Origin of the sequence: Streptomyces sp. NRRL B-24484, from assembly GCF_000717715.1 — a bacterium.
Taxonomy (GTDB): Bacteria; Actinomycetota; Actinomycetes; order Streptomycetales; family Streptomycetaceae; genus Kitasatospora.
In genome coordinates this window covers 1-52,324 of the sequence record NZ_JOAI01000004.1, presented here as the reverse complement: position 1 = coordinate 52,324, position 52,324 = coordinate 1, and the positions used below count along the sequence as shown (strand labels likewise).

Genomic DNA, 52,324 nt, shown 5'->3' with positions numbered 1-52,324 from the left:
CTGCCCGGTCGAGGCGATCTACTTCGAGGACGACCTCCCGGCGGAGTGGCAGCCGTTCACCACGGCGAACGCCGAGTTCTTCGCCGACCTCGGTTCCCCCGGCGGCAGCGCGAAGCTCGGCCTGATCGAGAAGGACCACCCGACGGTGGCCGCGCTGCCGGTCCAGGACGCCGTCTGACCCGCCGTCTGCGCCGGTGCCCCTCCGCCGGCGGGATCCGGAAGAGAGGGCCTACGCCTCGCTGATGTCGACCAGCCAGGTGATGCCGAAGCGGTCGGTGCACATGCCCGGGACGTCGCCCCCACATCTGCTTCTCCAGCGGGACGGACACGGTGCCGCCCTCGGAGAGCGCCGTCCAGTAGCCCCGCAGTTCGGCGTCGTCGTCGCCGCTCAGGCTCACCGTGATGTTGTTGCCCGGCCGGTGCTCCATGCCGGGCGGGTTGTCCGCGCCCATGAGGGTGTAGCCGCGGGGTCACCGGCATGCCGTGCATGATCTTGTCGGCCGATTCGCCGGTCCGGTCCGGGTTGAACCGGCCGAAGGTGTTGAGGTCCGGGTCGCCGCCGGGGGCCGTTCGGCCGCGGAGCGACCGCCGGGCTACGGGGTGATCGTCCGGCCGTCCGTCCGCGCGAAGGACGTGCGGACGAGCTCGGTGAGGACGTCCCGGTCCACGTCGGCGAGCCGCCTGAGGTAGAGGCAGCCCCTGCCGGTGGTGTGCGGGCCGAGCCGGGCCAACAGGCCGGCGTACGGCTCGAAGCCCTCGGCGAGGTACAGCACCAGCGCCTGGCGGCGCGGGGCGAAGGCGATCGGCGGCCACTCGCCGGTGCGGCCGCTCGCGTAGCGGTGGCTGTAGCTGCCGAAGCCGACCATCGAGGCGCCCCACATCTCGGCGGGCGCACCCGTCGCCGCGGCGATCAGGGCGCACAGCTCCTGCGCCTCGGCCCGGCGCCGTTCCCCGGTCACCGCCGCGAGGAACTCCGCGGGGGTCCGCACCCGTCCGCGCGGTCTTCGGCTCAGCCATCGCAGTCACCCACCCCTCCAGCATGCCCGCAGCGGGGCGGGCCCGTCCGGCGTCGGCGCGACGCGGCGTACGCTGGCCCGCATGGCCGTGGTCGAGGTGGTGCAGCTGCTGGTGTCGCCGGGGCACCGGTACACCGGGCGCCCCTCCGAGGGGCCGTCCCCGGCGCACCCGGACGAACTCGTGCGCAGCGCCGAGGTACGGGCGGGTCTCGGCCTGGTCGGGGACCGGTACTACGCCCGCCCGGCGCACCGGGATGCCGCGGTGACGCTGATGGCCGCCGAGAACCTCCCGCTCGGCATCCGTCCCGACACCGACCTGCGGCACACCCGCCGCAACGTGCTGCTCCGCGGCGTGGACGTCGACGCCCTCCTCGGCCGGACGGTCTCCCTGGACTGCGGCGGCGGGCCCGTCCTGCTGGCCGTGCGCCGTGCCGCCCGCCCGTGCGCTTGGATGGACGCCGTCATCGGCCCCGGCGCCCAGCGGGCGCTGCGGGACCGGGGCGGTGTCCGCTGCACCCCGCTCAGCGACGGGGTGCTCGCGCTCGGGCCCGCGGAGTTCGAGGTCCTGCCGGACTGACGCGGCCGCCCCGGGAGGTCAGAGGTCCACCACGGTGCCGAGGCCGCGGGCGAGGGCGGTGCGGTGGACGACGGCGGCGGCGGCGACGTCCAGGGCGGCGTGGCCGGTGGACTTGAAGACGGTCAGCTCCTGGGCGGAGCGGCGACCGGGGGCGGTGCCGTCGAGGACGGCTCCGAGCAGGGTGAGGCGCTCGGCCGGGACACCGCTGAGCTCGTGAGCGCCGGCCGGCGGGGGAGAGACGGCGCCGGGCCACTCGGCGAAGAGCGTGCCCTCGCGCACGGTCGCGGCGTCCAGCTCCGGCCCACGCGACCCGCCCACCGAGCTGACGTGGGCGCCGGGCGCCAGGGCGGCCCGGTGCAGGACGGGCGTGGAGGCGTCCGTGCAGCAGAGGACCACGTCGGCACCGTCCAGCGCCTCCGCGACCGTCGCGGACGCCGCCCCCGGGAGCAGCTCCGCCGTACGGCGGGCCCGGTCCGTGTCCCGGCCCCCGACCACCACCTCCGTCCGCGGATCGAGCCCGGCGAGCAGGGCGAGTTGGGCGCGGGCCTGGGTGCCGGTGCCGAGCACCGCCACCCGCCGGGGCACCGGTGCGGCGAGCGCCCGCATGCTCAGCGTCGCGCAGGCCGCCGTCCGGACGGCGGTCAGCGGCTCGGCGTCCATCAGGGCGAGCGGCCGCCCGTCCCGCTCGTCGAAGAGCGCCACCACTCCGCGGTGGCTGCTGCGCCCCGGCGCCGCCGGGTCGGCGAAGACCGAGACCAGCTTGGCCGCGAGCCCCAGCCCCGGCACGTGGCCGGGCATGGCGCCGAGCAGTCCGGTGGGCGTCCGGGCGGCGATCCGGGGCGGAGCCGACACCTCGTCACGGGCGATCGCGACCAGGGCGCGGGCGACCGCCGCGGTCACCTCCACGGGGTCGAGGGCGGCACGGGTCTGCGCCCGGTCCAGCACCAGCACCCCGCTCACCGGGCGCCTCCGTCCGCGTCCGGCCCCGTAGCCGCGGCCCGGCCCGCGAGCACGTCCTCCAGCGTGCCGGCGGCCGCCAGCAGACGCTCCGTCAGCCCGTCGAGCGCGGGTCCGTCGAAGTCGGTGTCCAGGCCGACCGCGGTCAGCGCGCAGACCGGTGAGCCGTCCCGGGAGCGCACCACCCGGCTGATCGACGCGACCGGCTTCTCGTGCCGCCCGCGTTCCAGGGCGACACCGGTGCGCTCCACCCGGGCGAGGTCGGCGAGCAGGCCGTCCGCGCCGTCCAGCGGATGGCCGGCCTCCTCGGCCGGACGCAGGTACGGGGCCCGCGCGTCGGCGGGCAGCGCGGCGACCAGCGCCAGCGGGCCGGCGAACCGGTGCACCGGCAGCGCCTCGCCGCGCAGGTGGGAGATCATCGCCAGCCGCTCCGGGCGCACCACGTCCACCACCCGCGCCCGGTCGCCCTCCAGCACCTGCAGGTTCACCATCAGGCCGGTGGCCGCGGACAGCCCCTCCAGGACCGGCCGGGCCAGCGCCGTCAGCGAGTGGTGCAGCGCGGCCGCCGAGACCTGCAGCGCCGCCGCACCCGGCAGGTAGCTGTCGCCGACCCGCAGCACCCAGCCGCGGCGGACCAGGTCGAGCAGGATCCGGTACGCCGTCGCCCGGTGCAGGTCGACCGAGCGTGCGAGGTCGGCGAGCCGGGCGGGGCGTTCGGCGCGGGCGACCGCCTCGACGAGGTCGAGGGCCTTGTCGACCGCCGACCGGGGAGCCTGTGACATCCGACCTCTCCACCTCCGGGGACCACTGGGATACAGTGGCAAGCGTTTCGCCAGACAATACACATGTTGCGCCTGATGCAACAGACCAGTGAGAGGTGACGGATGCCGGACGAGTCCCACGGCGCACCCACCCCCTACGCGCCGCCCCCGCCCGGTGCCGTCACCGTCTACCGCGGGGCCACCGTCTTCGACGGGACGGGCCGCCCGCCCCGCCGGGCCGCGATCGTCGTCGACGGCGAGCGCATCCGGCAGGTTGTCGCCGAGGCCGACGCGGCCGCCCTGCTCCCGGACGGCGCCGAGACCGTCGACCTCGACGGCCGGTACGTCACCCCCGGCCTGATCGACGCCCACCAGCACCTCGCCACCCCGCCGGACCGGCCGCGCGCCGAGGCCGTGCTGCGCCGCCTGGTGCACAGCGGCGTCACGGCGATCCGCGACATGGCCGACGACGTCCGCCAGATCGGCGACCTCGCCCGCGCCACCCTGGTCGGCGAGATCCCCGGCCCCGACATCCACTACGCCGCCCTGATGGCGGGTCCGTCCTTCTTCGACGACGTCCGCACCCACCAGGTCACCCGCGGCGCCGTCGCCGGACAGGTCCCCTGGATGCAGGCCGTCACCCCCGCCACCGACCTGCCGATCGCCGTCGCCCTCGCCCGCGGCACCCACGCCTCCGCGATCAAGGTCTACGCCGACCTCGACGCCGCCACGGTCGCCGCGATCACCGCCGAGGCCCACCGCCAGTCCGTCCCGGTCTGGGCGCACGCCGCGGTCTTCCCCGCCGGCCCGCGCGAGGTCGTCGAGGCCGGCGTCGACACCGTCTCGCACGTCACCCTGCTCGCCCACGCCTGCGCCGCGCAGCCCCTGACGACCTACCGCGACAAGCCGCCCGTCGACCACGTCCGGCTCACCGCCGGCAACGACCCGGTGATCGAGGACCTGCTCGCCCTGATGCGCCGCAGCGGCACCGTCCTCGACGCCACCGCCGCGCTCTGGGCCAGCGCAGAGATGACCGGCGGCGGCCCCGAGGCCGCCGAACGCGCCCGGCAGAACAGCGACCTCGCCGCCGCCCTCACCGCCCAGGCGCACCGTGCGGGCGTCCCGATCGCCACCGGCACCGACTACGAGACCCCGCCGGACGACCCCTTCCCGGCCCTCTACGAGGAACTCGCCTTCCTCGTCGACCGCTGCGGCCTCACCCCCGCGGACGCGCTGCGCTCCGCCACCGCCGTCGGCGCCCGCAGCGCCGGTGCCGAGCAGCTGCGCGGCACCGTCGAGGCCGGCCGGCTCGCCGACTTCGCGGTCTTCGACGAGGACCCGCTGCAGGACGTCAAGCACCTGCGCACCGTCCACCTGACCGTCAAGCGCGGCCGCCGCCACGCCCGCGCCGACTTCGAGGCGGGCCGATGACCGACTCCCCCTTCCCCCCGGTCGTCAACGCGCTCGGCCAGCTGGACAACCCCAACGCGCCCCGGTCCGCCGAGGCCGCCGCCGAACTCAACCCCTCCAGCTCCCGGCTCACCGTGGACGCCCGCGCCCTGGCCGACGCCCGGTCCTCCGGCCTGACCGCCGTCAACATCACCCTCGGCTACACCATGGGCGACCTCCCGCCGTACGAGCACACCCTGGAGGAGATCGACGTCTGGGACGGGATCGTCCGCGCGAACCCCGCCGACCTGCTCAAGGTCCGCACCGCCGCCGACATCCACCGGGCCGCCCGGGAGAAGAAGGTCGGCATCGTCTACGGCTTCCAGAACGCGGTGGCCGTCGGCGACGACCCCGGCCGCGTCGCGGTCTTCGCCGAGCGTGGCGTCCGCGTCGTCCAGCTGACGTACAACCAGGCCAACCAGCTGGGCGACGGCTCCATGGCGCCGGAGAACCGCGGACTCACCCCGCTCGGCCACCGGGTCGTCGAGGCGCTCAACGACAGCCGGCTGATGGTCGACCTCTCGCACAGCGGCGAACGCACCTGCCTGGACGCGGCCCGGGCCTCCCGGCAGCCCGTCTCGATCAACCACACCGGCTGCCGCGCCCTGGTCGACCTGCCGCGCAACAAGACCGACGAGGAACTGCGGCTGGTCGCCGACCGCGGCGGCTTCGTCGGCATCTACTTCATGCCCTTCCTCAGCCCGACCGGCCACGCCACCGCCGCCGACGTCGTCGAGCACATCGCCCACGCCGTCGACGTCTGCGGCGAGGACGCCGTCGGCATCGGCACCGACGGCACGATCACCCCGATCGACGACCTCGACGCCTACCGGTCCGCCCTCGCCGAGCACGTCGAACTGCGGCGCGCGAGCGGCGTCGGCGCGGCCGGCGAGCGTGCCGACACCCTGCCGTTCGTCGAGGACCTGCGCGGCGTCGACCAGTTCCGCGAGCTCGCCCGGCTGCTCGAACGGCGCGGCTACCGATCCGAGCGGATCGAGAAGATCCTCGGCCGCAACTTCGTCGACTACGCCGAACGCGTCTGGGCTCCCGCCTAGGTCGGCCCGCCGACCGCCACGAGGCGCATGGCGTGTCGGGGACCGGGCACACAGCCGGTCATGTCGGACATACTTCCTGCTGTGGACCCCCGACCCGACCATCCCGTGGAGGCCGGCGCACCGCAGGCCGGCGACACCACCGAGAGCACCGTCACGGTGGTCGTCGCCGGCCTGTGCAACCTCGGCATCGCCGTGGCCAAGGCGCTCGCCGGCCTGGTGAGCGGCTCCGGTGCGATGCTCGCGGAGGCCGCGCACTCGCTCGCCGACACCGTCACCGAGGTGCTGCTCTTCCTGAGCCTCAAGCGCAGCACCCGCCCCGCGGACGACACCCACCCCTTCGGCTACGGCCGGGAGCGGTACGTGTGGGCGTTGCTCGCCTCGTTCGCGACCTTCATCGGCGGCGCCGTCTTCTCGATCACCGACGGGGTCCGCACCCTGCTGCACGGCGAGGAACTCGGCAGCCCGACCGCCTCCTACATCGTGCTGGCCGTCGCCTTCGTCCTCGAGTCCGTCTCGCTCTCCCGGACGGTCCGCCAGGTCCGCAGCGAGGCAGGCCGGCTCGGGGTGACCGGCCGCCGCTACCTGCGCGCCACCCCCGACACCGCCGTCAAGGCGGTCTTCCTGGAGGACGTGGCCGCACTGATCGGCCTCGTGCTGGCCTTCGGCGGGGTCCTCGGTACCGAACGGACCGGCGACTCGGCGTGGGACGGCGTCGCCTCGCTGCTGATCGGGGCACTGCTGGCCTGGGTGGCGGTGGTGCTGGCCCGCGCCAACGGCTCGCTGCTGATCGGCCGGGCGCTGCCGCAGAGCGCGGAGGACCGGATCGCCGAGACCCTGCGGGGGCAGCCGCAGGTGCGGCAGGTGGTCGACCTGGTCACCCTGGTCAGCGGACCGCAGGACGTCCTGGTCGCGGCGAAGGTCGCCTTCGAGGAACCGGCGACCGCCCGGGACGTGGAACGCGCCTGCGAGGAGGCCGAGAAGGCGATCCGCGCCGCCCACCCGGCGGTCGCCCGGGTCTACCTCGACCCGACCCCGGGCCGTACCAAGGAGCTGTAGCGGGACATGCGCCGGGGGCGCGGGGAACCGCGCCGGACCGGGCCCGGTCCGAAGACCGGCCCGCATCCGAATTGCGCACTTCCCCGCGCCCCCGGGGTGCTGCCCCTTGAGCGCCGACCCCCGGTGCTATGCGGCAGCCTTGGTGCGGCGGTCGCCGGGGGAGGGGTCGAGGGTGTTGAGGGCCTGGAGGATGGCCTCCACGCTCTGCTTGGCGTCACCGAACAGCATGCTGCTGTTCTCCCGGAAGAACAGCGGGTTCTGCACGCCCGCATAGCCGGACGCCATCGACCGCTTGAAGACGACCACGTGGTCCGCCTCCCACACCCGCAGCACCGGCATGCCCGCGATCGGACTGGTCGGGTCCTCCGTCGCCGCCGGGTTGACGGTGTCGTTGGCGCCGATCACCAGGACCACCGAGGTACCGGTGAAGTCGTCGTTGATCTCGTCCATCTCCAGCACGATGTCGTACGGCACGCGGGCCTCGGCCAGCAGCACGTTCATGTGTCCGGGCAGGCGGCCCGCCACCGGGTGGACGCCGAACCGGACCTCGACGCCGCGCTCGCGCAGCACCCGGGTCAGCTCGGCGACCGGGTGCTGGGCCTGGGCGACGGCCATGCCGTAGCCCGGGGTGATGACCACCGAGTCCGCCTCGGCCAGCATCTGCGCCGTCTCCTGCGCGCTGCTCTCGCGGTGCTCGCCCTGCTCCGCGTCCTGCGCGGCGGGCGCCTCGATGCCGAAGCCGCCGGCGATGACGGAGATGAAGGACCGGTTCATCGCCTTGCACATGATGTACGACAGGTAGGCACCGGAGGAGCCGACGAGCGCACCGGTGACGATGAGCAGGTTGTTGTTCAGCAGGAAGCCCGCCGCCGCAGCCGCCCAGCCCGAGTAGCTGTTCAGCATGGAGACCACCACGGGCATGTCGCCGCCGCCGATCGAGGCCACCAGGTGCCAGCCCAGCAGCAGGGCCAGCACCGTCACCGCGATCATCAGACCGAGGTTCGGGCTGACGGTGAACCACACCGTCAGCGCCACGAACGCCACCAGCGCCGCCACGTTGAGCGCGTTCTTGCCCGGCAGCATCAGCGGGCTCGACTTGATCCGCGCCGACAGCTTCAGGTAGGCGACGATCGAGCCGGTGAAGGTGACCGCGCCGATGAAGATGCCGATGAACACCTCGGCGTGGTGGATGCGCAGCAGGTCCGAGCCGATCAGGGTCTGAGCGGCGCCGTGCTGCTCGACCTCCAGGTAGCTGTTCCACCCGACCAGCACCGCGGCCAGGCCGACGAAGCTGTGCAGCACGGCGATGAGCTCGGGCATCTGGGTCATCTCGACCCGGCGGGCCCGCCACAGGCCGATCGCGCCGCCCGCGGCCATGGTGACCACGATCAGCGAGACCGCGCCCGCGGAGATGTCGTGCGCCGCGACCACCACGGTGGCCACGAGCGCGAGCGCCATGCCGGCGATGCCGTAGGCGACACCCGCACGCGAGGTCCGGTGCTGGGAGAGCCCGGCGAGGCTGAGGATGAACAGCAGTGCGGCGACCAGGTCCGCGGCATGGGCGGCCGTCGTGTACGTCATCGGTCATCGGCCCTTCGAGAACATGCCGAGCATCCGGCGGGTGACGGCGAATCCGCCGAAGATGTTGACGCTGGTCAGCAGGATCGCCACGGCCGACAGCACCGTGACCACCGCGTTCTCGCGCCCGATCTGCAGCAGCGCGCCGATCACGACGATGCCGGAGATCGCGTTGGTCACCGACATCAGCGGCGTGTGCAGGGCGTGGTGCACCTTGCCGATCACGTAGTAGCCGATGACCACGGCGAGCGTGAACACCGTGAAGTTCTCCGCCAGCTGGGCCGGGGCGAAGGCGACCAGCAGGAACATCGCGAGCATGCCGAGCCCGACCAGGCCCAGCCGCGTGCGCGTCGAGAGGCCGGCCGGCTTGGCGGCGACCGGCGCCACGGGGACGGCCGGTGCGGCGGCGGCCGGCGCCGCGGAGACCTGCACGGGCGGTGGCGGCCAGGTCAGCTCGCCCTCGCGGACGACCGTCACCGAGCGCTGGACGACGTCCTCGAAGTCGAGCACCAGCCGGCCGTCCTTGCCGGGCGTGACCAGCTTCAGCAGGTTGACCAGGTTGGTGCCGAACAGCTGGGAGGCCTGGGCCGGCAGCCGCGAGGCGAGGTCGGTGTACCCGATCAGCGTCACCCCGTTGTCGGTCACCACCACCCGGCCGGCGACCGTGCCCTCGACGTTGCCGCCCTGTGCGGCGGCCATGTCGACGACCACGCTGCCGGGGCGCATCGCCGCCACGTCCTCGGCGGTGATCAGCCGCGGCGCCGGGCGGCCCGGGATGAGCGCCGTGGTGATGACGATGTCCACGTCCGCGGCCTGCTCGTGGTAGAGCTTCGCGGCCGCCCGGTTGTAGTCGTCCGTGGTGGCCTTGGCGTAGCCGTCGGTGCTGCGCTCCTGCTCCACGTCGACCGCGAGGAACTCGCCGCCGAGCGAGCGCACCTGGTCCGCGACCTCGGGCCGCGGGTCCGTGGCCCGGACGACCGCGCCGAGGCTGCTCGCCGCGCCGATCGCGGCCAGACCGGCCACACCGGCGCCGGCGACCAGCACCTTGGCGGGCGGGACCTTGCCGGCCGCGGTGACCTGGCCGGTGAAGAACCGGCCGAAGACGTGCGCGGCCTCGATGACGGCCCGGTAGCCGGCGATGTTCGCCATCGAGCTGAGCACGTCCATCGACTGCGCGCGGGAGATGCGCGGCACCGCGTCGAGCGCCAGCGCCGTGACCGGACGCTGCGCCAGCAGGTCGATCAGATCCTTGTTCTGGTTCGGGCCGAGCAGGCCGACCAGGGTCGCGCCGTCGCGCAGCCGCGCGACCTCCTCGGCGGAGGGCGCGTTCACCTTCAGCACGACGTCCGCGTGCCAGGCCTCGCCGATCCCCGCCCCCGCCTCGCGGTAGGCGTCGTCGGTGAACCCGGAGGCCGAACCGGCCCCGGACTCGACGACGACCTCGTAGCCCAGGGCCAGCAGCTGACGCACCGTGGCCGGTGTTGCCGCGACCCGGGTTTCGCCGGTGGCCGACTCCGCCGCCACGCCCAGGCGCTGCGGTGGAGGGTTGGCCGGTTCGTGAGCAGACATGACACCTGTCTCCCTTGTCGGAGGCGCAGCCGGCGACGGGTCTTCCGCGCTCGGCTGTTGCCAGGATTCTGCGATCCGGGGGAGCCCGCACCCCTGGTCGCAGGAACGTACACCCCTGCCACAGGCCGTGACGACGGCCCCTCCGGTGACCTTCCTCACGTGGACAGCAGGCCCCGGAACAGCAAACACCGGCCCCGGCGGAGCGCCGGGACCGGTGTTCTGAGGTCGGGTCGGACACCGACCGTCGGTGCCGGCTACGCGAGATCGAACCGGTCGAGGTTCATCACCTTGACCCAGGCGGCGACGAAGTCGTCGACGAACTTCTGCCGCGCGTCGTCGCTCGCGTACACCTCGGCGAGCGCCCGCAGTTCGGAGTTCGAACCGAAGACGAGGTCGGCCCGGGTGCCCGTCCAGCGGACGGCGCCGGTCGCGGCGTCGCGGCCCTCGAAGGTGTGCGCGTCCTCCGAGGTGGCCCGCCAGGTGGTGCCCAGGTCGAGCAGGTTCACGAAGAAGTCGTTGGTGAGCGAGCCCGGCGTAGCGGTCAGCACGCCGTGCGGCGACTCCTGGTGGTTGGCGCCCAGCACCCGCAGACCGCCGACCAGCGCCGTCATCTCGGGGGCGGTCAGGGTGAGCAGGTTCGCCCGGTCGAGCAGCAGGAACTCGGCCGGCAGCCGGTTGCCCTTCCCGTGGTAGTTGCGGAAGCCGTCGGCGGACGGCTCCAGTGCGGCGAACGACTCGGTGTCGGTCTGCTCCTGCACCGCGTCGGTGCGGCCCGGCGCGAACGGCACCTCGACCGCGGAGCCCGCCGCCTTCGCGGCCTGCTCGACGCCGACGCCGCCGGCGAGCACGATCAGGTCGGCGAGGGAGATCTGCACACCGCCCGGACGGGCGTCGTTGAAGGACTTCCGGATGTCCTCCAGGGTGCGCAGCACCGGCGCCAGCCGGTCCGGGTCGTTGGCCTCCCAGCTGCGCTGCGGCTCCAGGCGGATGCGGGCGCCGTTGGCGCCGCCGCGCTTGTCGCTGCCGCGGAAGGACGAGGCCGACGCCCAGGCGGTGGACACCAGCTGACCGACCGTCAGGCCGGAGGCGGCGATCTCGCCCTTGAGCACGGCGATCTCCTCGGCGCCGACCAGCGGGTGCGACACCGGGGGCACCGGGTCCTGCCAGAGCAGCACCTCGGACGGCACCTCGGGGCCGAGGTAGCGCACCACCGGGCCCATGTCGCGATGGGTCAGCTTGTACCAGGCGCGGGCGAAGGCGTCGGCGAAGGCCGCCGGGTCCTCCAGGAAGCGGCGCGAGATCGGCTCGTAGACCGGGTCGAGGCGCAGCGAGAGGTCGGTGGTCAGCATCGTCGGCGCGTGGGTCTTCGATGCGTCGTGCGCGTCCGGGACGGTGCCCGCGCCGCCGCCGTCCTTCGGCTTCCACTGGTGGGCGCCGGCGGGGCTCTCGGTGAGCTCCCACTCGTGCCCGAAGAGCGTCTCGAAGAAGCTGTTGTCCCAGGTGACCGGGGTGGCCGTCCAGGCGCCCTCGAGGCCGCTGGTGATCGCGTCGCCGCCCTTGCCGGTGCCGAAGCTGCTGCGCCAGCCGAGGCCCTGCTGCTCCAGCGGGGCGTCCTCGGGGTCGGCGCCGACGCTGTCCGCGGGGCCGGCGCCGTGGGTCTTGCCGAAGGTGTGGCCGCCGGCGATCAGCGCGACGGTCTCCTCGTCGTTCATCGCCATCCGGCGGAACGTCTCGCGGATGTCCCGGGCCGCGGCGATCGGGTCCGGGGTGCCGTTCGGGCCCTCCGGGTTGACGTAGATCAGGCCCATCTGGACGGCGCCGAGCGGGTTCTCCAGCTGACGGTCGCCGCTGTAGCGCTCGTCGCCGAGCCAGGTCTGCTCGGGGCCCCAGTAGACGTCCTCCTCCGGCTCCCAGACGTCCTCGCGGCCGCCGCCGAAGCCGAAGGTGGTGAAGCCCATGTCCTCCAGCGCGACGTTGCCGGCCAGGATCATCAGGTCGGCCCAGGAGATGTTCCGGCCGTACTTCTTCTTGACCGGCCACAGCAGGCGGCGGGCCTTGTCGAGGTTGGCGTTGTCCGGCCAGCTGTTGAGCGGGGCGAAGCGCTGCTGGCCGGCGCCCGCGCCGCCGCGGCCGTCGCTGATCCGGTAGGTGCCGGCGCTGTGCCAGGCCATCCGGATCATGAACGGGCCGTAGTTGCCGTAGTCGGCCGGCCACCAGTCCTGCGAGGCGGTCAGCACCTCGGAGAGGTCCCGCTTCACCGCGGCGAGGTCGAGCGAGGCGAAGGCCGCGGCGTAGTCGAAGGACCCGCCGAAGGGGTTGGCCTCGGCGGGGTTCTTGGCAAGGATCCGCAGGTTCAGCTGGTTCGGCCACCACTGGCGGTTTCCGCCGCCCTGGGTCGGATGAGGGGCCCGCCCGTGTACCACCGGGCAGCCGCCGGTCCCCTCCGTCTTCGCGTCGGTGACGATTGCGTCAGGGTTCTCGGACATGTGAATCCTTCCAAGCTGGACGATCAGTTCCGAAGATGGGTCGGCCGGAAGAAGCGCGCGCACCCGGACCGGCGGGCCCGTGCGCCGGGAGCCCGTCCCGGACGGGCGTCGGACCGGCCGCGCCCGCGGTCACCGGAGCCCTGCGGCCGGCGCGGGACGCATCCGTCCCGGTCGTCCGGCGGGCAGCCACGAGCAGCAACGTTCAGGTCGTCCTCTTCCGTTCAGCAGTGCCGATTTCGACCCTACATTAGACCTTGTCTAAGTCAACGCCGACACAAATCTTCAGCCGATTCCAGCCGCCTGGTACCCTCCCCCCATGAGTGACCTGTTGGAACGGCTCCGGAACCGCGGCTGGCGGCTGACCGCGCAGCGGCGGGTCGTCGCCCAGGTCCTGGACGGCGACCACATCCACTACACGGCCGACGAGATCCACGCCCGCGCGGTGGAAATGCTGCCCGAGATCAGCCGCGCCACCGTCTACAACACGCTGGGCGAGCTGGTCTCGCTCGGCGAGGTCATCGAGGTCAGCACCGACGGGCGGGCGAAGCGGTACGACCCCAACGCCCACCACGCCCACCAGCACCTGGTCTGCCAGTCCTGCGGCACCATCCGCGACGTGCACCCGACCGGTGACCCGCTCGCCTCGCTGCCCGACGCGGAGCGCTACGGCTTCACCCTCTCCGGCGTCGAGGTCACCTTCCGCGGCCTCTGCCCCGGCTGCGCCCAGGCGCAGTAGCCTCCGGCGATTCCCCGGCGCAGTTCACCCGATCGGGTGAGTCGGTGCCGATGTCGTGGTTCACCCCGTCGGGTCGCCCAGCGCCCATCCGTCGGCCAGCAGGGCGTCCACGGCGGTCAGCGCCCGCTGCAGCCGCTCGACCCGGTCGCCGTGCAGCTCGATCCAGGGCGCCCCTGCGGCGGCCAGCACCTCGCGGAACCGGCCGGTCATCCACGGGCGCAGGTGCTCGCCGTCGCGCAGCCCGTCGTCGTCGAAGGCCACGCCCTCGTCCGAGGTCAGCAGGTAGAGCGCGCGCGGCGGCAGGCCCGCGGCGAGCCGGCGGACCGGCTCGGTGGCCCGGCCCCGGTAGCGCTCCTGCCAGACGGTGGTGGCCAGGGTGTCGGTGTCGCAGACCAGCACCGGCCCGCCCGCCCGGGCCGCGCGCTGCTCGGCCTCGTTCTGCCGGCGGCCGACCAGCTCGAAGTCGGCGTCCGTCCACTCCAGGTCGAACACGGTCGGCACCGGACCGCCGGGCCGGGCGCGGCCGCGTGCCACCGCGAGCTTCGCGGCGGTGAGCTCCCGGCCGTACTCGGGCACCCAACGGGTCGCCGCGTGCGGACCGCCGCGGCCGCGGAGGGCCGCCGCCAGGTCGCGGGAGAGCGTGGTCGTGCCGGTGGACTCCGCGCCGAGCACCACCACCCGGCGGGCGAACCAGGCCCGGACGGGCGGCTCCAGGTCCTCCCAGTGGGCGACCGGGTCGGCCCGGACCTTGGTGCCGGAGACCGCGAAGGTGTCCCGGGGCACGTCCAGCAGCACGGGTGCGGCGTCGAACCGCCGGGCGAGCTCGGTGCCGTACGGCTCGGAGCTGAACACCGCGTCCACCGGCGGCGCGGGCGGTGCCGCGGCCACCGCCTCGCGCATCAGCGCGACGTGCCCGGCCCAGGCGTCGGCGCTGTCGTAGTCGACCGGAAGGTCGTCGGCGATCCCGGCGACCGCCACGTGCGGTTCGCCCGCCCAGTGCTCGCGCATCCAGGCGACCCGGTCGGCCAGCGGCACCGACTCGCAGGCCGCCGCCATCACGACCACCGTCACCCGCTCGCAGGCGTCCGCGGCCGAACGGATCAGGAAGTGGTGGCCGGCGTGCGGCGGGTAGAACTTGCCGATCACCAGGCCGTGGGCGAACCGGCCGCCGTCCGCCGGGCGGGCGCTCATGCCGGCACCCCCGCCGGGGCGGCGGCCGGGCGGGCGGCCGCGGCGAGCTCGCGGTGCCAGCTGCGCAGGCCCACCCCGCACAGGGCGAGGAAGAGCACGTACACCGCGGCGGTCAGCACCAGGTCCTTGGCCGCGTACAGCGGGATGTAGACCAGGTCGGCGGCTATCCAGAGGTACCAGTTCTCCACCTGCTTGGCGTTCAGCAGCCACTGGGCGGCGAGCGACAGGGCGGTGGTCAGGGCGTCCCAGAACGGTGCGCTGTCCCCGGCCCGGGCGAGCAGCGCGGTCAGTCCCCAGGTGGCGGGGACCAGCAGGACGGCCAGCACCAGCAGCGCGGTCGGCGAGGCGTGACCCATCGGCCGCGCGGTCTGCCGCTCGCCGCCGCGCAGCCAGCGGTACCAGCCGTGGGCGGCCAGCAGCAGGAAGACGATCTGCAGCGCGGCGTCGGCGTACAGCCGGGCGCTCCAGAACAGCGCGAAGAAGAACAGGTTGTTGGCGATGCCCACCGGGAAGTTCCAGGAGCTGGCCCTGACGCACAGCCAGACGCAGACTGCGCCGGTGGCGAAGCCCAGCAGTTCGGCCGTGGTGACGGCGTCCTGTCCGAGCAGGAAGAGCTGGTGGTTCAGTGGTGCGAGCAGGTCGCTCAGGGTGTCGGCGACGGGCACGGGTTCCCCCTTCAGGAATAGCGTCAGGGTGACGATAAGGGGTGGCCGGTCGATCCCGCAACGGCCTTTCCGGCAGGTCGGGGCGGGGCGGGGGCCCGGACGCCGCAGCACGCGGACCGTTCGCCCACCGCCCGGTGGATCCGCCCCCCGCGGACGGGACGCCGGGCCGGCCGCTGCCACGGTGGTGTGTCGCTGCCGGGCCCGGTGCGCCGCGGCGCCGATACTCCGAAGCGATGCGGAGGAGAGGGGCGCCGATGGAGTTCCTGGTCGACATGGTGACCACCGTTCCCGACGGCACGTCCGAGGAGGCCGTCGCCGACATGCGGGCACGGGAGGCCGTCCGGGCACGGGAACTGGCGGCCGCCGGCCACCTGGTACGGCTCTGGCGGCCCCCGCCGGCACCGGGGGAGTGGCGCAGCTGGGGCCTGTTCGACGCACCCGACGCGGAGCAGCTGGAGCGGCTGCTCGCCTCCATGCCGCTGCGGGCCTGGCGCCACGACACGGTCACCCCGCTGACCCCGCACCCCAGCGACCCCCGGCCCCGGGGCCGCCTGGTGAACGGCGGGCCCGGCGACGAGCCGGACCTGCGCGGCGTCCTCGACCGCTGGAAGGCGGCCGTCGACGCCCACGAACCCGAGCAGGTCGCCGCCTGCTTCACCGAGGACGCGATCTTCCAGGGCCTGCACCCCTACACCGTCGGCCGCCCCGGCATCGCCGCCTACTACCGGGCGCAGCCGCTCGGCATGACGGCCCACTACCGGATCCTGGAGACCCGCCGCCCCGCCGACGGCCTCCTGCTCGGCTGGCTCGCCGTCGACTTCACCTTCACCGACCGGCCGACCCTGAGCGTGCAGCTCGGCGTCCTGCTCCGCCGGACACCCGACGGCTGGTCCATCGGCCACTACCAGGTGTCGCTGCTGCCCTGACGCCCCGCGCACCGCGACGGACGGGCGGCGGGCGGGGCCGGGTCGGGACAGATCTACCCATGGCCACGGGGCCGTTCTGCCCCCGGGGGGCCCGGGCGGCCGACGGAGGAATGGTGCGGCGGGGACGAGACATCCGAACCGAGGAACCCGCCATGAAGCACCTCTGCACCTTCGTTCCACCCCACGTCATCGAGCACATCGCCCGCGTCCAGGGCCGCGAGAGCCTGGCCCCCACACCCGCCCAGCGCACCGCCGTGGGGTCCGCCCAGTTCCGCAAGGCCCGCCGACTGGGCACCCCGGACGTTCCCGCGGCCACCGTGCCACCGGCGGCCCCGAAGATCAGCGCCGTGGCCGGCGTGACCGTTCCTGCCCCCGGAACCGCAGGCCGGGCGATCTACGACGACCAGCACGTACCCGCCTACAGCACCACCGTGATCCGTGGGGAGGGCGACCCCGCGGTGGCCGGCCTCAACGCCGACCTGGCCTACGACAACCTCGGCTCCGTCCGCGAGTTCTACAAGAAGCTGCTCGGCCGGAACTCCATCGACAACGCCGGACTGGACCTCGCCGCGCACGTCAACTTCGACAACGACTTCGACAACGACTTCGACAACGACTTCGACAACGACTTCGACAACGACTTCGCCAACGCCTTCTGGGACGGCGACGCCCAGGTGGTGGTCTTCGGCAACGGCGACAACGTCGTCTTCAAGGACCTCACCGGCGACCTCGACGTCTCCGCGCACGAGCTCACCCACGGCGTCACCCAGTTCACCGCCGGCCTCAACTACACCGACGACCAGAGCGGCGCGCTCAACGAGTCGTTCAGCGACGTGATCGGCTCCGCCGTCGACACCTGGGCCAACAACCGGGACGCCGACAGCCACAACCGGCTCATCGGCGACGAGATCATGGCGGACAGCCTCGCCGGCGAGGCCCTGCGCAACATGGCCGAACCCGGCTCCGCCTGCGACAACCCGGTCATGGGGCGCGACCCGCAACCCCGCGACATGAGCGGCTACTCCGAACCCGCCGACCCGCACCTGATGTCGGGCATCACCAACCGGTGGTTCTACCTGATCTGCAAGGAGATCGGGCTCGACGCGGGTGCGCTGATCATGTACCAGACCCTGCAGAACCTCTGGCCGACCGCCGGATTCAACGACGCCGCCGTGGTGGCCGCCGCCCAGGCACGGATCCTGGCCGAGACCAAGAAGGTGCCGCCCGAGGCGGCGCAGGTGGTCCGCGCGGCCGCCCGCCAGCAGGGCTTCTGGTGGACCGCCGACCCGGGCGAAGGAGAACGACGTGGTGCGCGTGTCACGGGAGCGCAGCGGTGGCTTCACCGGCCTGCGCACCACCTCCTCGCTGGACACCGACGAACTGGCCGGGCCCGAGGCCGACGCCGCCCTCCAGGCCCTGGAGGCGGCCGGGCAGGCCCGGAAGGCGGCCGGCCCCGCTGCGCCGGCCGCCCTCCCGCGCTACCGGTTCACCGTGCACGCGCCCGGCGGCGACCGGACGGTCGAGCTGACGGAACCCCAGGTCCCGCCCGCCCTGGGCCCGCTGATCGCCGAGCTCAAACGACGGCAGCGCCCGGCCGACCCGCCCGGCTGAGCCCGGTGGCCGCCGCGGCCGGACCGCGGCGGCCACCCCGGGGATCACCAGAAGCGCGGCTGGTGCGGCACGGACTCCAGGTCGGTGAGCACCAGCTCGCGGTCGTCGTCCTCGGCGATGTCCTCGGCGGCCGCCAGCGCCTGCTCCGTCCAGACCCGGGCCTGCACGGCGTCCCCGGCCACCGCGTGGGCGCGGGCCAGGGCCTCGTACGCGAAGGCGAGGTCCCAGTCGCCGATGCCGTGCTCGCGGCAGATCGCCAGGCTGCGGGCGGCGTGGTGTATCGCCGGCTCGCCGCGGCCCAGCACGCTGTAGACCCGCGAGCACTGCCACTCGCCGCGGCTGAGGTTCACCGGCTGCCCGACCTCGCCCCAGTGGTGGCGGGAGGCGTGCGCCATGTGCAGCATCCGGTCGTCCTCCTCCACCGTGCGGTCCTCCTTCTCCAGCAGGCGCCATACACCGTTGAACAGGTCGACGGCGAGTCGGCGCCCGCCGTCGTCGGGAGCGGTGGCGGCGGGCTGCGCTGCACTGTCGGTCATGGCTCGGGCGACTCCGTCCTGGAGGAGATGGTCGATGCGGTGGAGGTCGCCCCGGACGCGGTCCAGGCGGGCCCGCAGCCGGAGCCGGTGCCCGGCCAGCACCCGGGCCGTCACGGACTCGTCGTCCGGATCGGCCAGGCACAGCCGCACCTGCTCCAGCGGAATGTCCACGGAGCGGAGCAGCCGGACGAGACGCGCCTGCGCGATCTGCCCGGCGCTGTAGTAGCGGTACCCCGTGCCGGGATCGACCACCTCAGGCCGCAGCAGGCCCACCCGGTCGTAGTGACGCAGGGCCTTCGCGGTCAGCCCGGCCCGACGGGCCAGCTGACCGACCGTGAGCAACTCCGGGCCGTCCACCATGCCCAGACCCTAGGACCTTCCCCCGGGGGAACCTCAAGCCGGCCGGAACCAGGATCCGGCGCCCGCCGAGTCGGGCAGACTGACCGCCATGACGGGTGTGTACGGCGGGCGGCCGCCGATCGTGACCAGGTTCGGTGCGGTGCCCACGGTGCCGTCGCCGCGGACGCCGGACGACGCCGGGAGCAGCGTGCTCGCCGAGGCCCGGCGGTGCGGGCTGCGCGCCGTCGACTGGCTGTACGGCCTGACGGCCACCCGGCCCGACACCGAGGCGGGCAGCGCACTGCGCGGCCTCGCCGAGGCCGTGGCCGTGGTGCTGGTGGGCTTCGAGGAGGTCCTGCCCGGCCTGGACGGCGAACGGCTGACGGCGCTCGGCTGCCTGCTCGACGTGCACACGAGCCCGGAGGGGTCGCTGATCGCCCACCGCCGCGGCCGGCTGACCCCCGAGGAGCTGACCGCGGTGGCCGCCCTCGTCGCCGTCGTCCGCGGAGCGGCCGGCTGTGCCCGCGACCGCCGGCCGCAGGACCTCCCGCCGGCCCTGGAACTGATCGACCACATCCTCACCTCGGCGGGCGCGCCCTGAGGACCGGTGCCCGGCCCCGTCGGCGCTCGGTGGCATGATCCTGGTCGGTGGGCCGCCCCGGCGGGACCACCGACCCAGGACGTGAAGACGGGAGAGTGACGTGGACGTGCCGCGGATGTACCTCGGTGGCGGCGGAACGTGGCTGGAGATGGTCCACACCGAAGGGGAGGACTGGCGGGTCACGGCGAGCTGGTACTCGTCGCTCACCGCCGATTTCACCGCCTTCCTCACCGTGGAGGAGGTCGCGGAGTTCGCCGACGGGATGGTCGCACGGCTGAGCGTCCCGACCGGCGACCGGTTCTCGGCGCGGGTGACTCCCGGCCGCAACAACCCGCTGACGCTGACGGCCGAACCCGTCGGCGAACGGTTCGCCTTCTTCGCGTGGCTGACGCCCAACGGCGACGACGAGGTGTGCCACCTGCAGATGGAGATCAACCCCGCCGACGCCACCGAACTCGCCGACGGGTTCGCCGCGCTGCGTGCCGCCCTGGCGGGCTGACCGCGCGCCCGGCCGGTCAGTCGACCCAGGTCACCACCGCGAGACCGCGGGCCGCCGCCTCACGGTAGAAGGAGCGGAGTACGTCGAGGTGGTGGGCCAGGTAGGCGGTGAGGTCGCCGTGGAATCCGCCGAAGCCGCAGGACTCGGCGGCCTCGTCGGGGTCGGACGGCAGCCGGGCGAGCACCGCGCCCGTGTCGACCGCGTCGAGCAGGCCGGCCACCTCGGCCACGGCGTCCGGGGTCAGCAGGGTCGGTGGGTCGCCGATGCGGTCGTAGACCTTCAGGTGGTCGAGGTGGGCGACGGCGGCCGCGTCGTCACCGGAGATGCCGCGGTCGAGGAGGGCGACGGTCGCCGGCGCGGCCCCCACCGCGCGGAGGTGCCGCAGCAGGCCCCAGAGCGCCCAGTCCAGGTCGAGCAGGTCATCGGCGGGCGGGTCCCACCGCGGATCGCCGTCGGGGGAGCGAGCCGCGCTCCGCCGGCACCGGTCGAGGTACGCGGGGCTCACCCGCGCCAGCTGCTGGGTCAAGGCCATGCGCCGGATTCTTGCGGTCCCCGGCCGCGGAGGTCACCCGGTTTTCCGCCCGCCGGTCAGTGGGGACGGGCCGGATTTGCACGCGCCGGACGGCACGCGCAGAGTCGGTGGCATGAGTTCGCCGGAGTACCGGGGCCCTGCGCTGCTGCTCGCCGACGGCCGGGAGATCCCGGTCGAGGCCGAGCTGACGGGGAGTGTCCCGGCCATCGGCCTGCCGAGTTGGACGGGGACGCTCCAGGCCGGCGACACGCGGCTGGCGAGCGGGGCGATCCGGCGCGGCCGGCTGCGCCTCCCCGGCGGGTGGGAGGGCGGGTTCGCGGTGATGCGGACGGTGCTCGGTGTCTCGATCGTGTGGGTGCGGGGGAACGACATGGAGGCCTCGCCGGCCGACTGGCCCGGATGATCCCGCCCGGGGCTCCGCTCACGGGGGCGGGGTCCGGACGTGCCCGAAGGGGCCCGGCGCGGTGCGCCGGGCCCCTTGCGGGTGCCCCGGAGGTCCCTGTCCGGCCGCCGGGGCGGTGCGGGAACGGTCGTGCGGTGCCGGACGGGGCTGGTGCGGTGCCGAGGGGTCGGCTCAGTACCAGTGGTGGGTCTGCCAGAAGGACCAGGCGGCGTTCGGGCTGCCGTAGCGCGAGTTCATGTAGTCGTAGGCCCACTTGATCTGGGTCTTCGGGTTGGTCTTCCAGTCGGCGCCGGCGGAGGCCATCTTGGAGCCCGGCAGGGCCTGGCCCAGGCCGTAGGCGCCGGAGCTCGGGTTGGTCGCGTGGACGTTCCAACCGGACTCGTGGCTGATGATCTGGTTGAACGAGGCCAGCTGGTTCGCGGGCACGACCTGCGCGGCGATGGCCTGCGGCGACTGGGTCGCGGCGGAGGCGGTGGCCGGCATCAGACCGGCGCCCAGCGCGGTGACACCGGCGGCGCCGGCAAGAAGGACAGCAGAAGTGCGCATACGAAGCTTGAAAGCGGGCATGAAGAACAGGACCTCAATCGGGTTGGGCCGGTGTCCCGCCCGCTGACGTCCCCGGGCCGGACAGGGGCCTCGGGGTCGTAGGGCGGGACTCGGCGGAGAGCCGCACCCGGCGGGACAGGTGCCGGTGCGGCCTGACGACTCGCCCCAAGCTGCCAGAGGGCCACGGCCGCCGCCAAGACCCCCCTGGTACGACCCGGCGTCGTAGCGACGCCCCTCGGAACGGACCGGGAATACACCCCCGGGCGGTACCGCGTGCCCCCGGTGGGGCCGCGGGTGCGACCTGCGCGGGCTGTGTCCCGCTGGTCCGGCGACTACGACCCGCCGTCGTGGTGGCCCTGGGCGTGTGAGCACCCTCACCGGCTCACGGGCCCCGGTTCGGCAGCGCGTCGACGCCCCGCCACGCTCCGTTCCGTGAGCGCCGTCTCAACCGGGCACGCACCGGCGGGCCGCAGTCCGTGCACCGCCCCGGAGGGAGCGCGCCATGGCCGACCGCGACGACGGGCAGGGCTCCGAGGCGGAGCGGGCGGACCAGGCGGAGGAGCAGCGGTACGCGGCCGCGCTCGACGCGGCCGAGCGACTGCTCGGGATGCGGCTGGAACGGTTCCTGGGACGCGGCCCCGGGGAGCCCGCCAACGGTGCCGACTTCAAGCGGCTCGCGACGGTGCACACCTTCGGCGACTCCTGGCCGCGGACGGACGTCCTCGACACCCGGGCCCGCGCCCTGGTCTCGGTGGCGATCGCCGCGGCCCTCGGCACGCTCGAACCGCTGCGCGGCCAGCTCCGCATCGCGCTGAACAGCGGCGTCACGCCGGAGGAGGTCGTCGAGGTCTTCGTCCACCTGGAGGCGTACGCCGGGGCGGCCCGGGCGTTCGACGGCTACCGGATCGCGCTGCAGGTGTTCGCGGAGCGGGTGCGGGCGGACGGCTCGTAGCGGGGCCGGGCGGACGTCAGACGTCGGCCTTCGCGGGCGGAGGTGCGGGCCGCGGAGTGCGCAGCTCGGCGTACACCGACCAGGCCACCGAGACCGCGGGGACGGCGACCACGGCGCCGATCACGCCGGCCGCGATGCTGCCCGCCAGCACCGAGACGGCGACCACCACCGGGTGCAGGCTGACCGCCCAGCTCATCACCAGCGGGTGCAGCAGGTGGCCCTCGATCTGGCCGATCACCACGATGAGCAGCAGGACCACGATCGCGATCACCGGGCCGCGGGCCGCCAGCGCCACCAGGGAGGCGACCAGCATGGCGATCGGGGAGCCGACCAGCGGGACGAAGGAGGCGAAGAACTCCAGCACGGTGAGCGGCAGGGCCAGCGGCACCCGCAGCAGGTAGAGGGCGATGCCGACCATCGCGGCGTTGCTGGCGGCGACGATGAAGATGCCGCGGGTGTAGCCGGCGAAGGTCCGCCAGGCGGCGCGGCCGCCCCGGTCGAGGTGGTCGCCGGCGGCGTCGGGCAGCAGGCCCGAGGTCCACCGCCACATCCGCTCGCCGGAGTGCAGGAAGAACACCGACATGAAGAGTGCGAGCGCGGCGCCCGTCGCCACCTCGACCACCCGGCCGGCGCCGCTGACCGCCGTGCTGATGAGGGTCGAGCGGTGCTCGGAGAGGAAGTCGGTGACCTTCGTCTGGAGGTCGTCGAAGGTCTGGTGGGCGATGTGGAGGGGTGATCCCTCCAGGGCCTTCTCCAGCCGGTCCAGGCCGCCCTGGAACTCCTTGGTCAGGCTGGACAGGTCGTTCGCCACGGTCTCGCCGATCAGTGCCAGCAGCCCGGCCGGTACCAGGATCGCGAGGGCCAGCCCGATCAGCACCGAGAGCGGGCGGGGGAGGGTCCGGGCGATCAGGTCGACCAGGGGCCGGACGACCGAGGTGATCACCATCGCGAGGAACCCGGCCAGCGTGATCAGGTGGAACTTCCCGAGCAGCATCAGCACCACGTACGCGGCCGCCGCGACCACCAGCAGGCGCCAGGCGTAGTCGGAGAGCCGCCGCAGCCCGTGCGGCGCCCCGGCACCGCCTTCCGTCCGGCGGTCCGGCCGTCCCCCTCCCGGCCGCCTCACCGCCATGCCGCACCGCCGTGTCCCGCTGTCGCGGCATCAGGCCGCCGGGTCGCCGGCCGCAGGATCACCGCCCGCCGGCTCGCGGGCCGCCGCATCGCCGAACGCCGGGTCGCCGTCCGCCGCGTGCCGACGGGGCCGGCCGGGGTCGGGCGGGCGGGGGAGCGGCGGGCGGCCCGGGCACTGCCGGGGTGCGAAAGGGACATGAACCCTGGATAGCGGGTGCGGCGCCGTCCGGGGTGTTCCCGCGCCGACGGGGGCCCGCCCTCCCGTCGATCCTTCACCCTGCGGGGCGCGCCGGTCCGCGGGGGCGCGGGTGCGGCCCGGGCCGACGCTCGGTGCGGGCGCGCGTGCCGTTCGGGCCCGGAGCGGCTCAGGCCCGGGTGCGGACCCCGTCCAGGGCGATGCCGAGCACCCGGTCGCGCTGGGCCTCGTCGGGGAAGGCCACCGAGGTGATGCCGGAGACCAGGCGCAGCAGGTCGTCGATGCTCATGTCCTTCCGTACCTCGCCGGCCTCCTGGGCCCGCAGCAGCAGGGGGGTGCCGGCGTCGTACATGGACTGGCGGCAGGCCAGGAAGACGTCGGACTCCTCGCCCTCCAGGGCCTCGCGGATCGCGCGCTTGGTCATGGCGTAGTCGACGAAGCGGCGCAGCCAGGCGGCCAGGGCCTGCCACGGCGGCTCGCCGGCGACCTCGGCGGCGACCCGGCCGAGGTCGTCGACCTCGTTGGCGTAGACCGCCTCGAAGAGGTGCCGGCGGGTGGGGAAGTTGCGGTAGAGGGTGCCGATGCCGACGCCTGCGCGGCGGGCGATGTCCTCCAGGGAGGCGTCGGCGCCGTGTTCGGCGAAGGCCTCGCGGGCGGCGACCAGCAGGGCGTCGAAGTTCCGCGCGGCGTCGGCGCGGCGCGGGCGCTGGGCGGCGAGGAACTCGCTCACCACGATCTGGTCCGGCACGGTGACCTCGTTTCGACGCCCGGATTGAACCGGAGGGGTGCCTCCGCTAATGTGGAGGCGTGCCTCGACTTTAGCACCGGGGCCTCCGCTTCGGCCTGCCGTCAACGGCCCGGCCGACCCCTTCCCGTGTCCTGTCGGCCGCCCGCACGCCGCCGTACGGCACCTCCGTACACAGCACGTCCGTTCCCACGGCCGTTCCCGTGGTCGTCGCACCGTCGCACCGTCGTACCCCGCGCCACGACCTCCGAGTCCCCGAGTCCCGAGAAGGTTCGATGAACCGCCAGTCCCATCGCCTCACCTTCGGCGTCCTCGCCACCGGTGCCGGCGTGTTCGCACTGCTCCAGTCGCTGATCACGCCCGCGCTGCCGATCGTCCAGGCCGAGATGCACACCTCGCAGTCGACGGTCACCTGGGTGATGACCGCCTACCTGCTCTCCGCGTCGATCTTCACGCCGATCCTCGGCCGGGTCGGCGACATGGTGGGCAAGAAGCGCACCCTGGTCGCCGCGCTCGTCGCGCTGCTGGTCGGCTGCCTGGTCGCCGCCCTCGCCCCGAACATCACCGTGCTGATCGTCGCCCGGGTCCTGCAGGGCATCGCCGGTGCGCTCTTCCCGCTCTCCTTCGGCATCATCCGCGACGAGTTCCCCGCGGGCCGGGTGCCCGCCGGCATCAGCAACCTGTCCGCCGTGATCGCGGTCGGCAGCGGCCTCGGCATGGTCCTGGCCGGCCCGATCGTCGGCGCGCTGGACTACCGCTGGCTGTTCTGGTTCCCCGTCATCGTCGTCGCGGCGACCGCCCTGCTCGCCCACCGCTACGTCCCCGAGTCGCCGCACCGCACCGAAGGCAGCGTCAACTGGCTGTCCTCCGTGCTGCTCTCCGGCTGGCTGGTCGCCCTGCTGCTGCCCGTCAGCCAGGCGGCGAAGTGGGGCTGGGGCTCCACCCCGGTGATCGGTCTGCTGATCGCCGCCGCCGTCCTCTTCGCGCTCTGGACCGTCGGAGAGACCCGCTCCCGCAACCCGCTGATCGACATGCGCGTGATGCGCCTGCCGGCCGTCCGGACCACCAACGCCGCGGCCCTGCTCTTCGGCGGCGGCATGTACGCCGTCTGGGCCTTCCTCCCCGGCTTCGTCCAGACTCCCGCGTCGGCGGGCTACGGCTTCGGCTCCAGCGTCACCGGCGCCGGACTGCTGATGCTGCCGATGCTGGTCGCGATGTTCGTCTCCGGCCTGCTCAGCGGCCGGCTGGCCGGCCGCTTCCCGGCCAAGGCGCAGCTCGTCACCGGGGCCCTGCTCGGCGCCGCCGCCTGCGCGCTGCTCGCCGCCCGGCACCAGGCGCCCTCGGACGTCGCCCTCGCGGCGGGCGTCTTCGGCCTCGGCATCGGACTGGCCTTCGCCTCGATGAGCAACCTGGTCGTGCAGAGCGTGCCGCCCGCGCAGACCGGTGCCGCGACCGGCATGAACGCCAACATCCGCACCATCGGCGGCTCGATGGGCGCGGCCCTGATGACCGGTCTGGTGACGGGCCACCTGCAGCCCGACGGCCGCCCCTACGAGGCCGGCTACACCCACGGGTTCACCCTGCTCGCGGTGTTCTGCCTGGCGGCCGCGCTCGCGGCCCTGGCCGTGCCGAACCGGCGCAGCGGCCCGGCCGTGACAGCGGCCGCGACGCAGGCCACGACGCCGGCCGCGGAACCGCTCGCGGCGCCGGCCGCCGCGTCCGCGGCGGAGCGGGAGTCCGTCGGCTGAACGGCCGGCGGTGCGCGGCTGCGCCCGTGCTGCGGCCGCTGCCGCGCGGTGGGTCCGGGCCGGTGTGCCCGGACCCACCGCGGCACCCGTCTCCCCGGAAGCGGGGGTCAGGGATGCACGGCCACCGTCGTCCGTGCGGCGTCGAGCCGGGCGAGCTGGTCGGCCGTCAGGTCCAGGTCGACGGCGTCCAGGGCCTCGTCGAGCTGGCCCAGCCGACTGACACCGACCAGCGGCAGCACGGCGGGCGAACCGCCGAGCATCCAGGCGTAGACCACCTGGTTGGCGGTCGCGCCGGTCTCCCGGGCCACCGCCCGCAGTTCGGCGAGCGCCCGCGGCGAGCCGGCGTGGTCGTACTCGGCCGGCAACGGCTTGGCGGGGTCGGTGTAGGCACCGTTCAGCAGGGCGCCGTACGCCAGCACCGTCACCTCCGGGCCGACGGCCGCGGTGTCCGCCGGCCCGTCCAGGGACACCTGGTAGTCGAAGTCGGCGTCCGGAGCCGGCGTCAGGTAGGAGTGCCGCTGCTGCAGGGCGGCGTACTGCGGCAGGCCCGCCCGGCGGGCGAGGTCGCGGGAGCGGGTGAACCGCTCCACCCGCTGGTTGCTCATCCCGATCTGCTCGGCCAGACCGTCGGCGACGGCCTCGGCGAAGGCCGCGACGGTCTCCTCCAGGGGCGTCGCCGGGTCGTCGACGTGGCCGTACAACAGGTCGAGCCGGTCGGTGCCGAGCCGCTCCAGGCTGCGCCGCACCGCGGCACCGACCACCGGCCGCGACAGTCCCTCCCGGTTGGCCGGCCACTCGCCCGGGCCCCCGGGCAGGGCGCCGACCTTGCTCGCCAGGACGACCCCGTCCCGGTTCCCGCGGGAGGCCAGCCAGCGGCCGAGCAGGCGCTCGCTGTCGCCGCCGTCGCTGCCGGGCTGCCAGAAGCAGTAGCAGTTGGCGGTGTCCACGAAGGTGCCGCCCCGCTCGGTGAACCGGTCGAGCAGGGCGAAGGCCGTCGCCTCGTCGACGACGGTGCCGAACGGGAGGGTGCCCAGGCACAGGGCGGAGACCCGGCGCGTGCCCATGGTGCGGTATCGCACGAAAAGTCCTCTGCTTTCGTTCGCGTGGTCGGTGTACTCGGTCGGTGTGCTCGGTCGGCGTGCTCCGGTGCGCGGCCGTCGGTTCGCCGTGCCCCGATGTTCACAACTGGAGCGCGCTCCAGGTCAAGCGGCGGCACAATGACCGGATGACTGGCGCCCCGACACCCCTCCTGACCCCGGCCGAGACGGTCGAACGGTCGGGATTCAGCCTCGACACCCTGCGCTACTACGAGCGGATCGGCCTGCTGGCCGGAGTCGGGCGCGCGGCCAGCGGGCACCGCCGGTTCACCGAGGGGGACCTGCAGTGGCTCGGTGTGCTGCGCTGTCTGCGCGACACCGGCATGCCGATCGCCGACATGCGGCGCTACGCCGAACTCGCGCGCTCCGACGACCCGTCCTCGGTGCAGGAGCGGCTCGACCTGCTGGAGCGGCACCAGGGCGCCGTCCGGGAGCGGATCGCCCTGCTCCAGGCCCAGGAGGGGCACCTCGCCGAGAAGATCGGCCACTACCGCACCCTGCTGGAGCCGTAGCGCGCGGCGCCGCCCGCCCGCCCGCCGGGAGAGGCCCTCGCGCGGTGCCGGGCACCCATGACATCCGTCACGTCCGCTTGCTGACACATCGTCGCTACTCGTGGCCGGGTCGGACTGCAAGACTGGTGATCATCGCCGGGCGCTCGTCCCGGGCGGGAACACACCACGGGGGACACCATGCAGCACGGCGCGACCGAGACAGTCACTTCCGGATCCGCATCCGCATCCGCCGACGCGGCCGCGGCCGTCGGCGCCACCGCGGAGGTGCTGCCCACGGTCGGCGAGATGCGGCTTCCCGCCTGGTTCTTCGGCTTCGAGGGCGTGCTCGCCGGGGCCTTCGACCTGCTGAAGGCGTTCCCGTCGGCGTGGCCCGCCCTGGTCGTCCTCGCGGCGGTCAACATCACCGTCTCGCTCACCCTGCTGCGCCGGCGGCTGAAGCTCGCCAAGCTGCTGTGGCGCGGCAAGGGCACCCGCAAGGTGGCGTTCGCGCTGGTGGGCCTGCGCATCGGCACCCATGTCCTGCTGGGCTTCCTCGGCCTGGCCCTGACCTCCGCGCTCGGCCACGTCCTGATGGCCCTGGTGATGGCGGGCATCACGGTCGGCCTGCTGGCCTACGTCCAGCAGGCCGCGCTGACCGCCCTGCTCGCCGCCGGCAAGGTCACCGCCTGAGGCCTGAGAAGCCGTTGGCTCCTCCGAGTCCATCGGTCCGCGCCTCCGATGTACCGGTGCGGCGCCCGTCGTCGCGGGCGAGGCGGCGTGAGCGCCTCAGCCACGCGAACGTCCACGTGACCAGCCACACTGGTGGGCCGTTCACCCATCAGTCAGAAGGTCAGAAGGGAGGTTCGAGATCGCCGCGGCCATCGCTGTGTGGCCCGCAGTCCCAGGGCTCCTCCTGGAAAGGCCCGATGTCGGTGACGTCGTGGCCCCATGCTTCGAGGGCCTTCCGGGCAACGCGCCGGTTGGAGTCGTTGCTGCTGGTGTCCAGGATGCGGCGCGCGTGCACGGCGAGGTGATCGCGGTGACGGGCAAGCGCGGGGTGTTCGGCGAGGATGAGTGCGGTGAGCCCGGCGGCTTCGCGCACGTCCTCGTGACCGTCCTGCAGGAAGGGTGCGACGGCTCGGTAGAGCTTCGGGCGCAGGTCCCGGAAGGCCGCCACCGGGCCGTCGTGGGTGAGGTGGGCGAGGAAGCCGGGGACGTACTGCTCGGTGCGGTCGACGATCTCGTCGGAGGCGTCGTAGGCCGTGGAAGCCAACCAGTTCAGCAGTGTCGCGCGGACGGGGACGTTGCGGTACGGCCGGAGGGTCATGGCCGCCGGGTGGGCGAGGATGCCGGCGACGAACACGGCGACGGGGGCGGTGGCCTCGTAGGTGCTGTTCTGGTGGCCGACCAGCTCCCTCAGTTCGGACAGAGCGGTGACCTGCACCTTGGGATCGGGTTCCAGCAACCGTGCCAGGACTTCGGGAAGGCACTCACCGTTCCCGAAAGCCGTCGGGAGGGAGCCCCAGTCGGTCTCCGCCAGGACGACGCGGTAGGGCGGCACGTCGGGCTCGCAGTCTGCCCAGGCCGTGGAGCTGCTGTGGTTCACGGGCCAAACCTAGACCCGACTTCTGAACGCCCGGCGCCCGGCGCCCGATGTCCGGGCGCCGCCGCCACGTCGCCCCCCGGCACCCGAATTGAGCAACCAATGGTTGCGCATTCGCCCGGGGCGTCGTAGGGTTACCTGCAACCAAAGGTTGCGAATGAAGGAGCGGCGGCATGGAGGAGTACGGCAGCATCGAGCGGGAGATCCAGGTGGACGCCCCGCCCGAGGTGGTCTACGAGGTCATCAGCACCCCGGAGCACCTGCGGGAGTGGTGGCCGGACGAGGCCGAGCTGAAGCCGGTGCCCGGTGGGACGGGCGTCATCACCTTCGGGGACGCTTCCTCGCCGGACGCCAAGGTCGAGCCGCTCACCGTGGTGGAGGCCGACCCGCCCCGGCGGTTCTCCTTCCGCTGGGTGTACGACGGGCCCGAGGCCCCCGGGCCGGGCAACTCCCTGCTGGTCACCTTCGACCTGGTGCCCTCCGGGACGGGCACGCTGCTGCGCTTCAGCGAGGCGGGCTTCCGGGAGCGGGGCTGGGAGGCGGCCGTGCTGGAGGACGCCTACCGCGACCACGAGAGCGGCTGGAACCACTTCCTGCCCCGTCTGGTCGGCTACCTCGACCGGCTGGTGGCCGCGCCGTGAACGCCGTCATCGACGACGAGCTCTGGTCGGCGGTCGGCGACCCGATACGCCGGCGCATGCTCGACCTGCTGCTCGCCGAGGGCGGCGGCACGGCGACCACGCTGAGCAGCAGTCTGCCCGTCACCCGGCAGGCCGTCGCCAAGCACCTCGGCGTGCTCGACCGGGTCGGACTGGTCCACGCCACCCCGTCCGGGCGGGAACGCCGCTACGAGGTGGACGAGGCCCAACTCGCCCGCGCGGTCGCCCAGCTGTCCTCGGTCGGGGCCGCCTGGGACGCCCGGCTCGGCCGGATCAAGCGGATCGCCGAGGCCATCCACCGCAGCCAGGAGGGCTGACCCCCTCGCCCCACAGGCGCCGCCCGACCGCGGCGGCGCGGACCGAACGCGCCCGGACACCGGGCGCCCGCACCGAAGAGAGGTGTCGACATGCTCGACATCCTGCACAGGATCGGCGTCACGTCCTCGCCCGAGGCCGTCTACACGGCCCTCACCACGGTCGACGGGCTGGCGAGCTGGTGGACGGAGGACACCAGCGGCGACAGCGAGGTCGGCGGAGTCGTCCGGTTCCGCTTCCTGCCCGGCGGCTTCGACATGAAGGTGCTGGAGGCGAAGCCCGCCGAGCGGGTGGTCTGGGAGGTCGTCGACGGGCCCGAGGAGTGGCTCGGCACCCAGGTCCGCTTCGAGCTCAAGCAGGAGGACGACTACACCATCGTCCTGTTCCGGCACCAGGGTTGGCGGGAGCCGGTCGAGTTCATGTACCACTGCAGCACCAAGTGGGCGAGCTACCTGCTGAGCCTGAAGAGGCTCGTCGAGACCGGCAAGGGCGAGCCCGCCCCGCGCGACGTCCAGATCAGCAACTGGCACTGAGCCGCGCCGCGGCCGCGCCGAGCCGCACACGGCCGTGCCGCGGCCGCCGCCCGCCGGACCCGCACCCGCGAGGTCCGGCGGGCGGCCCGTCGACCGGTCAGGTCGTCCAGGTCCTGAGCCGCGCGGCGACCTCGCGGACGGGGAGCCCCTCGCGGGCCGCCCGCGCGAGCGGCAGCACGGTGTCGAGCCCGGGCCTCACCGGCAGGTTGCACGCCGCCAGGTAGCCCGCGGTGACGGTGGCCGCGTACAGCAGGTTGCGCACCTCCAGGCAGGGGTTGCGCGCGAGTTCGCAGAGCAGCGCGGCGGCCTTGTGGTGCGGCTCCGGGTAGACCTCGTGGGCGAGGACCTCGGCGCGGTGCCGTGCCTCCGCGGCGATCGGCACGCCGTAGTCCACGACCTGCGGGTCGCCGGGGATCTCCTGGGCCAGCGCGAGGATCCAGGCGAGGTCGACCCTGAGGTTCACGCGGCGTACCCGGGTGCGTCGTGCGGGCCGTGCGCCTCGTGCGGGCCGCGTGCGGTTCGGGCGGACTCGCCGGGGTAGCGGTCCTCGCCGAACTCCTCCTCGAAGGCGTCGGCGTACGCGGCCAGGAAGGCCTGCGCCCCGGCCAGGAAGGCCGCCCGGGACTCGTTGACGTCCTGCTCGATCAGATCGGCGACGTAGCCCTGCAGGCTCAGCCCGCGGCGCTTGGCCCGCTCCTCCGCGGCCGCCCGGATCTCGTCGTCCAGCCTGATGTTGGTCTGCTTCACCATGCCCGACAGCATAGCTATCACCCGGTACCGGTGGCTAGCACAAGCGGACGCGGCGCAGCCGGTTCACCCGGACGCGCCGCGGCGGGATGCCGGGCGGGCCGCCGCCGGGCCGGTTCCCTGGAGGGGACGGCCAGGAGGAGGACGCGGGTGCTGCTGGAGAACAGGAACGCCGTGATCTACGGCGGCGGCGGTGCGATCGGCGGTGCCGTGGCGCGGGCGTTCGCCGAGGAGGGCGCCCGGGTGCACCTGGCCGGCCGGACGCAGGAGAGCCTCGACCGGGTGGCCGCGCGGATCCGCGCCACGGGAGGCGCCGCCGAGACCGCCGTGGTCGACGCACTCGACGAGGAGGCCGTAGACCGGCACGCCGACGCGGTCGCGGAGCGGTTCGGAAGCATCGACATCTCCTTCGACCTGATCTCGTACGGCGACGTGCACGGCACCCCGCTCGCCGGGATGACGCTGGCGGACTTCGAACGGCCGGTGGTGAACGCCGTCCGGTCGATGTTCCTGACCGCCCGGGCCGCCGCCCGGCACATGGTCCCGCAGGGCTCCGGCGTGATCCTCAACTTCGGCGGCGACGGCGGGCGCGACCCGATCCGCAACTACTTCATCGGCGGCTTCCAGGTGGCCCTGGAGGCGACCGGCACCCTGCGCCGGCAGCTCGCCGCCGAACTCGGCCCGCACGGCATCCGCGTGGTGACCCTGCACACCGGCGGCATCCCGGAGACCGTCCCGGCCTCGGAACCGGCCCGCGACGCGATCACCGAGATGATCGTCGGCAAGACCATGCTCGGCCGCGCCGCCGGACTGGCGGACGTCGGCCGGGTCGCCGCCTTCCTCGCCTCGGACGGGGCCGCCAGCATCACGGCCGCCTCGGTCAACATCACCTGCGGCGCCGTCGCGGACTGACGTCCCGTCGGCCTCGCCGCTGCGAGCTGCTCGTGCGTACGGGAACGCCGGGTCGGTGCCGGGTGCGGGCCCGTCGTCGGCGGTGCGGCGGTGGACCGGGGTTCAGCGTGCAGGCGCCCGGCGGGCTGTGGTGCGGGACGGGGTCGTGCGGTCGGCTGCCGGACGGCCGGGTCGGGACGGGGTGCCGGGCAGCAGGTGCATCAGGGCGAGTCGGACGAGCGCGGCGAGGGCCGGTGCGGCCCAGACGCCCCGGATGCCGACCGGGCCGACCGGGCCGCCGTCCTGCGCCGACGCCTCGCCTTCCTCCAGGAGCCGAGCAGCTTCTTCTACGACGGGGACGGCGAGCCGGTGACCGCCGAGAACGAACCGAACCCCTTCCGGCGCGGCATGCTCCTGGTCGCGCGGGCCTCCGGCGCGGCCGAACGCGCCTGGCTCGCCGAGACCGTGGCCGACCTCGACACCGCGGCCGGAGCCGCGGGGCCCTGACCGGCCGTCGGCCCGCCAAGTTTTACCGAACGGTCGACCAACCGGCCCTCCGGTGCGGATAGGTTCCAGGCAATCCCGAAACCACCGATCGGACGCCCCCGCAGCGGGGCGTGCCGCCGAGGAGGCCTGCCGTGACCCCTGCCGACCCGACCGCCGTCACTCCGTCCGCTGCTGACCCGGCCGCCGGCTCCACCACCGGTGCCCCGGTGCCCGTCGACCTGGCCGCGGTCGCCGCGGCGCTGCCCGCCGCCTGGAGCTCCCGCCTGCTCGGCCAGGTCGGCGGCGCCGCGGTGAAGGTCCTCCGGATGGACGGGCGAACGCTCGACACCGAGCACCACCCCACCGCCGAGGCCCTGCTGGTCCTCGACGGCCGGCTCGAACTCGTCGTGGACGGCGCCGAGTCCACCGTCGGCCCGGGCGGTCTCGCCTGGGTGCCCGCCGGCGCGCGGCACGCCGTCCGGCCCGGCAGCCACGGCACACTGGTCATCGTCGAGGTGCCCGAGGGATGACCCGGCCACCGACCCGGACGAGGGAGAGTGACGCCATGCCGACGGCGCAGGAGTGGATCGACTCGCTGGGCCTGGAGCCGCACGTGGAGGGCGGCTACTTCCGCCGCACCTACCAGGCGGACCACCGGCCCGCGGTGCCGACGCCGTCCGGCGACCGGTTCGCCGTGACCGCCATCCACTACCTGCTGACCCACTGGTCGCCGATCGGGCACTGGCACCTCAACCGGTCGGACATCCTGCACTTCCACCACCACGGCGAGCCGATCACCTACCACCTGCTCCACCCGGACGGCCGGTACGGGCGCGCCGTCCTCGGCCAGGACCCGGGCCGCGGCGAACTCCTGACGCTCGCCGTCCCGGGCGGCGTCTGGAAGGCCTCGCACCTCGAGTCCGGGGACCACGGCCTGATCAGCGAGGCCGTGGTGCCCGGCTTCGACTACGCCGACATGACGCTCGGCCGGGTCGACGACCTGCTGCGGCGCTTCCCCGGCCACGAGGAACTCGTCCGCCGCTACTGCCGCCCGGCCTGACCGCAGCGGACACCAGGACGCGTGGACTCGCACGCCCGGTGCTACCGGTCCCGCGGGCGCAGGGCCAGCGCGATCGGGGTGCCGAGCGCGCAGGCCAGCGCGCAGACCGTCCAGACCGCCGTGTAGGCGCCCTCCTCCGGCACGCCCGGGTGCAGCAGCAGGTGGTCCAGCACGGCAGCCGCCCCCGCGCCCGCGGCAGCGCCCGCCAGCGACTTCAGGGTGTTGTAGACGCCGGTGCCGATCCCCGTCTGGTCGCGGGGGAGACGCCGCATCAGCAGGCCCGGCAGCAGGCTCAAACCCAGCCCTGCGCCGAAGCCGCAGACCGCGCCCGGGACGGCGAACTGCCAGAAGGCGTGGTGTCCGGCCGCGATCGCCGCGTAGCCGGCCGCGCACAGTCCGAAGCCGACCGCGAGGACGCCGGCCGCGCCGTGACGGCGGGCCAGCCGGTCCGCGACGATCGCGCCGGCCATGGCGGCCACGGTCTGCGGCAGGTACAGCAGACCCAGTTGCAGCGGCACCGCACCGAGGCCGTAACCGGTCTCCGCCGGGTCCGCCGCCTCGAAGGCCAGGGTCGGGCCCTGCGCGCCGTACAGGGCGCAGCCCAGCAGGAAGCTCAGCGCGAACACCGGTGCGGTGGCGCGGCGGGACAGCAGCCGGACATCCACCATCGGCCGGTCGGTGCGCAGTTCGTGCCGGACGAACAGCGCCAGCAGCACCGGCCCGAGCACCAGCAGCAGTGCGGCCGCGGCGCCCGGCAGCACGGCGCTGCCGCCGAGACCCGCCAGCAGCAGGGTCAGGCCGAGCGACAGCAGCGCCGCACCGGGCCAGTCGATCCGGCCGTGCGCCCGGGTCCGCGAGTCCGGGACGAGCCACCACACCACCGGCAGCGCCAGCAGCGGCAGCACCGCGAGGAACCACAGCAGCGGCCGGGTGGCGGCCTCGCTCGTCCCCAGGCCGCCGACGGCGAGCGCGCCGAGGGTCGAGCCGACGGTCAGCGAACCGACCAGCGGGCCGACCGCCCGGCCGCCGCGCTCCTCGCCGAGACCGTCCCGCAGGATCGCGAACTCCAGCGGCAGCCAGCAGGCCAGGAACCCGGACAGGGCGCGGCCGAGCAGCAGCAGCGGCAGGTCCGGGGCGAGCGCCGTGCAGACGGCGCCGAGCAGGGTCAGCAGCACGGTGACGCGCAGCAGCAGCCGGTGGCCGTGCAGGTCGCCCAGCCGGGAGGTGAGCGGCACGGCGACGCCGGACACCAGGAACTCCACGCCGAGCGCGAGGCTCAGGTCGCCGGCGTCGAGGTGCAGTTGCTCGCCGAGGCGCGGCAGCAGGATCGGGAATCCGCCCTGCAGCACACCGCTGGCGAACTCCACCAGGACGAGCAGCGGGACGGCCGCCCGGACGGCCGTCCGGACGGGGGCGACCGCAAGGGGGACGGTCTCGGTCATGGGCACATCCGTGGGGGCGGAGGGGCGGCGGGGGTGGCCGTAAGGATGGCTAACCTGGGGGTTCACGAGCCCGAGCCGCACGATTTCGCACCTGCGGCCCTCTCCGCGCAAGGATCGGCCATGATCGACGAGCTGGACCTGGCCCTGGTGGACGCGCTCAGGGTGGACCCGCGGGCCCCCTGGTCCCGGCTGGCGGGACCGCTCGGCGTCGACCCGGCGACCCTCTCCCGGCGCTGGGCCAGGCTGGAGGCGGACGGCGACGCCTGGGTCACCTGCTACCCCTCCGCGGACCGGATCGGCCGCGGCCTCACCGCGCTGGTCGAGGTCGAGTGCGGCTCCGGCCGGGTCGCCGAGGTCGCCCGGGCCCTGTCCGGACACCCGCAGATCGCCTCGATCGAGGTCGTCACCGGCAGCGCCAACCTGCTGCTCACCGTCGGCGCCGCCGACCCGGCCGCGCTCGCCGGCCACCTGCTGGAACAGATCTGCGCCGTGCCCGGGATCGGGCGCACCCGGACGGCCCTGGTCGAACGGACCGTCCGCGAGGGCAGCCGGTGGAGCGGCGGCGCCCTCGACGCCGAACAGCGCCGCGCGATCGCCGAACCGCCGGGCGAGCACCGCAGCCCCCGCGCCGGCCGGCAGATCGAGGAGGACCTCGCCCTGATGCAGGCCCTCGGCGGCGACGGCCGGATGCCCTACGCCGAACTCGCCGAACGGACCGGCCTGCCCGCCACCACCGTCCGCCGCCGGCTCGCCGAACTCCGGGACTCCGGACGGCTGGTGCTGCGCTGCGACGCCTCGCCGCGGGTCACCGGCAACCCGCTCGCCGTGCTGCTCTGGCTGGAGGTGCCGCCCGGCCGGCTGGAGGAGGCCGCCGGGTGGCTGGCCGGCCTGCCGCAGGCCCGGATGTGCGCGGTGACCGTCGGCCGGGCCAACCTCGCGCTCTACCTGATGGTCCGCCGGCTGCCGGAACTGCGGCGGCTGGAGGAGGAGCTGGCCAGGCGCTTCGACCGGCTGCGGGTCCGCGACCGGCTGGTGACCCTGCGCACCGTCAAACTGGTCGGCCGGCTGCTCACCCAGGACGGCCGGGCGCACGGCTACGTCCCCATCGACCCCTGGCCCATCGACCCGTGGCCCGCCGGGCCGCCCGCGGAGTGATCCCGGGCGGCCCGACGGGCCACGGCATTCGGCCGGCAGCTGCGGTCAGCCGCGCGCCAGCCTGCCGAGCGCCAGCGCCGCCAGCAGGGCGGCCGCGTCCGGCAGCACCCCGTCGTCGAACTCGGCCTGCGCCGAGTGGTTGTAGGCCGCCGTGAAGGGGTCGCGTCCGGGCGGGCAGGCACCGAGCATCAGGTACGCCCCGGGCACCAGCTGCGCCAGCACACCGAAGTCCTCCGAGCCCGCCACCGGCCGCGGCATCTCCACGTACCGGTCGTCACCGAGCAGCCGCCGGGCGGTGTCCGCGGCGAAGGCCGCCTCCGCGGCGTCGTTCACCGTCACCGGGTAGCCCGGTTCGACGGCCGCCGTCACCTCCATGCCGTGCGCCTCGCCGACGCCCCGCACCACCCGCACCGCCTCCTCGACCACCCGCTCGCGCGCCTCCGGCGAGAACGAGCGGACCGTCGCCGCGAACACCGCCTCGTCCGGGATCACGTTCTCCACCGTCCCGGCGTGGAAGGTGCCGACCGTCACCACCACCGGGTCGAACGCGTCGAACCGCCGGGTCGCCATCGTCTGCAGCGCGAGCACCGCCTCGCAGGCCGCCGGGACGGGGTCCAGCGCCAGGTGCGGGCTCGACCCGTGACCGCCACGGCCCCGCACCGTCACCCGCAGCGTGTCCGAGGCCGCCATGATCGGACCCGGCCGGCCCGCCACCCAGCCGCCCGGCAGCAGCGCCGCCCCCACGTGCAGCGCGTACGCCGCCACGACCCGCTCGCCGGCCGCGTCCAGCACCCCCTCGTCGACCATCAGCGCGGCGCCGCCCCCGCCCTCCTCACCGGGCTGGAACATGAACACCACACTGCCCGCCAGCTCCTGCTGCCGCTCCGCCAGCAGCCGGGCCGCGCCGACCAGCGCGGCGGTGTGCAGGTCGTGCCCGCAGGCGTGCATCGCCCCCGGCACCTGCGAGGCGTACGGCAGGTCGGCGGTCTCCTGCACCGGCAGGGCGTCCAGGTCGGCGCGGAGCAGCACCGCCGGGCCCGGACGGCCGCCGCGCAGCACCGCCGTCACCGAGCTCAGCTTCTCGCCGAGGGTGACCTCCAGCGGCAGCCCCTCCAGGGCCGCCAGCACCCGCGCCCGGGTCGACGGCAGGTCGAGCCCGATCTCGGGCTCCCGGTGCAGCGCCCGCCGCAGCTCCACCAGACCCGGTCGCAGCCCCTCGGCCGACTCGCGCAGCGCGGACAGATGAACGGGAGCCGACATGGCCACTCCTCCTGGGTAGACGGTCCCCGAATCGTGCCCCCGCGGGCCGCCCCGCCCACCGAACCGCACGGATCCTCCGCCCGCGGCCACCCGCACGCACGATTCGGCCGAGCAGCCGGGTCGCCCGCGCACCCTCCCGCACGGACCGTCCGCGGCGGATGACAGCATGCCGGCATGACGACGAGCGAACCGCGGACCACCGCGGAGGCGGTGGAGGAGTTGCGCACCATCGCCCACGGATGGGCCGACGGCCGGCGCGGCGACACGACGGAGCTGATCCACGCGGCCGACCGCGCCCTGTGGGCCGGGGTGGACGCCCCGTCACTGGCACCGCTCGCCGGGCTGCTCACCGTCGAACGCGACCTTGCCGCAGAGCTGTTCGCACAGGTCACCGACGAGCTCGGCTTCGGCCTGCCGCCCGCCGACGGCGGCCCCGACGGCCTGCCGCTCGCCCGCTGGTGGGCCGCCGAGATCGTCGCCGGCCGCCTCGACCCCGGCGAGGGCGCCGCCCTCATCATGGACGAGATCGTCGAAGTCCACGGCGCACACGAGGCCCTGACCCCCATGATCGACGCGGTGCGGGCCCTCTGGAGCCCCTCCCCGCCCGGCCCCTCACCCACGGAGATCACCACCCGCCTCACCCGGGCCGCCCGCGAACTCCTCACCCGCATCCCGGACCCACGGCGGAGCCGTCCGTGAGCCGTCAGGACCCCGTGCCCGCACCCGCGCCGACGACGCCGTCCGAGGCCGTGCCGCGCTGCGAGGTCTGCGGGTCCGGGCCGGCTGCCGAAGCGACCTTCCGCGGGCACCAGGCCTTCTTCCTGCTGATGCGCTTCCCCAGGGCCGAGGGCCCGTTCTGCCGCACCTGCGGGACGGCGGTGCACCGGAGCCTGACCGCGCGGACCCTCTGGCAGGGCTGGACGGGCATCTTCTCACTGGTCGTCAACCCGGTGGTGCTGCTCCTCAACCTGCTGAGCCTGCGGCGGATCCGCCGACTGCCGGACCTGGACCCGGACCCGGTCTCCGTCCCGGGGACGGGCCGTGCACCGCTGAGCCCCGGCCGGCCCCTGCTCCTGCGCGTCGAGCTCCTCGGGCTGCTGATCCCGGCCCTGATCGTCGGCGCCTTCGCGTGGGACGCCACCACCAGCACGGACTACGCCGCCGTCGGTGACTGCATCCACCGTGACGCGGAGCCGGCGCTGCCCGGGGCCGTGGTCGTCGACTGCACCGACCGCGATGCGGACTTCCGGGTCGTCGCCCGCTTCGACGCGGTCCACCCGGGCGCCTGCGCCGCCGTGCCCGGTTCGGAGGCCTCGCTCGTGCTGCGGCGCGGCCGGACCGACTACACCCTCTGCCTCGGCCGGCCCTGAGCCGCGACCCGGCAGGGGGCGGTCAGCCCCGGGCGGGGAGTCGGCGCAGGCCGTACGCGGCGGCCCCCACGGCGAGCACCGCTGCTCCCTGCAGTACCGAGGACGCCGGCAGTGCGAAGGCCAGGACCAGGCAGCCCGCGGCGCCGACCACCGGTACGGCGCGCGGTGGGCGGCCCTCGGCCGGGGTGAGGGTGCGTGCGGAGGCGTTGGCGATCGCGTAGTAGACGAGCACGCCGAAGGAGGAGAAGCCGATCGCGTCGCGGACGTCCGCGGTGGCGGCGAGGACGGCGACCACCGCGCCCACGGCCAGTTCGGCGCGGTGCGGGACGTGGAAGCGCGGATGCACGGCGGCCAGCGCGTGCGGCAGGTGCCGGTCGCGGGCCATCGCGAGCGTGGTGCGGGAGACACCGAGGATCAGCGCGAGCAGCGAGCCCAGGGCGGCGACGGCCGCGCCCGCCCGGACGACCGGGACGAGCCCGGGGGCGCCCACGGCCCGGACGGCGTCCGCCAGCGGGGCGGTGGTGGCGGCCAGTCCGTCCGGGCCGAGCACCGCCAGCAGGGCGAGCCCGACCAGCGTGTAGACGACCAGCGTGACCGCCAGGGCGATGCCGACGGCCCGCGGTACGGTGCGCTGCGGATCCCGCACCTCCTCGCCGAGGGTGGCGATGCGGGCGTACCCGGCGAAGGCGAAGAACAGCAGGCCGGCCGCCTGCAGCACGCCGTGCGGCCCGGCGTCCGCACCGACCGCCCAGCGCCCCGGGTCCGCGGCGCCGCCGGACAGGCAGACCGTCACCACGACGGCCAGCACCGCCAGGACGGTGGCGACGATCGCCCGGGTGAGCCGGGCGGCCTTCTGCACCCCGACGTAGTTCACCGCGGTCAGCACCACCACGGCCGCCACCGCGACGGCGTGCGCCTGCGCGGGCCACAGGTAGGAGCCCACCGTCAGCGCCATCGCCGCGCAGGACGCGGTCTTGCCGACCACGAACGCCCACCCGGCCAGGTACCCCCAGAACGGCCCGAGCCGCTCGCGGCCGTACACGTAGGTGCCGCCCGAGGCCGGGTGGCGGGCGGCCAGGCGGGCGGAGGAGGTGGCGTTGCAGTACGCGACCACCCCGGCCAGGGCGAGGGCCGGCAGCAGGCCGGAGCCGGCGGCCGCGGCCGCCGGGGCGAACGCGGCGAAGACGCCCGCGCCGATCATGGCCCCGAGGCCGATCACCACGGCGTCGAACACGCCCAGGTGCCGCCGGAGCCCGGGCGGCCCGGCCGGTGCTGTCGACATGCCCATCGTGCTCTCCCCCGGGGGACGGATCGGATCGGCCCGCACAATAGACGACCCCGGTGTACGGCTGCCGAACCGGCCCTGGGCCGGGGCGGGCGGACGCCCCCTCAGACGCCCGCCGCGACGAGCACCGCGTCCGTGCCGAAGCCGAGCAGCAGACCGAGCAGGACCATCCAGGCGGTCAGCTCCTTCGTGCCCGTCCGCCGGGCGACGGCCAACAGCTCGATCACCACGTAGAGGATCGAGCCGGCGGCCAGGCCGAGGAAGGCGACGCCGACCGTCTCGTCCACCACCCGTCGGCCGATCAGCGTGCCGACGAAGGTCGGGCCGCCGGCGATCAGCCCGAGCACAGCCAGGCTGCCCCAGGACGGCCGTTCGCCCGCGGCGGCCAGCGGCGCCACGATCCCGAAGCCCTCCGTCGCGTTGTGCAGGCCGAACCCGATCACCAGCAGGACGGCAAGCGAGATGTCGCCCCGCGCCGCCGAGTTGCCGATCGCCAGGCCCTCGGCGAAGTTGTGCAGGCCGATCCCGGTGGCGATCATCAGGGCGAGGCCGGCGGCGTGCGAGCGGGCGCCGGCGGCCGGGCCGGTGGCCGCCGCGGCACCGGGGCCGGGGGAGCGGGGCGGGTCCGGCGCGTTCCGGCGGGCCGCCCACCGGTCGTAGCGGACGAGCCCCAGCAGACCGACCGTCAGCCCGGCGGCCAGCACCAGGCCGTTCTGCGCCGCGGTGCCCCAGTCGTGCGCGGACAGCTCCTCGCCGGTCGGCTCCCACGCCGCGCCGAGGACGTCCCAGAGCAGGAAGAGCAGGACGCCGATCGCCACGGCGTTCAGTGCGGCGCGCAGCCGGGGCACGGGCCGGCGCAGGCGGGCCACCGGCAGCCCCAGGAAGACGGTGACACCCGCGACGGCACCGAGCAGGGCGATCTGCGGACCGGACATCGGGCACCCTCCGGGATACACGGCGGCGGACGGCCCCCGGACCGACTGCGGTTAGCCTCACCTAAGGGGCATCGCCTCCAGCCTGACGGCCGCCGCGCCCGCCCGCACCTCCGCGCCCGCCCGCACCTCCGCGCCCGCCCGCACCTCCGCGCCCGCCGGTTCCGAGGGCCCCGCAGGATCGTTCCGCCGGCTGACAACCTTTCCGCCCCTCCCGAGCGTGTGAGGAGCGTGAGTCGATCAACGAGAGACGCCGACTACGCGGCCTTCGTCCAGGCCGCCTGGCAGCGCCACCTGCGGACCGCCGAGCTGCTGACGGGCGACCCGCACCGCGGCCAGGACCTGCTCCAGGACTGCCTGGTCAAGCTGTACGTGCGCTGGCCCCGGCAGGCTGCGGACCCGCACGCCTACCTGCGGCGGATGCTGGCCAACGGCAGCATCAGCCGCTGGCGCCGCCGTCGCCGCGAACTGCTCACCGCCGAGACCCCCGACACCGCCGACCCGACCGGCGACCCGGCCGGGCCGGGCGGGGAGCCGGACGGCGCCCTGCGCCGCGCCCTGCTCGCCCTGCCCGACCGGCAGCGGGCCGTGGTGGTGCTGCGGCACATCGAGGACCTCAGTGAGAAGGAGACCGCCGCCGTGCTCGGCTGCACGGTCGGCTCGGTCAAGAGCCACAACTCCAGGGCCATGGCGCGGCTGCGCGCGGCCCTGCCCGAACGCCAGGAGGCCGCACTGTGACGAACCCGCAGGACGAACTGATCGAGGCGATCAGGACACTGCCCGGCCCCGTGCCGGCCCGGCCGGCCCCGGTCGGCGCACTGCTGCTCCGCGGGCACCGGGCCCGCCGGACCCGGCTCCTGGCGCGCACCGCGATCGGTGCCGGAGCCGCCGCCCTCGCGGCCGCCGCGGTGGGGGTGTTCCCGCCGTTCGCCGGGGGGTCCGCGGCCGGGCCGGCGGCGCCCGCCGCGGGGGCGCGCGGCACCGGCTACCGGATCACCCTGACGTACACCGTGGAGGGCCAGGGGGGTCCCGACCGCTTCCCGCCGCCCCAGACCTACCGGGGTGCGGCCGACCCCGCCTCGCACCGGGCGCAGCTGGCATGGGAGGCCGGCGGGACGGAGTGGCGCATCCTCGGCGCGGAGGAGTTCAACCGGACGGGCGGCCGCGCCTGGCGCGCGGGCAATCCGCCGGTCGGTCCGCGCGGCACCCTGCCCACCGCCGGCCTCGTCGCCGTGCAGCCCCGGGAGCTCCTCGCCGAACTGCGCTCCCGCGGCACGGTCACCCGCACCACAGGCCCCGGCGGCAGCGAGACGTACGACTTCTCCTACGTCTCGCACGACTCCCCGTACACGGGGGAGCGGGGGACGGGCGACAACACCGTGACCGGCCGGGTCGACCTGGTCGGCGGCCGGTACCGGTCCGTCACCGTGCAGACCGTCCTCACCGGCCGGACCGGGGACGCCGACACCGAGCCGATCGTCCGGCGGACGGTGATCGACTTCTCCGACTACGGCATCCCGGTGTCCGTCGAGCGGCCCCCGCTCGGCGGCTGACCGGCGGCGCCCGGGCGCCGCCGCGCCCGCGGCACCGGCCGCTCCCGCGCAGGGGACGGGAGCGGTCAGCCGCAGGCGCAGCCCGCGGAAGCGGTGTCGGTGGCGGCATCGGCGGTCGTGCCGCAGCAGGTGTCCGGGCCGTCGGCGCCCTTGGTGAGCGTGTGGGCGTCGGCCTTCACGACGTACACCTCCCAGGGCTCCCGGCCGGGGCCGTGCACCCACACCTTGTCCTGGAGCGCGTAGCAGCAGGAGGTGTCGTTCTCCTCGGCGGTGGCCAGGCCCTCGTCCCGGAGGCGGGCGGCCGCCGCGGCGACCTCCTCGGTGGAGGCGACCTCGACCCCGAGGTGGTCGAGGCGGGTCTCCCCGTCCGCCGCGCCCTCGATCAGGACGAGCTTGAGCGGGGGGCTCGGCGACGGCGAAGTTCGCGTAGCCGGGACGGCGCTTGGCCGGCCCGGTGCCGAACAGCTTGGTGTAGAAGGCGACGGAGCCTTCCAGGTCGGCGACGCGCAGGGCGAGCTGAACACGGGACACGACGGTCTCCCCGATCCGAGGTCTTGTATCGACGATTGTCGATACAGTCGAGCTTGCTCTCCTGAATCGACGGATGTCAACATAGACGTATGTCGAATTAGGAGCTGGTGGTCCTCGACCAGGACGATGCCGGGGTGTGCTGCTCACCGATGGTGCGCGAGCCGCTCGGCGAGGAGGCGGCCGCCGATCTGGCGCGGATGTTCAAGGCGCTGTCGGACCCGGTCCGCCTGCGGCTGCTCTCGCTGATCGCCTCGCACGAGGGCGGCGAGGCCTGCGTCTGCGACCTGACCGGCCCGTTCGACGTCTCCCAGCCGACCGTCTCGCACCACCTCAAGGTGCTGCGGCAGGCCGGCCTGGTCGGCTCCGAGCGGCGCGGCACCTGGGTCTACTACTGGGTGCTGCCCGCCGCGCTCGCCCAGCTCTCCGCCCTGCTCCGGGCCCCGGCCGGCGCCCCCGCCGGTGGTGCGGCATGAGCGCCTCCCCGCCGCTCGGGCGGCGCGCCGCGGTCGAGTTCCTCGGCACGGCCGCACTGGTCGCCGTGGTGGTCGGCTCGGGCATCCAGGCCGCGCAGCTCTCCCACGACGTCGGGGTGCAGCTGCTCGCCAACTCGCTGGCCACCGTGTTCGGCCTCGGTGTGCTGATCGTCCTGCTCGGCCCGGTCTCCGGCGCCCACTTCAACCCCGTCGTCACCCTCGCCGCCTGGTGGACCGGCCGCCGGGGCGGCGGGGGACCGGACCTCCGCGAGGTCGCCGCGTACGCAGCGGCGCAGGTGTCCGGGGCGATCGGCGGCGCGGTGCTGGCGAACGCCATGTTCGCCGAACCGCTCGTCGCCGCGTCCACCCACGACCGCTGGGCACCGTACCTGTGGCTGGGCGAGGTGGTCGCCACCGCCGGCCTGGTCCTGCTGGCCCTCGGCCTGGCCCGGGCCGGCCGCGGGCACCTCGCCCCGGCCGCGGTCGCCGGCTACATCGGTGCCGCGTACTGGTTCACCTCCTCTACCAGCTTCGCGAACCCCGCCGTGACCGTCGGCCGCGCCGTCACCGGCACGTTCGCCGGCATCGCCCCCGCCTCCGTCGGGCCGTTCGTCGCCGCCCAGCTCCTCGGCCTGGCCGTCGGCCTCGCCCTGCTCCCGGTGCTGTTCGGCCGCGCCGGAGCCGCCGCCGAGGACGCCGCCGTCCCGCACGGCGACCACCACCACGCCGCCGCCGGCCGCTGACCCCCGCTGACCCCCGCCCTCCCGCCGACCGCCGACCGAAGGAACCGATCCGTGAGCGCTCCCGCCGTCCCGTCCGTGCTGTTCGTCTGCGTGCACAACGCCGGCCGCTCCCAGATGGCAGCCGCCCTCCTCGCCCACCTCGGCCGGGAGCGGGTCGAGGTCCGCTCCGCCGGCTCCGCGCCCGCCGGGACCGTGAACGCGGCCGTGGTCGAGGCGATGAAGGAGGTCGGGATCGACATCTCGGCCGAGGTCCCGAAGGTGCTCACCACCGAGGCCGTCCAGGCGTCCGACGTCGTGATCACCATGGGCTGCGGCGACGCCTGCCCGTACTTCCCCGGCAAGCGGTACCTCGACTGGAAGCTCGACGACCCGGCCGGGCAGGGCGTCGACGCCGTCCGGCCGATCCGCGACCGGATCGAGCAGCACGTCCGCGGCCTGCTCGCCGACCTCGGCGTCGAGGCCGCCGCATGACCCCGGTGACGGTGGCCGCGATGCTCCCCGAGCACGCCGCCGACGTCCTCGCGATCTACCGGCACGGGATCGACGGCGGCGACGCCACCTTCGAGACCACCGCCCCCGACGGGGCGGCCTTCGACGCCGCCCGCCTCCCCGAACACCGCCTGGTCGCCCTCGACGGCGGCCGGGTGCTCGGCTGGGCCGCCGTCTCGCCGGTCTCCGACCGCTGCGCCTACGCGGGCGTGGTCGAGCACTCCGTCTACGTCCACCCGGAGGCCCGCGGCCGGGGCGTCGGCCTCACCCTGCTGCGGGCGCTGCTCGCCTCCACCGACGCCGCCGGCATCTGGACGGTGCAGTCCGGCGTCTTCCCGGAGAACACGGCCAGCCTCGCCCTGCACGCCAGGGCCGGCTTCCGGGTCGTCGGCACCCGCGAACGCCTCGGCCGGCACCACGGCCGCTGGCGCGACGTCGTCCTGCTGGAGCGCCGGAGCCCGGTCGTCGGCTGACGGGGCCCCGGCGCCGGTACGCCGTGCGGCCCGGGTACACTCGAAGTGCGAAGGGGAGTAGTCCCGAAACACCGGTACGTCGACACACTGGACGCCCGCACACCAGCGGACGGCCCGGCCGCCGGGCCGCAGCACCTCCGGGTGGTGCGGTGGACGAGACCTTCGGCAAGGCATGACCGGCGCCCGCACCCGCGGGGGTCGATTCGTCGTGCCGGGCCGAGGCGTCCTCCCGGACCACCCGCGAAGGGTGTTCGCACCGACACTCCGGCCCGGCCCCAGCAGAGAGCTCCCGGATGTCCCTCGACCCCGTGGCGATCCTCACCGCCTTCGGTCTGATCTTCCTCGCCGAACTCCCCGACAAGACGATGTTCGCGTCCCTCGCCATGGGCACGCGGATGCGCCCGCTCTACGTCTGGATCGGCACCTCCAGTGCCTTCATCGTCCACGTCGCCATCGCCGTCGGCGCCGGAAGCCTCATCGGCCTGCTGCCGAACGTCGCCGTCAAGCTGCTCTCGGCCGCCCTCTTCGCCTTCGGCGCCTTCGTGCTGCTGCGCAGCGGCGGTGACGACGACGGCGCGGACGAGGCCGGCCGCACGGTGACCGGGTTCTGGCCGGTGTGGACGGCCGCGTTCATGGCCGTGTTCATCGGCGAGTGGGGCGACCTGACCCAGATCACCACGGCCAACCTCGCGGCCACCAACGGCGTGCTCTCCACCGCGATCGGCTCGGCCGCCGCGCTGATGAGCGTCTCCGCGCTCGCCCTGGTGGTCGGCCGCTTCATCGCCAAGCGGGTGCCGCTGCGGATGGTCCAGCGCGTCGGCGGCGTCTGCATGGGCCTGCTCGCCGTCTGGTCCGTGATCGAGGCCTTCGCCGGCTGACGTCCGCGGACACCCCCACCCCCGACTGCCGCCGCCGGCCCTCTGCCGGCGGCGGCAGTCGTGTGCGGGGCCGGGAGCGGTCACGGCCGGGGTGCGACCGCCGCGCCGCCGCGGGCGGTCAACACGACCGCGGGCAGGACGGCGAGGGCGAGCAGGCCGCCGCCGAGGGCCAGCACGGGGTAGCCGGCGAGGTCGACGACGGCGCCGGAGGCCAGGCCGCCGGCGGCGCCGGAGACGGCGATGGCGACGTCGACCATGCCCTGCGTCCTCGCCCTGGTCGCCAGCGGCACCGCATCGGTGATGATCGCGGTGCCCGCGACCAGGCCGAAGTTCCAGCCCAGGCCGAGCAGGGCGAGCGCCAGCGCGAGCAGCGGGACGGAGCCGCCGGGCGCGGACGCCGCCAGCACGCCCGCCGCGAGCAGGGTCAGCCCGGAGGCCGTCGCCAGGGCCGTCCGCCCGTAGCGGTCGACGAGCCGGCCGGTCAGCGGTGACGGCAGGTACATCGCACCGATGTGGACCGCGATGACCAGGCCCGAGGCCGCGGTGCCGTGGCCCATGTCGTGCATGTGGACGGGCGTCATCGTCATCACCGCCACCATGACGAGCTGGGTGAGGACCATCACCGAGGTCCCGAGCAGCACTCCGCGCCGCACCCCGGCGGGCGTCGTCCCCGGCACGGCGGCCACCGACCCGCCGGCGTCCGCACCGGCGGAGGCGGTGCGCTCCCGGGCCAGCAGCAGCGGGTCGGGGCGCAGCCAGATCGCGAGGACGGCGGCCGCCGCCGCGTACGCGACGCCGGCCAGCAGGAACGGTCCCGCCAGCCGGGGTATGCCGAGGCCCGCCGCGAGGTCGCCGGTGGGCGCCGCGAGGTTCGGGCCCGCGATGCCGCCGAGCGTGGTGGCGACCAGCACGGTGGAGACGGCGCGGGCCCGGTGGGTCGGCGCGGCGAGATCGGCCCCGGCGTAGCGGGCCTGCAGATTGGTCGCGCTGCCCGCGCCGTAGACCAGCAGGGCGGCGAACAGCAGCACGGGACTGTCGGCGACGGCGGCGGCGATCACGCCCGCGCTGCCGACCGCGCCGGTCGCGTAGCCGAGGGCCAGCCCGGGCCGGCGTCCGCGGGCCGCCGAGATGCGGCTGACGGCGATCGCGGCCAGCGCACTGCCCGCCGTGAACAGCGCGCTCGGCAGACCGGCCAGCCCGGCCGAACCGAGCATCTCCTGCGCCAGCAGGGCGCCGACGGTGATCCCGGCGGCCAGCCCGGCACCGCTGAGCACCTGCGAGGCGACCAGCACGGTCAGGACGCGGCGCTGGGCCGCGTCGACGGAGGCGGCGGCACCGGGGTCGGAGGCGGTCGAGGGCGTCGAGGCGGTACTCGTCACTGAGCGGGCCCTTTCGGCGGCGGTCGGGTACGGGACGGGGCTGTCCGCGTACGGGGGCGGGGAACGGCCGGGGCGTCCGGGCCGGTGGGACAGTCGCATCATGCCTTCGGCCCGGTCCGGGGAAACGGCCGGGGGCGGCCCTCGCCACAGGGTGCCCCGGTCGCTGGGCGACGCCGGACACGGCGTCAACCGGTGCGGGCTCCGGCCGTGCCCGCGCGCTCCGCCGTCCGGTCGCCTCCCCGCGCGCCCCGGCCGGTGGACGGCTCGGACGCCGTCCCGGCGGGCCGGGAGGGGATACCGTCGGTCCCGGACCGCTCGCGACCGCCGCCCCGGAAATTCCTCGAAGGAATTCCGTCCGGGGTGTCGGATCGGGGCGGCGCCGTTCGTGGAAGGGGTGAGCGGTCGCCCGTGAGGGGCGTCCCCGACGCACAGGAGACGGTTGCGATGCAGTACCTCTTTTCGGTGATCCACGACAGCGCCGCGCTCGCCACCGCCGAGGAGATGGCGGCGATCGACGTGTTCAACGAGCGGCTGGTGGCCGAGGGGCACTGGGTCTTCGCCGCCGGGCTCGGCGGGCCCGACACGGCCACGGTGATCGACGACCGCGGCGAGGAGACGGTGCTCACCGACGGGCCCTTCCTGGAGTCGAAGGAGTACCTCGTCGGCTTCTGGATCGTCGAGGCGCCCGACCTCGACGTGGCGATCGGCCTGGCCACCGCAGGCTCGAAGGCCTGCAACCGGAAGGTCGAGGTGCGGCCCGTCCTGTGAGCGCGACCGACGTCCAGGAGGCGATCACCCGGGCCCACCGCGAGGAGTGGGCCCGGCTGGTCGCCGTCCTGACCGGACGGTACGGCGACCTCGACACCGCCGAGGAGGCGGCGGCCGAGGCGTTCGCCGCCGCCGTCGAGCACTGGCCGGCCGACGGCGTGCCGCCCAACCCCGGCGCCTGGCTGACCACCACCGCCAACCGGCGGGCCATCGACCGGATCCGGCGAGAGAGCAGGCGCGACGCCAAACAGAGGGAGGCGCGGACGGTGTACGGCGGACCACCCGAGCCCCTCGGCCCGGTCGGCGACGAGCGGCTCCGGCTGATCTTCACCTGCTGCCACCCGGCGCTCGCCCCGGGCACCCGGGTGGCGCTGACCCTCCGCATGGTCGGCGGTCTGACGGTGGCCGAGATCGCCCGCGCCTTCCTGGTGCAGGAGAGCGCCATGGGGCGGCGGATCACCCGCGCCAAGGTCAAGATCAAGGAGGCCCGGATCCCCTACCGGGTGCCGTCCGCGGAGGACCTCCCGCGGCGGGTCTCCGCCGTGCTCGCCGTGCTCTTCCTGATCTTCAACGAGGGCTACCTGGTGACCGGCCCCGACACCGGCCCGCTCCGCCACGACCTGACCACGGAGGCGATCCGGCTCACCCGCCTGCTCCGCGATTTGCTGCCGCAGGACGGCGAGGCGGCCGGACTGCTGGCCCTGATGCTCCTCACCGAGGCCCGCCGCACCGCCCGCCTCTCCCCGGAGGGCGAACTCGTCTCCCTCGCCGAGCAGGACCGCACGGCCTGGGACACGAGCCTGATCGCCGAGGGCCACCGGCTGGTGCGCGAGCGACTGGACTCCGGCGCGGCCCCGGGGCGCTACCAGATCCTGGCGGCGATCAACGCCGTGCACACCTCCGCCTCCGGCGCGGAGGACACCGACTGGTCGCAGGTGGTCGCCCTCTACGACCAGCTCGTCCGGCTCGACCCCTCGCCGGTCGTCGCCCTCAACCGGGCCGTCGCCGTCGCCGAACTCGACGGCCCGGAGGTGGCGCTGGCGGCCGTCGACCGCCTCGACGACGCCCTGTCCGGCTACCACGCCTACCACGCGACCCGCGCCGAGCTGCTGCGCCGGCTGGGCCTCCGTCAGCAGGCGGGCGCCGCCTACGACCGGGCGATCGCGCTGGCGGGGAACACCGCCGAGACCGCCTCCCTGACCCGCCGTCGGGACCGGCTGCGGTAGCGGCACCGCCCCCGGACGGGACACCTCAGGGGCGCGCCGGCGAAGGCCGTGGGTGCCGCGGGCACGCCGACGGCCCGGCCGGCCGTTTCCGGCCGCCGGGCCGTGGACCGCCGCGGCGGGCGGTCAGGCCGCGCGGGGCTGGGTGAACCGCAGCATGTTCCCGGCGGGGTCGCGGAAGGCGCAGTCGCGCACGCCGTACGGCTGGTCCATCGGTTCCTGCAGCACCTCGGCACCCGCCGCGCTGACCCGCTCGAAGGTGGCGTCGCAGTCGTCCGTCTGGAAGATGACCCCGCGCAGCAGGCCCTTCGCCATCAGCTCGGCCACCGTCTGCCGGTCGGCGTCCGAGGCGTTCGGGTCGGCGAGCGGCGGCTCCAGGACGATCTCCACGCCCGGCTGGGTCGGCGAGCCGACCGTCACCCACCGCATCCCCTCGAAGCCGACGTCGTTGCGGACCTCCAGGCCGAGCGCGTCGCGGTAGAAGGCGAGCGCCTTGTCGTGGTCGTCGACGGCGATGAAACACTGCGAAAGCTTGATGTCCATGGGCCACACGCTACGGACCGGCGTCGGATTTCGCTTCTCCGTTTCTGACGGGCCGGGTGTGCATCTTCGCGACGCAGGCCGGGATCGGCGCGCCGTGGTCGTGGTCGCGCGCCCGGTACGCGCTCGGGCTCTCGCCCACGAGCTCGGTGAACCGCGAACTGAACGACCCCAGCGACGTACAGCCCACCGCCATGCAGACGTCGGTGACCGACAGGTCGCCGCGCCGCAGCAGGGCCTTCGCCCGCTCGATCCGGCGGGTCATGAGGTAGCTGTACGGCGTCTCGCCGTACGCGGCCCGGAAGCTGCGCGAGAAGTGGCCGGGCGACATGAGGGCGTCCCGTGCGAGCGCCGGGACGTCCAGCGGCTCCGCGTAGTCGCGGTCCATCCGGTCACGGGCCCGGCGCAGCCGGACGAGGTCGTCGATCTCCACACCTCGCACCGTACAACCCCGCTCGGACGGTCACGCCGAAACCGGGCGACCGCCCCGCTCCGGCTCCCGGATTGCCCCGCCCGGCCCGGACACGATGGAATCCCGGTGGATCGCGGCGGGGACGCACGGGGACACACGGTGAACGCCGCCGGATCCGTCCCGCCCGACCGACGAGGGCGCACCGCACAGGGGGAGAGCATGGCCGACAGCAGCCGAGGGTTCGTCAGGGACGCACGCGGATGCCGCCACTGGGGACCGCACGGCGCCGCCGGACTGCTGCTGCTCCGGGGCCCCGACCTGCTGCTCCAACGACGTTCGTGGCGGGTCCACCACGGCCGCACCTGGAGCATCCCCGGCGGCGCCCTGGACGCCGGCGAGAGCCCCTGGGACGGCGCGCGCCGCGAGTTCGCCGAGGAACTCGGCGGCCTCCCCGTCCTGCGCCACCTGCACACCTTCGTCGACGACCACGGCGGCTGGGCCTACCACACGGTCGTCGCCGAGGCGTTGGAGCCGTTCCGCCCGCGCCGCGGCGACGGCGAGGCGGCCGCCCACCGGTGGTGCAGCCCCGCCGAGGTCGCCGGGCTGCGCCTGCACCCCGGCTTCGCGGCCACCTGGCCGGACCTGGCCGCCGGGCTGGACGGGCTGGACGGGCTGGACGGGCTGGACGGGCTCGGTCGGCGGGGCTGACGCCGCGGCGCCCCCGGGGGCGGTCCGGCGTTCAGGGCCGGATCGGGCCGCCCTCGGCCTGCAGCACCAGGCTGCTCCAGCGGACGCCGTCCCGGCCGTGGAGGTCGGGGCGCTCGGAGCGGTGCAGCGGCTGCAGGCCGTGTGTCCGGCCGGCCGCGACGGTGTCCTCCGCCGACACCTCGAACATGCGTCGGCCGGCGGGCACCGGGCCGTGGCGCAGCTGTACGAAGAAGCGGCCGCCGGGCGCCAGCAGCGCGGCGATCCTGGCGAGGGCGCGGGCCCGCTCCCCGGCGTCCAGGTGCATCCAGACCGCGGTGGCGAAGACCGCGTCGAAGCGCGGCCCGTCCCCGGCCGAGGCGAGCTCCGGGAGGCTGTCGTCGACCCAGTCGATCGCGGCGCCGACGTGCAGGCGCTGCCCGTGGCGGCGCAGGGCCGCCGTCGGCTCGACCGCCACCACCCGGTGCCCGCGGCCCGCGAGCGCGGCGGCGTCGCGCCCCGTCCCGGCCCCCACGTCGAGCACCCGCCCGGGGCCGCCCGGCACCAGGTGCAGCACCTCCCGGTGCACCTGCTCGAAGGTGACCTCCTCGTACTGCACCGCCAGCACGTCCGCGGCCTCGGCGTAGCCCGCCGTGCCCGGAACCCGCCCAACGTCCCCGCCCACCGCTGCCCCTCGATCGTCCATGGGCAGCAGGCTAGGCCGTCCCCGAGACCGGCCCGCGCCCGCCGTGTGCGTTGCGGGGGCGTAAGTAAGGACCTTCTTCACTTATACGGAGATTTCATGTTCTGAAACTCTTGGTATGGGAGACATTCGCAGGAGAGGGAGAGAGGAGGCCGGACCCATGCCCGGCAGTCCGGTGACGAGCGGCACGGCAGGCACTCCGGTTCACCGCGAACGCCCGGTGGAAGATCACGCCGGGCGGGAAGCTGTCCCTGCCGAAGGTGGGCGACCTGGACGTGAAGTGGTCGC

Annotated in this window: 60 protein-coding genes and 4 pseudogenes (1 of these 64 cut by a window edge); 37 read left to right on the top strand and 27 right to left on the bottom strand. The window is 74.7% G+C overall.

The window, feature by feature from the left end; all coding sequences use genetic code 11:
- A protein-coding gene (fdxA, locus tag IE98_RS0104780; RefSeq protein WP_030264582.1) for a ferredoxin crosses the window boundary here: on the top strand, positions 1-178 show its 3' portion. The gene continues 146 nt to the left of window position 1, outside the view; the window shows 178 of its 324 coding nt (coding positions 147-324); its start codon lies beyond the left edge, outside the window; its stop codon occupies positions 176-178.
- A gap of 51 nt (positions 179-229) precedes the next feature.
- Here the strand turns inward: fdxA and IE98_RS50495 are convergent.
- Both IE98_RS50495 and IE98_RS0104775 read right to left on the bottom strand, forming a co-directional pair.
- Positions 230-561: pseudogene (locus tag IE98_RS50495) on the bottom strand (VOC family protein); the annotation flags it as partial.
- Between the two features lie 32 nt (positions 562-593).
- Positions 594-989: a DUF1801 domain-containing protein gene (locus IE98_RS0104775; protein WP_199922868.1), complete on the bottom strand. Its 396-nt coding sequence runs from the start codon at positions 987-989 to the stop codon at positions 594-596.
- A gap of 109 nt (positions 990-1,098) precedes the next feature.
- Between IE98_RS0104775 and IE98_RS0104770 the strand changes: the two genes are divergently transcribed.
- Positions 1,099-1,593 carry a hypothetical protein gene (locus tag IE98_RS0104770; RefSeq protein ID WP_030264577.1) on the top strand — a complete coding sequence of 165 codons (495 nt, stop codon included), beginning with the start codon at positions 1,099-1,101 and terminating at the stop codon, positions 1,591-1,593.
- 18 nt (positions 1,594-1,611) lie between these two features.
- On the opposite strand, the gene IE98_RS0104765 is transcribed toward IE98_RS0104770, so the two are convergent.
- Complete coding sequence (locus tag IE98_RS0104765) at positions 1,612-2,553, bottom strand: ornithine cyclodeaminase family protein (RefSeq protein WP_030264576.1); 942 nt, start codon at positions 2,551-2,553, stop codon at positions 1,612-1,614.
- A complete protein-coding gene (locus tag IE98_RS0104760; RefSeq protein ID WP_043173453.1) occupies positions 2,550-3,332 on the bottom strand; it encodes an IclR family transcriptional regulator in 783 nt (260 codons plus the stop codon). The genes IE98_RS0104765 and IE98_RS0104760 overlap by 4 nt, the downstream gene beginning before the upstream one ends.
- 102 nt (positions 3,333-3,434) lie before the next feature.
- Between IE98_RS0104760 and IE98_RS0104755 the strand changes: the two genes are divergently transcribed.
- Genes IE98_RS0104755 through IE98_RS0104745 form a run of 3 tightly spaced genes read left to right on the top strand, consistent with a single transcriptional unit; the run spans position 3,435 to position 6,871 of the window.
- Positions 3,435-4,742 (top strand): amidohydrolase family protein, encoded by a 1,308-nt coding sequence (locus tag IE98_RS0104755; protein ID WP_030264570.1) that lies wholly within the window; start codon positions 3,435-3,437, stop codon positions 4,740-4,742.
- On the top strand, positions 4,739-5,815 hold the full coding sequence (locus IE98_RS0104750) for a dipeptidase (protein WP_030264567.1): 1,077 nt from the start codon (positions 4,739-4,741) through the stop codon (positions 5,813-5,815). The genes IE98_RS0104755 and IE98_RS0104750 overlap by 4 nt, the downstream gene beginning before the upstream one ends.
- A 60-nt stretch (positions 5,816-5,875) precedes the next feature.
- Positions 5,876-6,871 (top strand): cation diffusion facilitator family transporter, encoded by a 996-nt coding sequence (locus IE98_RS0104745; RefSeq protein ID WP_078660775.1) that lies wholly within the window; start codon positions 5,876-5,878, stop codon positions 6,869-6,871.
- A 126-nt stretch (positions 6,872-6,997) separates the two neighbouring features.
- Here IE98_RS0104745 and pntB read toward each other — a convergent pair whose 3' ends face one another.
- From pntB to katG, 3 genes are all read right to left on the bottom strand, one after another.
- Entirely contained in the window at positions 6,998-8,452 is a 1,455-nt protein-coding gene (gene pntB, locus IE98_RS0104740; protein WP_030264561.1) for a Re/Si-specific NAD(P)(+) transhydrogenase subunit beta, read from the bottom strand.
- Between the two features lie 3 nt (positions 8,453-8,455).
- Entirely contained in the window at positions 8,456-10,018 is a 1,563-nt protein-coding gene (locus IE98_RS0104735) for a Re/Si-specific NAD(P)(+) transhydrogenase subunit alpha (RefSeq protein ID WP_030264558.1), read from the bottom strand.
- Between the two features lie 254 nt (positions 10,019-10,272).
- Entirely contained in the window at positions 10,273-12,504 is a 2,232-nt protein-coding gene (katG, locus tag IE98_RS0104730) for a catalase/peroxidase HPI (RefSeq protein WP_030264555.1), read from the bottom strand.
- Between the two features lie 316 nt (positions 12,505-12,820).
- On the opposite strand from katG, the gene IE98_RS0104725 reads away from it, so the two are divergent.
- The gene (locus tag IE98_RS0104725; protein ID WP_030264553.1) at positions 12,821-13,240 is read left to right on the top strand and encodes a Fur family transcriptional regulator; all 420 of its coding nucleotides are present in this window, start codon (positions 12,821-12,823) and stop codon (positions 13,238-13,240) included.
- A 60-nt stretch (positions 13,241-13,300) separates the two neighbouring features.
- Here IE98_RS0104725 and IE98_RS0104720 read toward each other — a convergent pair whose 3' ends face one another.
- The gene (locus IE98_RS0104720) at positions 13,301-14,431 is read right to left on the bottom strand and encodes an AAA family ATPase (protein ID WP_030264551.1); all 1,131 of its coding nucleotides are present in this window, start codon (positions 14,429-14,431) and stop codon (positions 13,301-13,303) included.
- Positions 14,428-15,096, bottom strand: coding sequence for a nicotinamide riboside transporter PnuC (pnuC, locus tag IE98_RS0104715; RefSeq protein ID WP_030264548.1), 669 nt, complete (start codon positions 15,094-15,096; stop codon positions 14,428-14,430). The genes IE98_RS0104720 and pnuC overlap by 4 nt, the downstream gene beginning before the upstream one ends.
- A 233-nt stretch (positions 15,097-15,329) precedes the next feature.
- Between pnuC and IE98_RS50490 the strand changes: the two are divergent.
- The 4 genes and pseudogenes from IE98_RS50490 to IE98_RS0104685 form a co-directional block, all read left to right on the top strand.
- Positions 15,330-15,617 (top strand): annotated as a pseudogene (locus tag IE98_RS50490) (muconolactone Delta-isomerase family protein); the annotation flags it as partial.
- Positions 15,618-15,650: 33 nt separating this feature from the next.
- Positions 15,651-16,022 carry a YybH family protein gene (locus IE98_RS45975; RefSeq protein WP_030265042.1) on the top strand — a complete coding sequence of 124 codons (372 nt, stop codon included), beginning with the start codon at positions 15,651-15,653 and terminating at the stop codon, positions 16,020-16,022.
- A gap of 59 nt (positions 16,023-16,081) precedes the next feature.
- Positions 16,082-17,170: pseudogene (locus tag IE98_RS52495) on the top strand (M4 family metallopeptidase); the annotation flags it as partial.
- A 157-nt stretch (positions 17,171-17,327) separates the two neighbouring features.
- Positions 17,328-17,633 (top strand): protealysin inhibitor emfourin, encoded by a 306-nt coding sequence (locus tag IE98_RS0104685; protein ID WP_030264540.1) that lies wholly within the window; start codon positions 17,328-17,330, stop codon positions 17,631-17,633.
- A 44-nt stretch (positions 17,634-17,677) separates the two neighbouring features.
- Here IE98_RS0104685 and IE98_RS50480 read toward each other — a convergent pair whose 3' ends face one another.
- Positions 17,678-18,529 carry a MerR family transcriptional regulator gene (locus tag IE98_RS50480; protein ID WP_078660773.1) on the bottom strand — a complete coding sequence of 284 codons (852 nt, stop codon included), beginning with the start codon at positions 18,527-18,529 and terminating at the stop codon, positions 17,678-17,680.
- Between the two features lie 88 nt (positions 18,530-18,617).
- Here IE98_RS50480 and IE98_RS0104675 point away from each other — a divergent pair, with 88 nt between their 5' ends.
- Together IE98_RS0104675 and IE98_RS0104670 are read left to right on the top strand one after the other, a co-directional pair.
- Positions 18,618-19,109, top strand: coding sequence for a hypothetical protein (locus IE98_RS0104675; RefSeq protein WP_030264534.1), 492 nt, complete (start codon positions 18,618-18,620; stop codon positions 19,107-19,109).
- Between the two features lie 100 nt (positions 19,110-19,209).
- Positions 19,210-19,608, top strand: a complete 399-nt coding sequence (locus IE98_RS0104670; protein WP_030264531.1) for a hypothetical protein — start codon at positions 19,210-19,212, stop codon at positions 19,606-19,608.
- 16 nt (positions 19,609-19,624) lie between these two features.
- Here IE98_RS0104670 and IE98_RS0104665 read toward each other — a convergent pair whose 3' ends face one another.
- Positions 19,625-20,140 carry a DUF1877 family protein gene (locus tag IE98_RS0104665; protein WP_030264530.1) on the bottom strand — a complete coding sequence of 172 codons (516 nt, stop codon included), beginning with the start codon at positions 20,138-20,140 and terminating at the stop codon, positions 19,625-19,627.
- A gap of 112 nt (positions 20,141-20,252) precedes the next feature.
- Here IE98_RS0104665 and IE98_RS0104660 point away from each other — a divergent pair, with 112 nt between their 5' ends.
- Complete coding sequence (locus IE98_RS0104660) at positions 20,253-20,543, top strand: hypothetical protein (RefSeq protein ID WP_030264527.1); 291 nt, start codon at positions 20,253-20,255, stop codon at positions 20,541-20,543.
- A gap of 171 nt (positions 20,544-20,714) precedes the next feature.
- Here IE98_RS0104660 and IE98_RS0104655 read toward each other — a convergent pair whose 3' ends face one another.
- On the bottom strand, positions 20,715-21,089 hold the full coding sequence (locus tag IE98_RS0104655) for a transglycosylase SLT domain-containing protein (RefSeq protein WP_234443405.1): 375 nt from the start codon (positions 21,087-21,089) through the stop codon (positions 20,715-20,717).
- A gap of 502 nt (positions 21,090-21,591) precedes the next feature.
- Between IE98_RS0104655 and IE98_RS0104650 the strand changes: the two genes are divergently transcribed.
- Complete coding sequence (locus IE98_RS0104650; protein WP_078660772.1) at positions 21,592-22,041, top strand: carboxymuconolactone decarboxylase family protein; 450 nt, start codon at positions 21,592-21,594, stop codon at positions 22,039-22,041.
- Between the two features lie 16 nt (positions 22,042-22,057).
- Here the strand turns inward: IE98_RS0104650 and IE98_RS0104645 are convergent, their stop codons facing one another.
- Together IE98_RS0104645 and IE98_RS0104640 are read right to left on the bottom strand one after the other, a co-directional pair.
- Positions 22,058-23,173 carry an AI-2E family transporter gene (locus IE98_RS0104645; RefSeq protein WP_078660771.1) on the bottom strand — a complete coding sequence of 372 codons (1,116 nt, stop codon included), beginning with the start codon at positions 23,171-23,173 and terminating at the stop codon, positions 22,058-22,060.
- 364 nt (positions 23,174-23,537) lie between these two features.
- Positions 23,538-24,116, bottom strand: coding sequence for a TetR/AcrR family transcriptional regulator (locus IE98_RS0104640; protein WP_030264519.1), 579 nt, complete (start codon positions 24,114-24,116; stop codon positions 23,538-23,540).
- A gap of 272 nt (positions 24,117-24,388) precedes the next feature.
- On the opposite strand from IE98_RS0104640, the gene IE98_RS0104635 reads away from it, so the two are divergent.
- Positions 24,389-25,861, top strand: coding sequence for an MFS transporter (locus IE98_RS0104635; protein WP_052390130.1), 1,473 nt, complete (start codon positions 24,389-24,391; stop codon positions 25,859-25,861).
- 107 nt (positions 25,862-25,968) lie between these two features.
- Here the strand turns inward: IE98_RS0104635 and IE98_RS0104630 are convergent, their stop codons facing one another.
- Complete coding sequence (locus tag IE98_RS0104630; protein ID WP_030264513.1) at positions 25,969-26,940, bottom strand: aldo/keto reductase; 972 nt, start codon at positions 26,938-26,940, stop codon at positions 25,969-25,971.
- Positions 26,941-27,086: 146 nt separating this feature from the next.
- Between IE98_RS0104630 and IE98_RS0104625 the strand changes: the two genes are divergently transcribed.
- Both IE98_RS0104625 and IE98_RS0104620 read left to right on the top strand, forming a co-directional pair.
- The gene (locus IE98_RS0104625) at positions 27,087-27,470 is read left to right on the top strand and encodes a MerR family transcriptional regulator (protein ID WP_030264510.1); all 384 of its coding nucleotides are present in this window, start codon (positions 27,087-27,089) and stop codon (positions 27,468-27,470) included.
- 285 nt (positions 27,471-27,755) lie between these two features.
- The gene (locus IE98_RS0104620; RefSeq protein WP_043173480.1) at positions 27,756-28,139 is read left to right on the top strand and encodes a hypothetical protein; all 384 of its coding nucleotides are present in this window, start codon (positions 27,756-27,758) and stop codon (positions 28,137-28,139) included.
- Between the two features lie 160 nt (positions 28,140-28,299).
- Here the strand turns inward: IE98_RS0104620 and IE98_RS0104615 are convergent, their stop codons facing one another.
- A complete protein-coding gene (locus tag IE98_RS0104615) occupies positions 28,300-29,055 on the bottom strand; it encodes a hypothetical protein (protein WP_052390128.1) in 756 nt (251 codons plus the stop codon).
- A 170-nt stretch (positions 29,056-29,225) separates the two neighbouring features.
- Here IE98_RS0104615 and IE98_RS0104610 point away from each other — a divergent pair, with 170 nt between their 5' ends.
- The 3 genes from IE98_RS0104610 to IE98_RS0104600 all read left to right on the top strand — a co-directional run bounded on the left by IE98_RS0104610 (position 29,226) and on the right by IE98_RS0104600 (position 30,559).
- The gene (locus IE98_RS0104610) at positions 29,226-29,693 is read left to right on the top strand and encodes an SRPBCC family protein (RefSeq protein WP_030264501.1); all 468 of its coding nucleotides are present in this window, start codon (positions 29,226-29,228) and stop codon (positions 29,691-29,693) included.
- The gene (locus IE98_RS0104605; protein ID WP_030264498.1) at positions 29,690-30,028 is read left to right on the top strand and encodes an ArsR/SmtB family transcription factor; all 339 of its coding nucleotides are present in this window, start codon (positions 29,690-29,692) and stop codon (positions 30,026-30,028) included. Before IE98_RS0104610 ends, IE98_RS0104605 begins: the two co-directional genes overlap by 4 nt.
- A 90-nt stretch (positions 30,029-30,118) precedes the next feature.
- The gene (locus IE98_RS0104600) at positions 30,119-30,559 is read left to right on the top strand and encodes an SRPBCC family protein (RefSeq protein ID WP_030264495.1); all 441 of its coding nucleotides are present in this window, start codon (positions 30,119-30,121) and stop codon (positions 30,557-30,559) included.
- 97 nt (positions 30,560-30,656) lie between these two features.
- Here IE98_RS0104600 and IE98_RS0104595 read toward each other — a convergent pair whose 3' ends face one another.
- On the bottom strand, positions 30,657-31,022 hold the full coding sequence (locus tag IE98_RS0104595) for a hypothetical protein (RefSeq protein ID WP_030264493.1): 366 nt from the start codon (positions 31,020-31,022) through the stop codon (positions 30,657-30,659).
- Positions 31,019-31,309, bottom strand: a complete 291-nt coding sequence (locus tag IE98_RS0104590; protein ID WP_052390157.1) for a hypothetical protein — start codon at positions 31,307-31,309, stop codon at positions 31,019-31,021. The genes IE98_RS0104595 and IE98_RS0104590 overlap by 4 nt, the downstream gene beginning before the upstream one ends.
- 147 nt (positions 31,310-31,456) lie before the next feature.
- Between IE98_RS0104590 and IE98_RS0104585 the strand changes: the two genes are divergently transcribed.
- The 4 genes from IE98_RS0104585 to IE98_RS0104570 all read left to right on the top strand — a co-directional run bounded on the left by IE98_RS0104585 (position 31,457) and on the right by IE98_RS0104570 (position 33,743).
- On the top strand, positions 31,457-32,218 hold the full coding sequence (locus IE98_RS0104585; protein WP_030264489.1) for an SDR family NAD(P)-dependent oxidoreductase: 762 nt from the start codon (positions 31,457-31,459) through the stop codon (positions 32,216-32,218).
- 195 nt (positions 32,219-32,413) lie between these two features.
- The gene (locus IE98_RS42030) at positions 32,414-32,704 is read left to right on the top strand and encodes a hypothetical protein (protein WP_030264486.1); all 291 of its coding nucleotides are present in this window, start codon (positions 32,414-32,416) and stop codon (positions 32,702-32,704) included.
- 206 nt (positions 32,705-32,910) lie between these two features.
- Positions 32,911-33,213 (top strand): cupin domain-containing protein, encoded by a 303-nt coding sequence (locus tag IE98_RS0104575; RefSeq protein ID WP_030264479.1) that lies wholly within the window; start codon positions 32,911-32,913, stop codon positions 33,211-33,213.
- 35 nt (positions 33,214-33,248) lie between these two features.
- Positions 33,249-33,743, top strand: a complete 495-nt coding sequence (locus tag IE98_RS0104570; RefSeq protein WP_030264476.1) for a cupin domain-containing protein — start codon at positions 33,249-33,251, stop codon at positions 33,741-33,743.
- Between the two features lie 41 nt (positions 33,744-33,784).
- Here the strand turns inward: IE98_RS0104570 and IE98_RS0104565 are convergent, their stop codons facing one another.
- The gene (locus IE98_RS0104565) at positions 33,785-35,185 is read right to left on the bottom strand and encodes an MFS transporter (protein WP_052390127.1); all 1,401 of its coding nucleotides are present in this window, start codon (positions 35,183-35,185) and stop codon (positions 33,785-33,787) included.
- Positions 35,186-35,305: 120 nt separating this feature from the next.
- Between IE98_RS0104565 and IE98_RS51850 the strand changes: the two genes are divergently transcribed.
- Positions 35,306-36,340, top strand: coding sequence for an Lrp/AsnC family transcriptional regulator (locus tag IE98_RS51850; RefSeq protein WP_052390126.1), 1,035 nt, complete (start codon positions 35,306-35,308; stop codon positions 36,338-36,340).
- Between the two features lie 45 nt (positions 36,341-36,385).
- Here the strand turns inward: IE98_RS51850 and IE98_RS0104555 are convergent, their stop codons facing one another.
- The gene (locus IE98_RS0104555; RefSeq protein ID WP_030264469.1) at positions 36,386-37,600 is read right to left on the bottom strand and encodes a M20 metallopeptidase family protein; all 1,215 of its coding nucleotides are present in this window, start codon (positions 37,598-37,600) and stop codon (positions 36,386-36,388) included.
- 174 nt (positions 37,601-37,774) lie between these two features.
- On the opposite strand from IE98_RS0104555, the gene IE98_RS42025 reads away from it, so the two are divergent.
- Complete coding sequence (locus IE98_RS42025) at positions 37,775-38,299, top strand: hypothetical protein (RefSeq protein ID WP_052390125.1); 525 nt, start codon at positions 37,775-37,777, stop codon at positions 38,297-38,299.
- A complete protein-coding gene (locus IE98_RS47715; RefSeq protein ID WP_052390124.1) occupies positions 38,296-38,970 on the top strand; it encodes an LppU/SCO3897 family protein in 675 nt (224 codons plus the stop codon). Before IE98_RS42025 ends, IE98_RS47715 begins: the two co-directional genes overlap by 4 nt.
- Positions 38,971-38,992: 22 nt before the next feature.
- Here the strand turns inward: IE98_RS47715 and IE98_RS0104540 are convergent, their stop codons facing one another.
- Positions 38,993-40,252 (bottom strand): APC family permease, encoded by a 1,260-nt coding sequence (locus IE98_RS0104540; RefSeq protein WP_420706162.1) that lies wholly within the window; start codon positions 40,250-40,252, stop codon positions 38,993-38,995.
- A gap of 107 nt (positions 40,253-40,359) precedes the next feature.
- Entirely contained in the window at positions 40,360-41,190 is an 831-nt protein-coding gene (locus IE98_RS0104535; RefSeq protein WP_030264459.1) for a ZIP family metal transporter, read from the bottom strand.
- Positions 41,191-41,418: 228 nt separating this feature from the next.
- Between IE98_RS0104535 and IE98_RS0104525 the strand changes: the two genes are divergently transcribed.
- Both IE98_RS0104525 and IE98_RS48895 read left to right on the top strand, forming a co-directional pair.
- Complete coding sequence (locus tag IE98_RS0104525) at positions 41,419-41,925, top strand: SigE family RNA polymerase sigma factor (protein ID WP_030264456.1); 507 nt, start codon at positions 41,419-41,421, stop codon at positions 41,923-41,925.
- The gene (locus IE98_RS48895) at positions 41,922-42,740 is read left to right on the top strand and encodes a hypothetical protein (protein WP_030264453.1); all 819 of its coding nucleotides are present in this window, start codon (positions 41,922-41,924) and stop codon (positions 42,738-42,740) included. Before IE98_RS0104525 ends, IE98_RS48895 begins: the two co-directional genes overlap by 4 nt.
- 65 nt (positions 42,741-42,805) lie before the next feature.
- On the opposite strand, the pseudogene IE98_RS42015 reads toward IE98_RS48895, so the two are convergent.
- Positions 42,806-43,271, bottom strand: a pseudogene (locus IE98_RS42015) (ArsI/CadI family heavy metal resistance metalloenzyme).
- A gap of 149 nt (positions 43,272-43,420) precedes the next feature.
- On the opposite strand from IE98_RS42015, the gene IE98_RS0104510 reads away from it, so the two are divergent.
- The 5 genes from IE98_RS0104510 to IE98_RS0104490 all read left to right on the top strand — a co-directional run bounded on the left by IE98_RS0104510 (position 43,421) and on the right by IE98_RS0104490 (position 46,327).
- Positions 43,421-43,744, top strand: coding sequence for an ArsR/SmtB family transcription factor (locus IE98_RS0104510; protein WP_043173467.1), 324 nt, complete (start codon positions 43,421-43,423; stop codon positions 43,742-43,744).
- Positions 43,741-44,487 carry an aquaporin gene (locus tag IE98_RS0104505; protein WP_043173445.1) on the top strand — a complete coding sequence of 249 codons (747 nt, stop codon included), beginning with the start codon at positions 43,741-43,743 and terminating at the stop codon, positions 44,485-44,487. The genes IE98_RS0104510 and IE98_RS0104505 overlap by 4 nt, the downstream gene beginning before the upstream one ends.
- A 51-nt stretch (positions 44,488-44,538) precedes the next feature.
- Complete coding sequence (locus IE98_RS0104500; RefSeq protein ID WP_030264445.1) at positions 44,539-44,958, top strand: arsenate reductase ArsC; 420 nt, start codon at positions 44,539-44,541, stop codon at positions 44,956-44,958.
- Positions 44,955-45,449, top strand: coding sequence for a GNAT family N-acetyltransferase (locus IE98_RS0104495; protein ID WP_030264442.1), 495 nt, complete (start codon positions 44,955-44,957; stop codon positions 45,447-45,449). Before IE98_RS0104500 ends, IE98_RS0104495 begins: the two co-directional genes overlap by 4 nt.
- A 293-nt stretch (positions 45,450-45,742) precedes the next feature.
- Positions 45,743-46,327, top strand: a complete 585-nt coding sequence (locus IE98_RS0104490) for a TMEM165/GDT1 family protein (RefSeq protein ID WP_030264440.1) — start codon at positions 45,743-45,745, stop codon at positions 46,325-46,327.
- Positions 46,328-46,407: 80 nt separating this feature from the next.
- On the opposite strand, the gene IE98_RS0104485 is transcribed toward IE98_RS0104490, so the two are convergent.
- Positions 46,408-47,706: an MFS transporter gene (locus IE98_RS0104485; RefSeq protein ID WP_030264434.1), complete on the bottom strand. Its 1,299-nt coding sequence runs from the start codon at positions 47,704-47,706 to the stop codon at positions 46,408-46,410.
- 444 nt (positions 47,707-48,150) lie between these two features.
- Between IE98_RS0104485 and IE98_RS0104480 the strand changes: the two genes are divergently transcribed.
- Together IE98_RS0104480 and IE98_RS0104475 are read left to right on the top strand one after the other, a co-directional pair.
- A complete protein-coding gene (locus tag IE98_RS0104480) occupies positions 48,151-48,474 on the top strand; it encodes a YciI family protein (protein WP_030264433.1) in 324 nt (107 codons plus the stop codon).
- The gene (locus IE98_RS0104475) at positions 48,471-49,700 is read left to right on the top strand and encodes an RNA polymerase sigma factor (protein WP_030264431.1); all 1,230 of its coding nucleotides are present in this window, start codon (positions 48,471-48,473) and stop codon (positions 49,698-49,700) included. Before IE98_RS0104480 ends, IE98_RS0104475 begins: the two co-directional genes overlap by 4 nt.
- Positions 49,701-49,823: 123 nt before the next feature.
- Here the strand turns inward: IE98_RS0104475 and IE98_RS0104470 are convergent, their stop codons facing one another.
- Both IE98_RS0104470 and IE98_RS0104465 read right to left on the bottom strand, forming a co-directional pair.
- Entirely contained in the window at positions 49,824-50,240 is a 417-nt protein-coding gene (locus IE98_RS0104470; RefSeq protein WP_030264429.1) for a VOC family protein, read from the bottom strand.
- Between the two features lie 10 nt (positions 50,241-50,250).
- Complete coding sequence (locus IE98_RS0104465) at positions 50,251-50,670, bottom strand: helix-turn-helix transcriptional regulator (protein WP_030264427.1); 420 nt, start codon at positions 50,668-50,670, stop codon at positions 50,251-50,253.
- Between the two features lie 198 nt (positions 50,671-50,868).
- On the opposite strand from IE98_RS0104465, the gene IE98_RS0104460 reads away from it, so the two are divergent.
- A complete protein-coding gene (locus IE98_RS0104460; protein WP_043173442.1) occupies positions 50,869-51,357 on the top strand; it encodes an NUDIX domain-containing protein in 489 nt (162 codons plus the stop codon).
- Between the two features lie 31 nt (positions 51,358-51,388).
- On the opposite strand, the gene IE98_RS0104455 is transcribed toward IE98_RS0104460, so the two are convergent.
- Complete coding sequence (locus IE98_RS0104455; RefSeq protein ID WP_052390123.1) at positions 51,389-52,039, bottom strand: class I SAM-dependent methyltransferase; 651 nt, start codon at positions 52,037-52,039, stop codon at positions 51,389-51,391.
- Positions 52,040-52,324 lie beyond the last annotated feature (285 nt).

What these genes read in the sequence shown, in the direction of transcription:
- katG (WP_030264555.1), bottom strand. Translation starts at nt 12,504, where the DNA reads ATGTCCGAGAACCCTGACGCAATCGTCACCGACGCGAAGACGGAGGGG.
- IE98_RS0104750 (WP_030264567.1), top strand. Translation starts at nt 4,739, where the DNA reads ATGACCGACTCCCCCTTCCCCCCGGTCGTCAACGCGCTCGGCCAGCTG.
- IE98_RS0104650 (WP_078660772.1), top strand. Translation starts at nt 21,592, where the DNA reads ATGGCCGACCGCGACGACGGGCAGGGCTCCGAGGCGGAGCGGGCGGAC.
- IE98_RS0104755 (WP_030264570.1), top strand. Translation starts at nt 3,435, where the DNA reads ATGCCGGACGAGTCCCACGGCGCACCCACCCCCTACGCGCCGCCCCCG.
- IE98_RS0104745 (WP_078660775.1), top strand. Translation starts at nt 5,876, where the DNA reads ATGTCGGACATACTTCCTGCTGTGGACCCCCGACCCGACCATCCCGTG.
- IE98_RS0104565 (WP_052390127.1), bottom strand. Translation starts at nt 35,185, where the DNA reads ATGACCGAGACCGTCCCCCTTGCGGTCGCCCCCGTCCGGACGGCCGTC.
- IE98_RS0104725 (WP_030264553.1), top strand. Translation starts at nt 12,821, where the DNA reads ATGAGTGACCTGTTGGAACGGCTCCGGAACCGCGGCTGGCGGCTGACC.
- IE98_RS0104635 (WP_052390130.1), top strand. Translation starts at nt 24,389, where the DNA reads ATGAACCGCCAGTCCCATCGCCTCACCTTCGGCGTCCTCGCCACCGGT.
- IE98_RS0104495 (WP_030264442.1), top strand. Translation starts at nt 44,955, where the DNA reads ATGACCCCGGTGACGGTGGCCGCGATGCTCCCCGAGCACGCCGCCGAC.
- IE98_RS50480 (WP_078660773.1), bottom strand. Translation starts at nt 18,529, where the DNA reads ATGGTGGACGGCCCGGAGTTGCTCACGGTCGGTCAGCTGGCCCGTCGG.
- IE98_RS0104655 (WP_234443405.1), bottom strand. Translation starts at nt 21,089, where the DNA reads ATGCGCACTTCTGCTGTCCTTCTTGCCGGCGCCGCCGGTGTCACCGCG.
- IE98_RS0104770 (WP_030264577.1), top strand. Translation starts at nt 1,099, where the DNA reads ATGGCCGTGGTCGAGGTGGTGCAGCTGCTGGTGTCGCCGGGGCACCGG.
- IE98_RS0104625 (WP_030264510.1), top strand. Translation starts at nt 27,087, where the DNA reads ATGACTGGCGCCCCGACACCCCTCCTGACCCCGGCCGAGACGGTCGAA.
- IE98_RS0104570 (WP_030264476.1), top strand. Translation starts at nt 33,249, where the DNA reads ATGCCGACGGCGCAGGAGTGGATCGACTCGCTGGGCCTGGAGCCGCAC.
- IE98_RS0104675 (WP_030264534.1), top strand. Translation starts at nt 18,618, where the DNA reads ATGACGGGTGTGTACGGCGGGCGGCCGCCGATCGTGACCAGGTTCGGT.
- IE98_RS0104470 (WP_030264429.1), bottom strand. Translation starts at nt 50,240, where the DNA reads ATGGACATCAAGCTTTCGCAGTGTTTCATCGCCGTCGACGACCACGAC.
- IE98_RS0104610 (WP_030264501.1), top strand. Translation starts at nt 29,226, where the DNA reads ATGGAGGAGTACGGCAGCATCGAGCGGGAGATCCAGGTGGACGCCCCG.
- IE98_RS0104720 (WP_030264551.1), bottom strand. Translation starts at nt 14,431, where the DNA reads ATGAGCGCCCGCCCGGCGGACGGCGGCCGGTTCGCCCACGGCCTGGTG.
- IE98_RS0104540 (WP_420706162.1), bottom strand. Translation starts at nt 40,252, where the DNA reads ATGTCGACAGCACCGGCCGGGCCGCCCGGGCTCCGGCGGCACCTGGGC.
- IE98_RS0104480 (WP_030264433.1), top strand. Translation starts at nt 48,151, where the DNA reads ATGCAGTACCTCTTTTCGGTGATCCACGACAGCGCCGCGCTCGCCACC.
- IE98_RS0104555 (WP_030264469.1), bottom strand. Translation starts at nt 37,600, where the DNA reads ATGTCGGCTCCCGTTCATCTGTCCGCGCTGCGCGAGTCGGCCGAGGGG.
- IE98_RS0104455 (WP_052390123.1), bottom strand. Translation starts at nt 52,039, where the DNA reads ATGGACGATCGAGGGGCAGCGGTGGGCGGGGACGTTGGGCGGGTTCCG.
- IE98_RS51850 (WP_052390126.1), top strand. Translation starts at nt 35,306, where the DNA reads ATGATCGACGAGCTGGACCTGGCCCTGGTGGACGCGCTCAGGGTGGAC.
- IE98_RS0104505 (WP_043173445.1), top strand. Translation starts at nt 43,741, where the DNA reads ATGAGCGCCTCCCCGCCGCTCGGGCGGCGCGCCGCGGTCGAGTTCCTC.
- IE98_RS0104665 (WP_030264530.1), bottom strand. Translation starts at nt 20,140, where the DNA reads ATGGCCTTGACCCAGCAGCTGGCGCGGGTGAGCCCCGCGTACCTCGAC.
- IE98_RS0104460 (WP_043173442.1), top strand. Translation starts at nt 50,869, where the DNA reads ATGGCCGACAGCAGCCGAGGGTTCGTCAGGGACGCACGCGGATGCCGC.
- IE98_RS0104490 (WP_030264440.1), top strand. Translation starts at nt 45,743, where the DNA reads ATGTCCCTCGACCCCGTGGCGATCCTCACCGCCTTCGGTCTGATCTTC.
- IE98_RS0104735 (WP_030264558.1), bottom strand. Translation starts at nt 10,018, where the DNA reads ATGTCTGCTCACGAACCGGCCAACCCTCCACCGCAGCGCCTGGGCGTG.
- IE98_RS0104510 (WP_043173467.1), top strand. Translation starts at nt 43,421, where the DNA reads ATGGTGCGCGAGCCGCTCGGCGAGGAGGCGGCCGCCGATCTGGCGCGG.
- IE98_RS0104645 (WP_078660771.1), bottom strand. Translation starts at nt 23,173, where the DNA reads ATGGCGGTGAGGCGGCCGGGAGGGGGACGGCCGGACCGCCGGACGGAA.
- IE98_RS42025 (WP_052390125.1), top strand. Translation starts at nt 37,775, where the DNA reads ATGACGACGAGCGAACCGCGGACCACCGCGGAGGCGGTGGAGGAGTTG.
- IE98_RS0104590 (WP_052390157.1), bottom strand. Translation starts at nt 31,309, where the DNA reads ATGGTGAAGCAGACCAACATCAGGCTGGACGACGAGATCCGGGCGGCC.
- pntB (WP_030264561.1), bottom strand. Translation starts at nt 8,452, where the DNA reads ATGACGTACACGACGGCCGCCCATGCCGCGGACCTGGTCGCCGCACTG.
- IE98_RS0104600 (WP_030264495.1), top strand. Translation starts at nt 30,119, where the DNA reads ATGCTCGACATCCTGCACAGGATCGGCGTCACGTCCTCGCCCGAGGCC.
- IE98_RS0104660 (WP_030264527.1), top strand. Translation starts at nt 20,253, where the DNA reads ATGAGTTCGCCGGAGTACCGGGGCCCTGCGCTGCTGCTCGCCGACGGC.
- IE98_RS0104620 (WP_043173480.1), top strand. Translation starts at nt 27,756, where the DNA reads ATGCGGCTTCCCGCCTGGTTCTTCGGCTTCGAGGGCGTGCTCGCCGGG.
- IE98_RS0104535 (WP_030264459.1), bottom strand. Translation starts at nt 41,190, where the DNA reads ATGTCCGGTCCGCAGATCGCCCTGCTCGGTGCCGTCGCGGGTGTCACC.
- IE98_RS0104760 (WP_043173453.1), bottom strand. Translation starts at nt 3,332, where the DNA reads ATGTCACAGGCTCCCCGGTCGGCGGTCGACAAGGCCCTCGACCTCGTC.